The 57,671-nt window shown below is 43.8% G+C and carries 19 protein-coding genes and 1 riboswitch (2 of these 20 only partly in view); of the genes, 12 read left to right on the top strand and 7 right to left on the bottom strand.

All coding sequences use genetic code 11. From position 1 onward, the window contains the following. Nucleotides 1–201, bottom strand: the beginning of a protein-coding gene (locus tag ID12_RS06790) for a NucA/NucB deoxyribonuclease domain-containing protein (RefSeq protein WP_007498233.1). 228 nt of this gene lie to the left of the window's left edge; 201 of the gene's 429 nt are visible here — the first part of the coding sequence; its start codon is at nt 199–201; its stop codon lies beyond the left edge, outside the window. A 366-nt stretch (nt 202–567) separates the two neighbouring features. On the opposite strand from ID12_RS06790, the gene ID12_RS06800 reads away from it, so the two are divergent. From ID12_RS06800 to ID12_RS06855, 12 genes are all read left to right on the top strand, one after another. Continuing rightward, nucleotides 568–2,637 carry a hydantoinase/oxoprolinase family protein gene (locus ID12_RS06800; RefSeq protein ID WP_050826929.1) on the top strand — a complete coding sequence of 690 codons (2,070 nt, stop codon included), beginning with the start codon at nt 568–570 and terminating at the stop codon, nt 2,635–2,637. Continuing rightward, nucleotides 2,627–4,612, top strand: coding sequence for a hydantoinase B/oxoprolinase family protein (locus ID12_RS06805; protein ID WP_050826930.1), 1,986 nt, complete (start codon nt 2,627–2,629; stop codon nt 4,610–4,612). The genes ID12_RS06800 and ID12_RS06805 overlap by 11 nt, the downstream gene beginning before the upstream one ends. Beyond that, nucleotides 4,609–5,694: an ABC transporter substrate-binding protein gene (locus ID12_RS06810; RefSeq protein ID WP_017358546.1), complete on the top strand. Its 1,086-nt coding sequence runs from the start codon at nt 4,609–4,611 to the stop codon at nt 5,692–5,694. Before ID12_RS06805 ends, ID12_RS06810 begins: the two co-directional genes overlap by 4 nt. A gap of 8 nt (nt 5,695–5,702) precedes the next feature. Further along, entirely contained in the window at nt 5,703–6,794 is a 1,092-nt protein-coding gene (locus ID12_RS06815) for an ABC transporter ATP-binding protein (protein WP_050826931.1), read from the top strand. After that, nucleotides 6,794–7,663 carry an ABC transporter permease gene (locus ID12_RS06820; RefSeq protein ID WP_008347830.1) on the top strand — a complete coding sequence of 290 codons (870 nt, stop codon included), beginning with the start codon at nt 6,794–6,796 and terminating at the stop codon, nt 7,661–7,663. The genes ID12_RS06815 and ID12_RS06820 overlap by 1 nt, the downstream gene beginning before the upstream one ends. Next, entirely contained in the window at nt 7,656–8,459 is an 804-nt protein-coding gene (locus ID12_RS06825) for an ABC transporter permease (RefSeq protein WP_007498221.1), read from the top strand. Before ID12_RS06820 ends, ID12_RS06825 begins: the two co-directional genes overlap by 8 nt. A gap of 368 nt (nt 8,460–8,827) precedes the next feature. Further along, nucleotides 8,828–8,920, top strand: a riboswitch (cyclic di-GMP riboswitch). A gap of 147 nt (nt 8,921–9,067) precedes the next feature. After that, nucleotides 9,068–19,783 (top strand): non-ribosomal peptide synthetase, encoded by a 10,716-nt coding sequence (locus tag ID12_RS06830; protein WP_050826932.1) that lies wholly within the window; start codon nt 9,068–9,070, stop codon nt 19,781–19,783. A 19-nt stretch (nt 19,784–19,802) separates the two neighbouring features. Beyond that, the gene (locus ID12_RS06835) at nt 19,803–30,497 is read left to right on the top strand and encodes a non-ribosomal peptide synthetase (protein WP_050826933.1); all 10,695 of its coding nucleotides are present in this window, start codon (nt 19,803–19,805) and stop codon (nt 30,495–30,497) included. A gap of 45 nt (nt 30,498–30,542) precedes the next feature. Continuing rightward, the gene (locus ID12_RS06840) at nt 30,543–34,376 is read left to right on the top strand and encodes a non-ribosomal peptide synthetase (protein WP_050826934.1); all 3,834 of its coding nucleotides are present in this window, start codon (nt 30,543–30,545) and stop codon (nt 34,374–34,376) included. 62 nt (nt 34,377–34,438) lie between these two features. Beyond that, nucleotides 34,439–44,581: a non-ribosomal peptide synthetase gene (locus ID12_RS06845; protein WP_050826935.1), complete on the top strand. Its 10,143-nt coding sequence runs from the start codon at nt 34,439–34,441 to the stop codon at nt 44,579–44,581. A gap of 13 nt (nt 44,582–44,594) precedes the next feature. Beyond that, the gene (locus ID12_RS06850; protein WP_050826936.1) at nt 44,595–52,793 is read left to right on the top strand and encodes a non-ribosomal peptide synthetase; all 8,199 of its coding nucleotides are present in this window, start codon (nt 44,595–44,597) and stop codon (nt 52,791–52,793) included. Between the two features lie 6 nt (nt 52,794–52,799). Next, entirely contained in the window at nt 52,800–53,540 is a 741-nt protein-coding gene (locus ID12_RS06855; RefSeq protein WP_050826937.1) for a thioesterase II family protein, read from the top strand. 25 nt (nt 53,541–53,565) lie between these two features. On the opposite strand, the gene ID12_RS06860 is transcribed toward ID12_RS06855, so the two are convergent. From ID12_RS06860 to ID12_RS06885, 6 genes are all read right to left on the bottom strand, one after another. Next, complete coding sequence (locus ID12_RS06860) at nt 53,566–54,105, bottom strand: hypothetical protein (RefSeq protein ID WP_046342622.1); 540 nt, start codon at nt 54,103–54,105, stop codon at nt 53,566–53,568. A 19-nt stretch (nt 54,106–54,124) separates the two neighbouring features. Beyond that, nucleotides 54,125–54,658 carry a stage II sporulation protein M gene (locus ID12_RS06865; protein ID WP_046342624.1) on the bottom strand — a complete coding sequence of 178 codons (534 nt, stop codon included), beginning with the start codon at nt 54,656–54,658 and terminating at the stop codon, nt 54,125–54,127. Then, complete coding sequence (locus tag ID12_RS06870) at nt 54,615–55,304, bottom strand: ABC transporter ATP-binding protein (RefSeq protein WP_046342626.1); 690 nt, start codon at nt 55,302–55,304, stop codon at nt 54,615–54,617. The genes ID12_RS06865 and ID12_RS06870 overlap by 44 nt, the downstream gene beginning before the upstream one ends. 8 nt (nt 55,305–55,312) lie before the next feature. After that, the gene (locus ID12_RS06875) at nt 55,313–56,737 is read right to left on the bottom strand and encodes a hypothetical protein (RefSeq protein WP_046342628.1); all 1,425 of its coding nucleotides are present in this window, start codon (nt 56,735–56,737) and stop codon (nt 55,313–55,315) included. Between the two features lie 62 nt (nt 56,738–56,799). Beyond that, nucleotides 56,800–57,099: a hypothetical protein gene (locus ID12_RS06880; protein WP_046342630.1), complete on the bottom strand. Its 300-nt coding sequence runs from the start codon at nt 57,097–57,099 to the stop codon at nt 56,800–56,802. Between the two features lie 538 nt (nt 57,100–57,637). After that, on the bottom strand, nt 57,638–57,671 hold the 3' portion of the coding sequence (locus ID12_RS06885; RefSeq protein ID WP_050826938.1) for a DMT family transporter. 881 nt of this gene lie beyond the right edge of the window; only the last 34 of its 915 coding nucleotides appear in the window; its start codon lies beyond the right edge, outside the window — the gene reads right to left on this strand; the stop codon is at nt 57,638–57,640.

Here is a 57,671-nt window from a genome sequence, read left to right on the forward strand (position 1 = left end):
GGTGCAAATGGAAGAATGACCTTCGTCAATAGCTTCTTCTATGTGCTTCGCGGTTTCTGGATATCGATCTGATGGAAAGTGAATGGTTTTGTCATAAGAAGAGTTTGTCGTCTCTTGTTTATGTTGCCCTAGTTGGACATAGCCTGTCGCTATACCAATGACAATCAATAAAAGCAAGAGAATGGTTTTAAGAAGTTTCATAGATGCTAGCTCTCTTTCTCTTTAGCGTATTTTGTAAACAGAAGTATAGCAGAATTACTTACCAATTTCTCCTCGTTTTGAAAAAACGTCTTTTAAAGTTCGAAAAACGTTTTTTACCTGTTTATGCTCTTTTCCTCGTTGTACAAACTCATAAAAATTTAATTTTGCTGCTCAAAAAACATATATGCTGATGCAAAATGGCTTTATGATTGGTTTTTAGGCTAATTTCAAGATTTTAACACACAGAAATTTCAAAAAAATAAAATTGACTAGACCGATATGCTTTAATAATATGGAGTCAAATATCAAAAAATGTCGTAATTTATCAAAATATGATTCCAATTACATTGCAGGAGGGAAGTACAAATGGCGGATGTCTCTTATCGGCTCGGAATAGACATAGGTGGAACATTTACTGATTTATCGCTGATGAATGAAGCGACAGGGGAGCTGACTGAACTCAAGACACCTACAGTGACAGATGACCCAGCTCAAGGAATTATCAATGGGCTGAAACTTCTAAAAGAAAGAGGTGTCGATTTATCCAAAATACAATATCTCGTACACGGGATGACAATCGGTCTTAATACATTATTGCAGAGAAAGGGAGCAGATTTAGCCCTTTTTGTAACGGAAGGTTTTCAAGACATTTTGTCATTACAGCGTTTACGTCTACCCATTCCTTATGACTTCAATTCTCAATTGCCAGAACCATTGATACCACGAAAACATGTATATCCAATCTCTGAAAGGCTCATACACGATGGTTCGATCAAAAAACCTCTCCAACTGCAGCAATTAGATGATGCTGTCCAGCAGGTCATGTCTAAAAAACTAGCAGGCATTGTCATTTCTTTTTTACATAGTTATCAGAATCCAGTTCATGAATTACAAGCTAAAGCCTATATTCATCACCATTACCCACAATTAGAAGTCCTGACGTCTTCTGAATTATGGCCACAAATGAGGGAATATGAGCGGACAGTGATGTCTGTTGTCAATTTGTACATTCAACCAAAGGTCAAACAATATTTACAAACATTGAAAAGCCGCTTGAAAGAAGAAGGTGTACCAATTTCTCCATACATTACCCAATCAAATGGTGGTTTAATGGATGCAGAAAGTGCAGCTACTTCACCCGTTAAAACACTTTTTTCTGGCCCGGCAGCTGGTGTAATTGGTGCAGCAAGAATTGCAACTTCTGCAAATGAACCCAATTTAATTACGTTTGATGTTGGTGGCACAAGTGCAGATATCTCGATCATTCAAAATGGGCAGCCTACAATGGCTCAATCGAATCAGCTTTCAGGATTTCCGATCATTCTTCCATCTGTTGCAATGTATTCGATAGGGGCTGGCGGAGGTTCTGTTGCATGGCTTGATCAAGGCGGGCTTCTTAAAGCAGGACCGGAATCAGTTGGCTCGCAGCCTGGACCTGCTTCGTATGGAAGGGGAAAAAAAGCTGCTTTAACCGATGCATTTCTCATATGCGGTTACCTCAATCAAGAACGGTTTGCCGGAGGACATTTACAATTGCAGCGGTCTGCAGCGGAAATAGCCTTTCAGCCAATTGCTGATCAGCTTCATAAAACGGTCGAACAGGCGGCTGACCAGTTGATTCAAGTGGCTGTTGCCAATATGTACACAGAACTAAGCAATGTCATGGAGCAGCAAGGGTTTGATCCTAGAGATTTTAGTTTGTTGGCATTTGGCGGGGCAGGACCTGTTGTCGCGAATTTCCTTGCGAGAGAAATTCATGCGAAAAATGTGGTCGTCCCTCCAAGTCCAGGAACATTATGTGCGCTAGGTGCACTTACAGCCGATTTTATCCATGATGCTGTGTTGTCTAAGAAAATCTGCTTACAAGACTATACGATGGACGAATTAAAACAAGATTATGAAATGCTTTCACGCAAAGCAACGGATTGGTTCAGCCAGCAAAACATTCAACATATCAAACAAACGTCCATTTTGTTATTAGCAGATGCCCGCTATCAAGGGCAGGCATTTGAGATTGAATTGCCATTATCGGTGGATTGGCTAAAGCAGGAACAAGACGTCTATCACCTGATTGAAGCTTTCCACAACCTGCATGAGCGTCAATATGGCCATAGAGATGATCAGGCGAACATTGAATTTACTCATTTGCGAGTTCGGGTTATAGGTGAAACACCTCCACTGCCTTTCTCTCCTGTTGATGAAAGCAGCGGACAGCCTTTAATACCACAATCATACAGACGAATCTTTATAGAAGAAAAAGAGTACGAAGCATCTGTTTACAATCGGAGTAATTTGTCATTAGGTGCTGTTGTGAAAGGACCTGCCATCATTGAGCAAGATGATACGACAACATTGATTTTGCCAAAATGGGCAGGCAGCATAGACCATTCAGGAAACTTGGTGATTTCAAGGGAGGCGGCTTTACATGGGAACTGATCCAGCAAAGCTTGAGATGATGAGGAGTTATTTTAATGCGATTGCATCAGGCATGGGACATGTCATTGAGCGGACATCCTTTACAACATTCGTAAAAGAATCGGCGGATTTTGCCACAGCATTAGCCACGCCTTCTGGAGATTTCTTTGTTTACCCAAAAACAGTCGGTGTCACGATCTTTTTAGGGCTGAGTCTCAAAAAAGCGATTGAAGAAAGCGGACCGATGCAGCCGGGTGACATTATCATCACAAATGATCCTTATACGACAGACGGTTTAGCGACTCATTTGCCAGATGTTCATATCATCAAACCTATTTTTATAGAAGATGAAATTGTCAGTTATGCCTGGTCTTTTGTTCATGTAAGTGATGTGGGAGGTCTTGTCCCTTCAAGCATTTCTCCAACTGCAACAGATGTTCATCAGGAAGGATTAAGAATTCCGCCAGTGAAAATCTATGAAGGTGGAAAAGAGAATCAGGTTGTTCGTACCTTTTTAAGAGCTAATAGCCGGGCGAGTCATTTAAATGATGGCGATATTAATGCGATGATTGCCGCTGTTAATACAGCAGAAATCAGATTAAAAGAAATGATCGAGAAATTTGGAAAAAACGAAGTGAAGCAAGGAATGATTGATCTGCTGAAGCAAGCAGAGGATCGCGCAGGAAAAGTCATTGAAGCCATCCCTGATGGAACGAGTGAATTCGCTGATTACTTGGATGATGATATGATTTCGGACGTGCCGATCCGATTAAAGATCAAGCTGACGGTCAAAGGGAAACAGCTGACACTGGACTTCTCTGAGTGTGACCCGCAAGTTAAGACAGCTTTTAATCTTGTCACCAATGGTCAAAAGCACTCCTTCTTATATCAAGGATTGATCAATTACATTATTAGTAAAGATCCTTTTATTCCGATTAATGGTGGGATTACGTATCCGATAGACGTGATTTCACCTAAAGGAACGCTTGTCCATCCAGAATATCCGGCTTCTGTCGGTATTCGGCATTCCATTACAATGAGATTGTATAATGTCGTGCTAGGTGCTATTGGTAAGCTGTTGCCTGAAGCAGTGCCGGCGGCAGGTGCAGGGCAATCCGCTATCGTCGTTCTCTCTGTTCCTGATGATCAAACAGGAGGCAGAAAAATGTCTGTGGTCGAACCGTTAGGCGGAGGCGGCGGTGCTCAAAAAGGGACTGATGGAGTAGATGGAATTGATCATTCGTCAGGATTTTTAAAAAATACACCCATTGAGAGCTTGGAACAGCATATTGATATTCATGTACACCGATATGAACTGCTGCCAAACACAGGTGGAGCAGGGGAACATAGAGGGGGACATGCAATTGGTTTAGAATTTGAAATGATCAAGCCAGAATCGATGGTGACGGCACGAGGAATGGAACGAATGAAGTTTCAACCTTGGGGGTTAATGGGCGGACGTGCAGGAGCAATTGGTGAGGTGAAATTGACCAAACCAAATGGGGAGACACAAAACCAGCCGAAAATTGATGTCATGCGTCTTGAAAAAGGCGATATTGTTCAATTGGTTTCACCAAGTGGAGGAGGATGGGGGAATCCATTTTCTAGAACGAAAGAAAAAGTCCTTCATGAAGTGGAAGCAGGGCTATTAAGTGAAGAAAGAGCACTTCAGCAATATGGCGTCAAAGTCTATCGAGATCATAATGAATGGAAAATTGATGACGAACAGACGAGCAGGCTTCGTGAAAAGATGAATGATGCTGATGCTGTCGCTTGGGATTTTGGAAAACAAAGAGCAGCTTATGAGAAAGTGTGGACGGACGAAGCCAGCAGTGAGCTTGCTGTGCAGCTTCGTTCATACCCAGCAAATGAGCGTACGCACTATAAACATGCGGTTCATTCTCATTTTAGTCATAGACAGGAACCATTAACAAAGATGGATATTATTCAAGCACTTCGTCAGTTGAATCAACAAAAAGGGGGAAATGAATCATGAAAAGAAGAGTAATCGCCATATTTGCAGGTGTCCTATCCGTCATGTTACTGCTGTCTGCATGCGGTGGAAATGGGCAGGACCAAAGTAAACAGCAGCAGACTGTGATCGTTGGTGTCTACGGAGGGGATTGGGAAAAGAATATTAAGCCAATCCTCGAAAAGTTTGAAAAGGATACAGGCATTAAAGTACAAACGGTCTCTGGGGCAGATTCTGAATGGTTTACAAAATTAAAAGCATCTAATGGTAAAAATCCACCGTATGATTTGCTTATTTTACAGCCTGATACGATTCAAAGAGGTATTGCGGCAAACGTTCTTGCGCCTATTGATGAAGATCAAGCACCGAATGTGAAAAAGCTATATCGTTCTGTTCAAAAGAAACTCACTGTTGATGGAAAACAATATGCAGCAGGCTTTAGTATGGGACAGCTTGGAATTGCTTATAGAAAAGATCTTGTCAAACAGGAGCCAAACAGCTGGACAGATTTATGGAGCGATCAGCTGAAAGGGAAAGTGGCGATTTCTTCCCCAACTTATTCAGCGGGCTTACAATTTTTCTCTGCACTTGTCCATGCTCAAGGAGGGACAGAATCAAATCCTAAGGATATTGATAAAGCATTTAAAAGCCTAGCACAATTAAAAGGGCGTGTAGCTGCTTTTCCTGATAACCCAGGGTCTATTCAAACGCTGTTAGAACGTGGTGACGTGACGGCAGTTCCATATTGGGATGGCCGAGCATTTGCACTTGAAGAAGAAGGGATGGATATTGGATTCTCATATCCGAAAGAAGGCGCTGTGGCAGCAGTTGCGAGCTGGGCGTTAACAAAGGGAAGTCAGCATGAGGAAGCGGCTTATAAGCTATTAAACTACCTTAGCGGGAAAGAAGCTCAAGAAGCCTTCTCAGAAAAATCTTACTATGGCATGTCGAATTCTGATGTGAAATACGGAGACAAAATTAAGGGAAAAGTGAAGGTTGGCGAAAATTATTATAGCAAGCTGACTTGGGTAGATTACGAAACAGCGACTTCAGAGCTCGGTCAATGGACAAATCGATGGAATGAAGTACTAGGCGGAGGAAAATAGGTGATCGCATGAGTGGAATCAATTTAGAACATATCAGCCAGCATTTTGGCGAGCAGATTGCTCTTGATGATGTCAGTCTTACGGTAAAAGAGGGAGAGTTTTTCTCCCTTCTTGGCCCTAGTGGCTGCGGAAAATCAACTTTACTCAATATCATTGGTGGTTTTTTAGAACCGACAAAAGGAGTCGTCTATATTGGTGATCAGGATGTGACGACTTTACCTCCTTATCAAAGGAAAACGGGGATGGTCTTTCAAAGCTATGCACTTTTCCCACATCTCACCGTATTTGATAATGTTGCATATGGGTTGAAGGTTCAAAAGAAAAAGAAGGCGGAAATCAAGCAAAAGGTGATGGAGAGCTTGGCTCTTGTTCAATTAGAGTCATTTGCCAAACGTATGCCGCACCAATTAAGTGGTGGTCAGCAGCAACGGGTCGCAATTGCACGTGCACTTGCTATCCAGCCGGCTGTTCTCCTTCTGGATGAACCACTCAGTAACCTAGATGCAAAGCTAAGAAAAAATATGCAGACGGAGCTGCGAAATATTCAACGGAATGTCGGAATTACGACTATTCTTGTGACGCATGATCAGGAGGAAGCCCTAAGTCTTTCTGACCGAATTGGGATATTAGGTGAGGGGAAAATTCAGCAGATTGGGACACCTTTAGAAGTATATCGTCAGCCAAATAATCGTTTTGTTGCTGAATTTATCGGACAGGTCAATCTATTTGAAGCGGAATATGATGAAGTTACTTCCACATACACTGTTCCACATTTCATTCAATCAAACGGGAAGCAAGTTCAGCTAAAAGTTGCCGCATTTAAAGAGAAGAGCGAGAAGCATTTACTCATGCTGCGTCCTGAGAGAATCAAGTTATCTTCTGTCGGGGAGGAAGTTCAGCCAAATCATGTCACAGGCGTGTTGGCAGATGTCAGTTATATTGGGCACTCTTTACGTTTGGTCGTTGGGCTTAATCAAGGTGAAATCATTGTCCATGCATCAGACGCAGCGTTTCCCGAGCTGCCTCAAGTTGGAGAAACTGTGCATATTCATTGGCAGCCTGAAGATATTGTGTTCTTAGATTCGAAGGTGCATGTGTGATGCGAATCAAAAAAAAGAATCAGCGATTTCATTGGTTTATGCTGCTGCCAGCTTGTTTGTTTCTAGTTGTATTCCTTCTTGCTCCGCTTGTGATGATGTTTGTCCTCAGTTTTCGTGATGTGGATTCGATGATGAATACGTTACAATCCTATAGTTTGTCTCAATATTTACATGTATTTACGACAGATGCATATGTGAAAGCAATTGGAAGTACTGTGTGGGTGGCCTTACAGACAACGGTGATTTGTTTATTGATGGCATATCCAGCAGCTTATGTGCTAGTGAAAGCACCTCACCCAAGATTGCGGGCTTTTTTCTATATCTTACTTGTATCGCCGCTTTTGACGAGTGTCGTCATTCGGACATTTGCATGGATCGTGCTTCTTTCGCAAAATGGCTTGATCAATGGCATGCTGATCGATTTACATCTGATTGAGAAACCGCTATCGATGCTGTGGAATATGAATGCGGTCATTATTGCTTATGTTCAAGTGATGCTGCCTTTTGCAGTGCTGCCTATTGCAACTAGCTTAACTGATATGGACCGTCACTTAAGACCGGCTTCTATGAGTCTTGGTGCTGGTCGTATTCGGACATTTTTTCATGTGACCTTGCCGCTTACGATTCCAGGCATGATCACCGGAGCAATTATTGTCTTCTCACTTGCAGCAGGAAGCTATATTACTCCTTTGCTAGTCGGCGGACGGATGCAACCGCTCTTGCCACTGTCCATTTATCAGCAGGTCATGCAGGTGTATAACTTGCCTCTTGCCGCTGCGATGTCCTTTACTTTATTGATTTGTGTGCTAGCGGTCGTCAGTCTATTAAGCTATTTATTGAAGCGTTGGGAGGCGAGGATGCATGCGTAAAAAATCAATAGGTGACCGTTTGCTTTCGGTTCTGATATGGACCGCAGGCTCACTCGTTTATCTCTTTTTAACCGTACCTGTTCTTGTCATTGTTCTTTCTGCTTTTAGTCCGAATGCTTTTCCTGAATTCCCGCCGACTTCGTTTTCCGTTCGCTGGTTTCATGAGGTCGTGTCGAATCCAGAATGGATGGAATCTTTGCGTATCAGCGTGATTCTGTTATTGATTGTGACGCCGCTTACTGTTCTTTTAGGAACGATGGCTTCTTATGCTTTAGCAAGGCTTTCCTTTAAGGGAAAGGAAGCTGTTCAAGCCTTTATTTTGTCACCTCTTATGATTCCTCAAGTGGTATTAGGGATTGCGATGCTGTATTTGTTTACAGCTATGGGCTTTACAGGGTCTTTGTGGGCATTAGTCATTGGGCATGTCATCATTGGTTTTCCTTATGTGGTACGAACCGTGGGTGTCAGTGTTTCAAATCTTGATCCACGTCTTGAGCTAGCTTCCATGAATCTTGGTGCAGGGCCCATACGTACTTTCTTTCGTGTGACACTGCCCTTGATCAAGCCTGGTATTATCGCAGGTGGGGTGTTTTCTGCTGTGACATCATTTGGTGAAATCTCGATTAGTTTGTTCGTTTCTTCACCTCAAACCATTACGATTCCCGTGAGGACGTTTAATTACATTGAGCAAACTTTTGATCCGAGTGTCAATGCGATATCTGTCATATTTATTATCATTTCTATCATTGCGTTGCTCATTATTGAGAAAACGATTGGTCTGTCTAAGGTGATGTAAATATAATGAAGAAACAAGGAGCTGTCATTTGAAATGACAGCTCTTTTTGTATTGTTTTTTATGGTAAAAATATTCAAAGTTTTATGGAATATAGTTCTTAAGGTTTAAGAAAATGCGAGGCGTGATAGGAGACCTCTCTCCTACATTTTCGGTCATATTTGAAAAATTTAAGGAAAAACATGAAATTTTTGCGGTAATTGGTCATTTATTTTCGGTGGAACGCAACTATTATTAGTTATTTTCGGTAAATATCGTAAATTATGATGTGATCCCTTCGGCATAACGCATGAATCTTTACACCCATTTTTCGGTGAAAAAAACAATAATTTCATATAAAGTGGACGTAAATAGAAAATATCTAAAAGAAAAGAAGAAAAAGGCAAATCTATGGAAACATAGAGACGCAAAGCCATGTCCTAAGGTAAAAGTTGCTTTTTTACTATGGTCGGCAGGTTACCGAATCAAAATGGGAGTCCCTCCGTTTTATTCGGGGTGGGCTCCTTTTTTGTTATTCCGTCTATTTTAATGAAATAGACTTGGTTCTTTTGATATAGAGGGTGCAGGGTATCACAGTTGGTGGAGAAAACATAGAAGAGCGGAGGATGAGAATGAGTACAGTTTATTACCCCTTAACACATGCGCAAAAGCGAGTATTCTACACGGAAAGATTTTATCCAGGCACAAGTATTTCTAATTTGGGTGGGTTTGCCAAGTTAAGATCGGTATCAGGTCTAAATCCTTCTTTGATCGTGGATGTGCTTCAAGCGTACATTCGTGAAACTGATTCTCTTCGTTTAAGGCTGGTGTATCGACATGAGCAGGAGGAGCCCGTTCAATATATCAAGCCATATGAAAAACAGCCGATTCGTTTGGTGAAAGGCTGGAGTGAAAAGGAAGTCAGAGCGTGGGCGAACGAGGAGATTCGTGAGCCGATGGAACTGATTGATCGTTCCTTAATTGAATTTACGGTCTTTCAAATCAGTGATCAAGAGTGCTGGCTGTTCTGTAAAGCACATCATATTGTGGCTGATGGTATTTCAATTATCTTGATGGGAAATCGAATCATTGATCTATACCATGACATGCTGCAGGGGACAGACATCTCCCCAATTGAAGACATTTCCTTCGTTGATCACATCATGAGTGAGCAAACGTATGAATCTTCTAAACGTTTTCAGAAAGACCAAGCTTTTTGGAACGAGCAATTTTCCAATATTCCAGATTTCGCTTCTTTAACACCGCATAAAGGTTACGAGATGAGCTTACATGCGGAGAGATTTTCAGGGGATATTCCTGATTCTTTAAAGGAGAAGCTTCGAGTCTTTTGTGAAGAAGAGAAAGTCAGTATGCTTTCTATGTTTATGTCCGCTGTCTATATTTACTTGCACCGATTTAGCGGCATGGAGGATGTGGTCCTTGGCACTTTTATGGGCAATCGGACAAATGCAAAGGAAAAAAAGATGATTGGGATGTTTGTGTCGACCATTCCGATGCGCGCATCTGTGCAAGGATCCCTCACGTTTCTTGATTTCGTGAAGCAGGTCATGGCGGATCAGATGAAGATCTTGCGTCATCAAAAATATCCTTACAATGTGCTCATGAATGATTTAAGGGAAAGAGATGGATTTACAGGGCGCCTGTTTGATATTTCTTTAGAGTATCAGGTCATGCAGTGGCAGAAAAAAGAGAATCTTTCGTTCATTACGGAGCCGATTTTTAGTGGAAGCGGGATGAATGATATATCGATTCATGTGAAGGACCGCTGGGATACAGATACATTGACCATTGATTTGGATTACCGTACAGACCTATTTAGTGAAGACGATATGAGTAAGCTGTTTGATCGATTGATCATTTTGCTGGAGGCGGCGGTCTCTCAGCCAGATCAGCTGATTGGGGCTCTCTCTTTACTGCCAGCAGATGAACAAAAGCAACTGCTTCAATTATCTAAGGGAGAAGCATTTGATTTACCAGGAGCGAAACCAGTTCACCACTTATTTGATGAGGTAGCTAAAACGTATTCAGAACGGGCAGCTGTGGTAGCGGAAAATGGAACGTTCACTTATGGAGAGCTGTATCAAAAAGCGGACAAACTGGCACGGTTTTTACAGATGAAAGGTGTCTCGCGTGATGTACCAGTTGCCGTTTTAATGGAACGGACGGCAGATGCGATGGTTGCCATTTTTGGGATATTAAAAGCTGGCGGTGCATATGTACCGATCGATCCGGCATTACCTGAGGAACGCATTCAATTTATTGTAGAAGATTCTGGTGCTTCTATCGTTTTAACAGAAGAATCGTTTGTTCAGCAATATTCATCCATTGCGGAAAAAATGATTGTCCAGCAGCATATGGAATTAGAAGATCGTCCGCTGCCTGAGCTGATCGATCAGACGACATCACAGGATTTGGCTTATCTTATTTATACATCGGGTACAACTGGAAAGCCGAAGGGAGTGATGATCGAGCATCTTCAGCTGCATCATTTGGTTCATGCCCTGCATCACGAAGTGTATGAGGGGGCAAATCAGCTTCAAGTGGCGCTTCTTGCACCGTTCCATTTCGATGCATCTGTTAAACAAATCTTTGCTGCTCTTTTATTTGGACATACGCTTCATATTGTGCCAAGAGAAACGACACGAAACGGTGTACAGCTAGCGGCTTATTACAAAGAACATCAAATTAAGGCAACAGATGGAACGCCAGCACATGTGCAGCTTTTACTTGCAGCTGATTTGGATGGGCTTGCACTGACTCATATGCTGATTGGGGGAGAAGCACTCCCTGCGAAAGCAGCGCAGGCGCTGATTGAAGCTGTGCGTGTCAGCCAGCCGGATTTTGCCTTGTGGAATGTGTATGGTCCGACAGAAACGTGTGTGGATGCGGCGGTTCACCGTCTAGATCTCAGTGAGCTGCAGAAGTCACCAGAACAGCGCTATGTGTCAATTGGAAAGCCACTGGGCCATCACCGGATTTATATTTTAAATGAACATGAACAACTACAGGTGCAGGGAGCTGTGGGAGAACTATGCATTGCGGGAATAGGAGTTGGACGGGGCTATGTGAATCAGCCTGAATTGACGGAGAAGGCATTCAGACCAGATCCATTTTTTCCTGAAGACCGGATGTATCGCACAGGTGATGTAGTGAGATGGCTTCCAGACGGCACAATTGATTACCTTGGAAGAATAGATGACCAAGTAAAAATAAGAGGTTACCGCATCGAAACAGGTGAAATTGAGGCGGTCATGGAGCAGGTAGACGGAGTCGATCAGGCTGTTGTCCTTGTCGTGGATGAACCGGACGGTGGAAAGGCTTTAAGTGCTTACTATCAAGCACGACAAGAATTTCTTTCCGTGGACACCCTGCAAGCCGCTATCAAACATCAGTTGCCAGCTTATATGATGCCGCTTTATTTCAAGCAGCTTGAGGCATTTCCACTGACAGTGAGTGGGAAAGTCGACCGGCGTGCGCTTGCTGTATTAAAAGGAGACAAGGCTGTCAGTGCTGTTTATGTAGCGCCTAGAAACGATGTAGAAACGAAGCTTGTTCGTTTGTGGGAAGACGTTCTTCATCAAGAGAACATAGGTGTGTACGACTCATTCTTTGACCTAGGCGGGCATTCACTCAAAGCGATGAAAGTTCTTACACTCGTTCAGCGGGCTTTTCAAGTGGAGGTCCCTTTATCTGTTTTATTTGAACAGCAAACGATTTCAGCACTTGCTGTTTATATTGAACAAGCGGAAAAGTCTTCACAAGTGGTCATACCGAAAGCACCGACTGCCGCCGATTATCCACTGTCACCAGCGCAGCAGCGTGTTTATATGGTGACTCAGCTGGAGCAGAGCATCGCCTATCATATGCCTGCCGTTGTGAAATTAAGAGGAACGCTGCAACGAGAGAAGTTGGAGGGAGCTTTTGAAAAACTGATCGCACGTCATGATATGCTGCGAACTTCTTTTCATACAGTCAAAGGAGTCCCTCGTCAGCGGGTAGCTTCATCCGTCCCATTTCAAATAGAACAGCTGACAGGCAGCACGATGGAAGAGAACATGCGTCAATTTGTCAGACCTTTTCATCTTGAGCAGGCTCCGCTTTTGCGTGTTGGGCTACAGTCTTTACATGATCAGGAGCATCTTCTCTATTTCGATATGCATCATCTGATTTCAGATGGTCTTTCAATTGATTTGATGCTGCGTGAGCTGTCTGACGCATATGAGGGATTAGTGAAAGCGCCATTGAAGCTTCAATATCAAGATTATGCTGTTTGGCAAGAACAACAGGCAGAGCAAGGCGATCAAATAGATGAAGCATTCTGGCTGAAAGAATTTTCAGGAGATATCCCTGCTTTGCAGCTTCTAACTGATTATCAGCGTCCGGCTGTCCAGTCTTTCGCTGGAGACCGTGTTCTCAGAAACATCGATGAGACGTTAACAGGCCGTTTGCAGGAGCTTGCAGCGAATCATCATACGACGCTGTATACCGTGTTGCTTTCTGCTTACTATACATTGCTTGCGAAATACACAGGTCAAAAGGAGTTTGTTGTGGGGACACCGACAGCAGGCCGGGTGCATGCAGATTTGAATGACATGATCGGCATGTTTGTCCAAACACTTGCTTTACGTTCAGAGGTAGATCCGAACGGTTCAATGACGCAGTTGATTGAGCAAGTAAAGGAAAAGACGATGAGGGCGTTTGAGCATCAGCAATATCCATTCGAGCGGCTGCTTGAAAAGCTAAATGTGCAAAGAGATTTTAGCCGCCATCCATTATTTGATACGGTCTTTACTCTAACGCCAGATCATTCAACAGCCCAGCATATTGGAGAGATGAAAGTCGAAGTCGAGGAAACCAATTTCCATATTGCAAAGTTTGATCTCACACTTCAAGCGATGGAGTCAAGTCATGGTCTTTCCTTTGTTCTCGATTACAGTACGGCGTTATTTAAACGAAGTACTGCCGAGCAGATGCTCAAGCATTATGTTTATCTTCTGGAGCAGATGGTCGAAATGCCGGAGCAAGCGATTCAATCATACCGCTTACTCTCTGAACAAGAAGCAGCGTCTCAATTGAAGATGTGGAACCCGTTACCTACGCCTTATCCTGCGGAAGAAACCATTGTGACGCAATTTGAATCACAAGTAGAGCAGCACGGTCATCAGCCTGCTTTGCAATATAAAGATGAGGTTCTTTCTTATCAAGAGCTGAATCGCAGAGTGAACCAGCTGGCTCATTATTTACACGAACATGGTTTTGAAAAAGGGATGACAGCGGCTTTATTCTTTGAACGTTCTAATGAGATGGTGCTGTCCGTTTTAGCTGTGCTAAAGGCTGGCGGTGTCTATGTGCCAATCGATCCTGACTTCCCTGATGAGCGCATCAAGCACTTTTTGACAGATAGTGGTGCACAGTTTGTCCTGACCCATCAGGTGCTGCGTCATCGTTCTGTGCTTACTGCGTTTGAAGGGAAAATCATAGAAACAGAAGATCAAGCCGTTGATCAGCAGTCAGAGAGCAATCCAGTTGTATGTGTTTCGCCTTTGGACTTGGCGAATTTGACCTACACATCTGGTACGACAGGCAAACCTAAAGGGAACATGGTGACGCACCGGAACATTTTGAGAACAGTGAAGCAGTCGAATTATCTCACCATTCATCATGAAGACACGGTGATGAGCCTTTCAAACTATGTATTTGATGCATTTATGTTTGATGTGTTTGGCGCTTTATTGAACGGAGCGAAACTCATTGTTTTGCCAAAGGATCACATTTTAAATATGAATGAGCTTTCTGGCGCGATTGAGAAGGAAAAAGTCAGTATTTTAATGATCACGACCGCTCTATTTCACTTACTGATTGATATGAAAAAAGGCAGCCTGAAAAACGTCAGAAAAGTGCTGTTTGGCGGGGAACGTGCTTCTGTGCCGCATGTTGTGGCAGCCCTTGAAACGGTTGGAGAAGACAAACTCATTCATATGTATGGACCTTCTGAAAGCACGATTTTCACAACGTATTATCCGGTGAATCACATTGAAGAACAAGCACTGTCGATTCCGATCGGAAAGCCGGTGAGTCAAACGGCTGTTTATATTGTTGATGAGTTTGGACATGTGCAGCCGCCGGGAGTAGCTGGAGAGCTTTGTGTCGCAGGTGAAGGACTGGTCAAGGGGTATTATCGCCAGCCAGAGTTAACGAGCGAAAAGTTTGTTGAAAATCCTTTCCGATCTGGTGAAGTCATGTACAAAACGGGCGATCTCGCACGATGGCTGTCAAATGGAGATATTGAATTCATTGGGCGAATCGATCATCAAGTCAAGATTCGAGGTCAGCGTATCGAACTTGGCGAAATTGAACACCAGCTATTGCAGCATCCGCAAGTGAAAGAAGCCGTTGTCATTGCGTTATCAAATGAAACATTATGTGCATATTTCACAGCAGAAGGTGCTGTTCCACTGTCGGATTTACGTGAGCAAGCAGGACGAGAACTCCCTGTTTATATGATGCCAGCTTTCTTCATGCAATTAGACGAGCTGCCACTAACGGGGAATGGCAAGGTAGACAGACGGGCATTACCGATACCTGATGTGAGTGAACAGGCGGCAAATGAATACGTCCCTCCTCAATCAGATACAGAGCGTATATTGGCACACATTTGGGAGGAAGTTCTTGAAGTGCCGAAAATCGGCAGACATGATCATTTCTTTGAATGCGGAGGTCATTCACTGCGCGGCATGAAAATGCTGAACAGGCTCTATGAAGAGATGCATGTGGAATGTCCGTTGAAAACATTATTTGAATCACCCACTTTAGAGGCGTTTGCCCTTGCGGTGGATCAAACAGATCGAACTGAAATCAGACGAGTGGAAAAAGCGGAAGAAGCGGCTGTTTATCCTGTGACATCTGCTCAGAAAAGATTGTTTGTTCTGCAAAAAATGACAGATGCCGAGCAGAGCTATCATATGCCAGCTGCTTTAAAGCTTGAAGGTGTATTTGATGAAAAACGATTTAAAAAAGCCATAAACCAGCTTGTTCATCGCCATGAAGCATTCCGTACGAGCTTTGACTTCGTTCATGGTGAACCTGTTCAGCGAATTGAAACGAATGTTTCTGTGAACATTGAAAACATCGAAGGGAACGGCCGAGACATTCAGCAATTAATGAATGATTTTATCCGTCCATTTGATGTAGAAAAAGCGCCGCTGCTTAGAGTGGGACTTGTGTCTGAATCGGAGAGTGTTCATTATCTGTTGATTGATATGCACCACATCATTTCAGATGGTGCGTCTGTCGGTATTTTAATTGATGAGCTATCGATCTTGTATCGAGGAGACGAACTTGATGAATTGCCTATTCAATATAAGGACTATGCGGTCTGGTCAAACAGTGAAGAATCCCTTGCGAAAAAAGAGGCTGAAGCGGTGTTTTGGTTGGAACAATTACAAGGAGAACTGCCTGTTTTGGCACTGCCTGAGGATCTTCCGAGACCAAAGGTTCAGACGTTTGAAGGGGGCCGCGTCGAATTCTCTATAGACGGTGCGCTTAAATCGCAATTGGATGAGCTGGTTAGATCACTCAACAGTACAACGTATACAGTGCTACTTGCTTGCTACAGTACGCTTTTAAGCAAGCTTTCGAGACAAGAAGACATCATGATCGGTTCTCCAGTGGTGGGCAGAACTCATCCTGATATTCAATCAGTCATCGGCATGTTTGTGAATACGCTGGCACTCAGAACAAAACCAGAAGGACATCAGACATTTTCTCAATTTGCGTCAACAGTTCATGAGCTTGTGTTAGCGGCAAATGAACATCAACTTTACCCATTTGAAGAATTGGTGGACCAAGTGCAAACGGTTCGCGACACAAGCCGCCATCCAATCTTTGATGTGGTGTTCTCGATGGAAAATGCAGATATTCGTGACCTATCGATGGATGGACTTCACATTGTTCCACAATCATTCAATGAGAACATAGCCAAATTTGACTTAACCTTAACTGGAAACGAATCTGACGATCAAATCGAGCTTGTGTTTGATTATAATTCTTCTATCTTTGAACGGTCGTCGATTGAGAAGTGGAAGGAGTATTTCCTTTACTTGATCGAACAAATGGTGTCAGCACCAGATCAATTATTAGATCAGATGCAATTATTATCACCAGCGCAGCAGCAAAAACTGCTTGATGAATGGTCAGGACCTATCCTAAATGTCCCGACAGATCAAACGGTTCATGCATTGATTGAGGCGAGGTCACAAGAAGTACCTGATCAAAAAGCCGCATCCTTCTGCGGGTCAAGCTGGACGTATGAAGAACTGAACAACCGAGCGAATACAGTCGCCGCAACACTTATGTCCACCGGCACAAAATCGGGAGACCGCATCGGCATTCTCACACGTCCATCGCTCGAGATGACAGCCGCTGTTCTCGGTGTGCTCAAGGCAGGTGCGGCATTCGTGCCGATTGATGCCGATTATCCAGCGCAGCGCATTGCCTACATGCTGGAAGATGGCGGGGCAGAGGTCCTTCTGATTCAGAAAGAGCTCACTGCACCACCTTCTTTCACAGGTCATACCCTCTTCATAGAAGAGGCAGTAGAAGGAGAAGCACACGAGATTCAGGTTCCTGTCAAACCAACGGATCTCGCCTATATGATTTACACATCTGGAACGACTGGACAGCCGAAGGGTGTCATGGTCGAGCACCAGTCCCTTGTCAATCTCGCCTACTGGCACAATGATGCCTTCCAGGTGACGAAACAAGACCGAACCGCCAAATATGCCGGCTTTGGCTTTGATGCCTCCATTTGGGAGATGTTCCCGACGTGGATGGCCGGCGCAGAGCTCCATATCATCGACGAAGCGATTCGCCTCGATATGATCAAGCTCAATTCGTATTTTAATCACGAAGGCATCACCATTGCATTCCTGCCAACACAGCTATGTGAGCAGTTTATGTCGATGGACAATCATTCTCTCCGTTACTTACTGACAGGCGGGGACAAGCTAAAACAGGTGAAGCCCGTTCCATACAAACTCGTCAATAACTACGGCCCAACAGAAAATACGGTCGTGGCGACAAGCGGGATCATTGATCCAGATCAAGGCACGCTTCCTATCGGAACAGCGATTGCCAATACTCGTTTTTACATTATGGGTTCGTTATATGACCTCTCGCCGCAAGGCGTACCGGGTGAGCTCGTGATTGCGGGGAAAGGACTGGCAAGAGGCTACTGGAATCTCCCAGAGGAAACGGACAAACGGTTTGTCCCAGATCCGTTTTATCCAGGAGAGCGTATGTACCGTACAGGCGACTTGGTGAAATGGACCGAGGATGGCGAGCTGATTTATCTCGGTAGAAAAGACCATCAAGTGAACATCCGCGGCTTCCGGATTGAGCTGTCAGAAATTGAAGCACAGCTCCTTACGCTAAATGAAGTGAAAGAAGCCGTCGTGACAACGGCCAAAGACGCAAGTGATCAAGACGCTCTTGTCGCTTACGTCATCACAGATAAAGAAACGGATACGTTGAAAGAAAACTTAAAGCGCATCTTGCCAGAATATATGGTGCCATCATGGATCATCAAGCTAGACCAACTGCCGATGACGGCAAATGGAAAAGTAGATCTCAAAGCACTGCCAGCACCTGATGTGGAAGCGAATCAAACAGCATACGAAGCGCCAAGAGATGAAGTGGAAGCACTGCTTTGCGGCATTTGGGAAGATGTACTTGGCATCAGCCAAGTCGGTATTCACGACCACTTCTTCTTCCTTGGCGGAGATTCGATTAAAGGCATCCAAATGGCAAGCAGACTTACGCAAGAGGGCTGGAAGCTCGATATGAAGCTGCTTTTCCAATATCCAACGATTGCGGAGCTTCGCCCATATATCGAAGAAGCGGACCTTCTCACAGCCGATCAGTCAGCTGTCGAAGGAGAGGCCATTTTAACACCGATCCAGCGCTGGTTCTTTGAACGTAACTTCAGCAGCCAGCATCATTGGAATCAGTCCGTTATGCTCCATGCGGCAAATGGTTTGGATGAAGCGCTTGTCAAGCAAGTGCTCGAGCAGATGATGACCCATCATGATGCTTTGCGATTGGTTTATCCGATAGAAGAAGGACACATCATTCAGCGTCATCGTGGAGTAGACGAAAACGATGTAGCGGTGGACGTGATAGAAGTACAAGGAGAACGATCACAGCAAATCGAGCAGGTAGAAAAGCTGGCAAATGAAGTGCAGGCGAGTATTTCTTTAACAGAGGGACCATTAGTCAAACCTGCGATTTTCCGTACGGATCATGGAGATCACTTATTGCTCGTTGTACATCATCTTGTCATTGATGGTGTGTCATGGCGTATTTTCCTTGAAGACTTCATGGCTCTTTATGAGCAGGCGAAGCGTGGGGAAGAGCTGACACTTCCTGAAAAAACACATTCATTCCAAGCATATGCCCAGAAGTTGACGGAATATGCAGTGTCAGATGAGCTGCTGGCAGAAAGGGACTATTGGAAAAAGGTACTTGGGCATTTAACTGCACCTCTGCAAAAGGATCATGTTACAGAGGATCAAAGAATGCTGCATACAAAAACCATTCGCTTTACGCTGTCTGAGGAAGAAACACGCAGCCTACTGACAGAAGTACATGAGGCGTACCATACGGAAATCAATGACATTTTGCTAACCGCTTTAGGATTGACCCTGAAAGAGTGGACAGGAGAAGACAGACACTTTATTCACCTTGAAGGACATGGAAGGGAAGACATCCTTCCGGCGGTCAATGTGTCGCGGACCATCGGCTGGTTTACGAGCATGTATCCTGTGCTGCTTGATTTGTCGCATGCGGAGGATCTTTCGTATCAAATCAAGCTTTTGAAAGAAGAGCTCAGACACATTCCGAACAAGGGAATCGGCTATGGCGTTTTAAAATACTTAACGCCTGACAAAATGAAGGACGGTCTCGCATTTGATGTCACGCCAGATATCAGCTTTAACTATCTTGGTCAGTTTGATGAACAGATTGGCGGGGGTGAACTAAGTCGATCCACTTGGCAGGCAGGTCAATCGTTAAGTCCAGAATCAGAGAAACCTCATGCATTAGATATTGTTGGTTTCGTAGAACAGGGCATGTTCCATATGACGATGTCATATCACCAGCTTGAATTCGAAGAGCAAACGATGGAGCAGTTCAAGGACCTTTTAGAAAAGAACGTGAAGGCACTCATCTCACATTGTGTATCACAAGATGAAGCGCAAATTACGCCTAGTGATGTAGGTGACGATGACCTGACCATGGATGAACTTGAAAAGCTAATGGATATATTTTAAGCAAACGAAGAGGTGGACTATGAGCAAACAGAAGATTCAAAAGGTATATCCTTTAACACCAATGCAAGAAGGCATGTTATATCATGCCATGCTAGATCCTAATTCGTCCTCTTATTTCACACAGCTGGAGCTTGGAATAAGAGGGAAGTTTGATCTCGATCTTTTTGAAAAAAGTCTCAATGAGCTCATCGGCACATATGACATTCTCCGTACAGCCTTTGTCTATCAGCAATTACAGAAGCCTCGACAGGTTGTACTGGCAGAGCGCAATCTAGATGTGTATAGAGAGAATCTATCTCACCTGAACCATCAGGAACAGCAAAAGGTACTAGATCAATATAAAAAGCAAGTGAGAAAACAAGGCTTCCATTTAACGAATGATTTGTTATTGAAGGTCGCTGTTTTTCAACTGAATGAAACAAACTGGCATCTCATTTGGAGCAACCATCACATCATCATGGATGGTTGGTCCATGGGAGTTTTGATGAAAAAATTGTTTCATTACTACGAATCTTATCGGAACGGCAAAACGCCGGATCGCTCACAAGGAAAACCTTATGCAGATTATATCCAGTGGCTTGGCAAGCAAAATCAACAAGCAGCGGAAGGCTATTGGAAGGATCGCTTAGACGGTGCGATTCAGCATCAAGGGCTTTTGCAGCAAAAAGAAGCGAACGGACAATATGACCATCAGGAATGGACGTTCACATGGGATGCTGAAATGGTCAGCAGCATTCAAGAGATCGCAAGGAATTGCCAAGTGACAGCACCAAATCTATTCCAAGCTGTTTGGTCGGTTCTTTTAGGCACTTACCATGCGGCAAATGATGTCACTTTCGGAACAGTCGTATCTGGCAGGCCGCCAAGTGTGGCTGGGATAGAACAGATGGCAGGGCTTTTTATCAATACAATACCGGTCAGGGTAGAAATGAATCAGGAAGACACCTTCAAACAGCTGTTTCAAAAAGTTCAGCAGCATGCGCTGGAAGCGGAAAACTATGATTTTATGCCGCTTTATGACATTCAGCAACAGGCAGCTGCAGGAGGACAACTCTTCGATCACTTGGTCGGGTTTGAGAACTATCCTTTAGATCAAGAGCTATCTGGTGACACCATGTCGGAACGTCTAGGGTTTTCCATTGATGTAAAAGACGGATTTGAACAAACGAATTTCGATCTAAATGTCCTCGTATATCCAGGTGAAACATGGACATTGAAAATCAAATACAATGCGGTGGCTTTTGAAGAAGAGATCATTGAAAAAATATCGAAACACTTGACCAACCTCATGAAGCAGATCATCGAGAATCCGGAAGTTCGCCTTCATGACGTGACGTGTATCACTGAAGAAGAAAAACAGCAGATTGAAGCATGGAACAAGACAGAACGAGATTATCCAAAGCATCTGTCTATTCCTGAGCTTCTGAAAGAACGCATTCAAACGCAGCCAGACCATCTGGCGTTAGTCGAAGGAGAGCGGGCATTCACCTATGAAGAACTCGGCCAAGAAATCCATCGTGTTGCGGGACATTTGATTGATAGCGGAGTGAAACAAGAAGATGCCGTCGCAGTGTATATGAATCGATCTGCTGAAGCAGTGATCGCCATTTTAGCGGTTCTTCAAGCAGGAGCTGCTTATGTACCAATTGATCCAGCCCAGCCAGAGGAGAGAATCCGCTTTATGCTTGAAGACAGCGGTGCATCCGTTTTGCTCTATGCGGATAGCCAGCCGCCAGTTCATGAAAGCATCCAAGCCATTCGTGTGTCGGACATATCGAATCATTCCAACGGACCATTCGAAGTCGAGACCTCTCCTTCGCAATTGGCGTATATCATGTACACGTCGGGGTCAACCGGCCGGCCAAAAGGTGTTCAAATTGAGCATCAGCATATTGTCAGATTGGCTTGTTCTCAGGAGACACTGGGCTTGAACAAGTCGGATCGTATGGCACATACAGGAGCAGTCAGCTTTGATGCCATTACCTTTGAAATTTTCACCACATTGCTGAACGGTGCAACGCTTTATCCTGTTGACCGTGACACGTTATTGGACATCAACCGGTTTGAACGCTTTATCCAAACGAATCAAATCTCGGCGCTCTTTTTAACGACAGGTTTGTTTAATCAACTCGCTCAGCAGCGACCGCATATGTTTAAAGGATTGTCCAAATTGATCACAGGCGGTGATGTGATCAATGTGAAAAGTGCAGAGCTTGTGAAGAAACATCATCCATCACTTGTTTTACTGAATGCGTATGGCCCAACAGAAAACACCACCATCTCAACCATTTATGAGGTGAGAGGGGATGAAACGGGCACGATTCCAATTGGTCAGCCGATCAATCATTCGTCCGCTTACATTTTAGATGACAATCAAAGACTTCAGCCAATTGGTGCGCCAGGAGAGCTGTATGTCGGCGGAGACGGTGTCTCAAGAGGATATCTCCATCGTCCAGAATTAACAGAGCAAGTATTTATCGCTGATCCTTTCAAGGCAGAAGGGCGTTTGTATCGAACAGGAGATTTGGCTAGGTACGGTTCAAATGGTCAAATCGAATTCCTCGGACGGACAGATGATCAAGTGAAAATCCGCGGCTTCCGTATTGAACTCGGTGAAATTGAAACGATTCTTCAACAAGAGACAGGGATCGATGATGCGGTTGTGCTCATCCATGCGTCTCCTTCAGAAGAAAAAGAAATGACCGCTTACTATACGGGAACGATCAGAGAAGAAGAGGTGCGGGCTCTATTCAATCAAGCACTGCCAGCATATATGATACCTCATCACGTCATGAAGCTAGATGCTTTTCCGCTTACCGCAAACGGAAAGGTTGATCGAAAAGCTTTACCAACGCCTGACGAAGCTGATCGTGAAGAAATCAGGATCATTCCACCTGAAACCGAGACGGAAAAGGCGCTTGCTCAAATTTGGGAGGAACTGCTTGGGAAAGCGGTGGGAATAGATGAGCATTTCTTCATGACTGGCGGACATTCACTCAAAGCAATGATGATGTCAGCCAAAATCCAAGAAGTGTTCCAAAAGGAAGTTCCGATTCAAGTGATATTCGAAAAGCCAACGGTTCGATCGCTTGCGTCATACATTGACCAGGACGGTCAAGAAGAACAAGGACATCCGATCTTACCGGCAGCGAAGGCGGAGGACTATCCAGTGTCGCCAGCTCAGCGGCGCTTATACATTTTACAAACACTTGAACCTAAGAGTACGAACTATCATATTCCGATCGTCTTAACGCTTGAAGGTACGCTCGATCATCAGCGACTCACCTCAGCATTTGATGAATTGATTCAAACGCATGAAATCTTAAGAACGAGTTTTCATATGAAAGGCGAGAACATCGTCCAAAGGGTACATGAACGAGCGGTATTTGATCTCCCTGTCCATGATGTAAAGGAAGAAGAGGCCGAGGCATTTCTTGCTGAACGTCAGGCGCCGTTTGATTTGACAGCCGCTCCCCTCCTGCGGGCACAGTTGCTCAAAGTGAGTGACGACCGTCATCTTTTAGTTCTGGAAGCACATCACCTGATTACAGATGGCAGTTCCATGAAGACGTTCATTCAGGATTTGGCGAAAGCCTATGATGGAGAGGCACTTGCAGAAAGAGCCATTCATTATAAAGATTACGCTGTCTGGCAGTTAAGTGAAGAAGAAACAGAGAAACAGCGTGCGCATGAAGCGTATTGGCTGAAACAATTCGATGGAGATGTACCGGTTTTAGATTTGCCGACAGACTACCCGCGTCCAGTGGAACGTGATTTTTCTGGAGAACGGGTGATGTTTGGCTGTGATCAAGCGACGACTCAGCGTATTCATGAGCTGCTCAAGAAAACAGATACGACGCTGTACATGTTCTTGTTATCTGCATTTCAAGTGCTGCTCGCATCCTACAGCGGACAGGAAGATATCATTGTCGGATCTCCTGTTGCGGGGCGAACACATCCAGATATTCAGGACATGCCAGGGATGTTCATCAATACCATTGCGATGCGCGGGAAACCGGAACAAACAAAGTCATTTTTACAGCTGCTTGAAGAAATAAAAGAAACGAGTGTAGATGCTTTTGCACATCAAAGCTATCCGCTCGAAGAGTTAATCGCGCGTCTGCCGCTTGATCGTGATACAACCCGAAGCCCGCTCTTTAGTGTTTCGTTTAATATGCAGAACATGGATGTTCCTGCACTAAAGCTCGGCGATCTGAACATTTCGCCTTATGCGATGCAGCACCGATCCGTCAAATTTGATCTGTCTCTAGAAGCATTTGAACGTGAGGGAGAAATAAAACTAAGCCTAGACTATGCAACGGCATTATTTAAAGAGGAAACCATCCGCCGGTTCGGAACACATCTGCTTGCGATTATTCGTGAGGCGGTCCAGCATCCGAATGAACAAATTGGCTTGCTCAATCTCTTGGATCAGCATGAGCAAATGGAGCGGCTGGAGAAAAGGGACGGAGAACAAACAGGTCAACATGAGCCGTACCATGTGCAATTTTCACGTCAAGCCATGGAAACGCCTGATGCCATTGCGGTGATGGATGGTGAAAGGAAGCTGACCTACCGTGAACTAGATCACATGTCCAATGCTCTTTGCAGTGAGCTGAAGATGCAAGGCGTAGAGAAAGAAAGCACAGTCGCGCTTATTCTTGATCGGTCTGTCTATGTCATTGTCTCGATGCTAGGTGTAATGAAAGCGGGCGGTGCATTTGTACCAATTGATCCAGCTTTTCCTGCGGAACGTATTCGTTACACACTAAAAGATTCAGGGGCAAAAGTCATCGTGGCAAATGAGTCTCTTGGCGATTCCTATCAGCATCTCAAGTCGATTCAGGTCGTACATGTGGAGAAAGCCGTCCAACGAAACGATTCTCTAGACCTGCCGGACGTATCGGTTGATCAACTGGCTTATGTGATTTACACATCTGGAACAACAGGGAAGCCAAAGGGTGTACAGCTCACGCATCGTAATCTATCACACTACGTCAATTGGTTGACACATGAAGTGACTTTACAAGAATGCGATCGAACAGCACTCCTGTCTTCTTATGCATACGACCTTGGTTACACAAGCATTTTCCCGGTTCTAAAAGCAGGCGGGACACTCTATATTCCTCGTGAAGACGTGTATACAGACCCTGTACGTCTCATGCGTTTTATTGATGAACAAGAGCTGACTTATATCAAAATGACACCATCCTTATTTCATATGATGGCAGATTCAAAGGGATATACATTTGACGCTTTACGGCTTGTGGTATTGGGAGGAGAACCGATTGTCTCTGAAGATGTTGAAACATTTATGAAGCAGCATCCATGCGTGGCAGTAATGAACCATTACGGTCCGACAGAAACAACGATTGGTACAGTGAGCAAGCTAATGACACCGCATGAGCTGGATGCTTTAAAGGAGCGTTCTATCATCGGAAAGCCTATTGCTCATACAAGAGCGCTCGTATGCAATCGTGAGCAGCGCCTTGTCCCTTATGGCGCACCGGGTGAGCTCTACATTTCAGGTGATGGTGTTTCAAAAGGTTATTTGAATCAGCCTGAATTAACAGCAGAGCGTTTTCTTGAAAATCCTTATTTCCCTCAAGAGCGGATGTATCGGACTGGAGATTTGGTCAGACAGCATGCAAATGGGGAGATTGAATTCCTTGGAAGAGTAGACGATCAAGTGAAAATTCGCGGTTATCGAATTGAGAAACAAGAAATTGAGCATGCCGCACGTGCCCTTTTAACCATTCAAAAAGTGTATGTCAAAGTGATCAACACATCTCGTTTACCGGAGCTGGCGTTATATTATACAGCACCTGATCACATTGGAACGTTGACATTTAGAGAAAAGCTTTCAGAGACACTGCCGGATTACATGATTCCTACTTATTTTGTCAAAGTGGATCATATGCCGCTGACGCAAAACGGAAAAGTAGATGCAAAATCTCTGCCGCTTCCTCATGAGGCACATATGAATCGCACGGCACATGCAGCACCAGAAACGGCGCTTGAGCAGACGCTTTGTGATATTTGGTCAGATGTTCTTGAGATTGAAAAAGTCGGCATTGATGACCATTTCTTTGAATTAGGCGGGCATTCTCTGAAAGGCATGGTGCTCATTTCGAAAATCCAAGCCAAACTGAATCAGCATGTACCACTCAAGGTTCTTTTTGAAAAGCCAACAATACGGGAGATAGCTGCCTATTTGGAAGAAGCTGATGCTTCGCTCGTCACATCGATTCAGCCAGCGAAAAAGCAAGATTTCTATCCAGTCTCTTCCGCACAAAAGCGAATGTACGTATTACAGCAGCTACATCCAGAATCCGTCACCTACCATATGCCAGCCGTTTTCATGATGGAAGGAAACCTTGATCTGAAGCAGCTAGAAGGAGCGATTCAAGCTTTAATTGATAGACATGAGTCATTGCGGACAGCCTTTGTTGAAATTGACGGCAGTCCCGTCCAGAAAATTTATCGCCGTGTGCCGTTTACGTTACAGATGGTTGAAGTAGAAAGCGATCAGGTACAATCCGTCGTAGACAACTTCATGACACCATTCTCATTACATCAAGCACCTCTAATGAGAGCGAAAGTGGCAAAGCTGTCTGATGACAAATATGTGTTCATGATGAATATGCACCATATCATCGCAGACGGGGTGACACGCAGTCTGCTCATTCAAGAATTAGCGAAGTTGTATGAGCATAAGACGTTACCGCCAGTTCAGTTGCACTACAAGGATTATGCGGTATGGCAGCAAGAGGAAGAGCAGCAAGTAGCACTTGAAAAACAGCGGCAGTATTGGCTGGAGCAATATGCACAGCCGCCAGAAGACTTAGCACTTCCGCTTGATTTCCCGCGGCCTAGCGTGCAGTCATTTGCAGGAGACCGGATTGATAGATGGCTGTCTGCTGAAAAGGCGCAGCATGTCAAAGCGCTCATGGCTGAAAAAAATGTGAGTTTGAACATGGTGATGCAAACGGCCTTTGCCATTCTCCTTCATAAATTGACTGGGCAGCATGACATCGTCATAGGGGCTGTAACGGCTGGACGTACACATGCGTCAATCGAACGGATTCCGGGCATGTTTGTGAATACACTGGCCCTTCGACATGACGTTCAGTTAGAAGAAACTGCAGAGCATCTGCTAGAAAAAATAAAAGATCACAATCTATCAGCTTATGAACATCAAGGATTCCCGTTTGAGGATTTGGTCGCGCAGTTAGACCTTCCGAAAGACACGAGCCGCAACCCGTTGTTTAGTGTCATGATGACAACGGATGAGCGTGATCTGACGTTACCGAATTTGAATGGACTTACGCTTTCACACAGACAGCAAGAAGCCGTTCAGGCAAAGTTTGATTTAACGCTCGGCATCTTTGAGGAACAAGATCAAATGGGCTTGCGCTTTGAATATGCAGCGGCACTATTTAAAAAGAGTACCATTCAGCGATGGAGTCAATATTTTGAGCGAATCATAGACGAAATGCTTGCGAAATTGAATCAGTCGATCTCGACCATCTCCATCTTAACAAAAGAAGAAGAGCGACATCTGCTTGATGAATGGTCCGGACCTGTCCTAGATGTCCCGACAGATCAAACGGTTCATACATTGATTGAGGCGAAGTCACAAGAAGTACCTCATCAAAAAGCCGCAACTTTCTGCGGCACAAGCTGGACGTATGAAGAACTGAACAACCGGGCGAATACAGTCGCCGCAAGACTCATTTCCACCGGCACAAAACCGGGAGACCGCATCGGCATTCTCACGCGTCCATCGCTCGAGATGACAGCCGCTGTTCTCGGTGTGCTCAAGGCAGGTGCGGCATTCGTGCCGATTGATGCCGATTATCCAGCGCAGCGCATTGCCTACATGCTGGAAGATTGCGGGGCAGAGGTCCTTCTGATTCAGAAAGAGCTCACTGCACCACCTTCTTTCACAGGTCATACCCTCTTCATAGAAGAGGCAGTAGAAGGAGAAGCGCACGAGATTCAGGTTCCTGTCAAACCAACGGATCTCGCTTATATGATTTACACATCTGGAACGACTGGACAGCCGAAGGGTGTCATGGTCGAGCATCAGTCTCTTGTCAATCTTGCTTTTTGGCACAATGATGCTTTCCAGGTGACGAAACAAGACCGAACCGCCAAATATGCCGGCTTTGGCTTTGATGCCTCCATTTGGGAGATGTTCCCGACGTGGATCGCCGGCGCAGAGCTCCATATCATCGATGAAGCGATTCGCCTCGATATGATCAAGCTCAATACGTATTTCAATGACGAAGGCATTACCATTGCGTTTCTGCCAACACAGCTATGTGAGCAGTTTATGTCGATGGACAATCATTCTCTCCGTTACTTACTGACAGGCGGGGACAAGCTGAAACAGGTGAAGCCCGTTCCATACAAACTCGTGAATAACTACGGCCCAACAGAAAATACGGTCGTGGCGACAAGCGGGATCATTGATCCAGATCAAGGCACGCTTCCTATCGGAACAGCGATTGCCAATACTCGTTTTTACATTATGGGTTCGTTATATGATCTCTCGCCGCAAGGCGTACCGGGTGAGCTCGTGATTGCAGGGAAAGGACTGGCAAGAGGCTACTGGAATCTACCAGAGGAAACGGACAAACGGTTTGTCCCAGATCCATTTTATCCAGGAGAGCGCATGTACCGTACAGGTGATTTGGTGAAGTGGACAGAGGATGGCGAACTGATCTATCTCGGTAGAAAAGACCATCAAGTGAGCATCCGCGGATTCCGTATTGAGCTATCAGAAATTGAAGCGCAGCTCCTTGCGCTAAATGAAGTGAAAGAAGCCGTCGTGACAACGGTCAAAGACGCAAGTGATCAAGACGCTCTTGTCGCTTACGTCATTACAGATGCAGAAACGGCTGCGCTGAAAGAAAGCTTAAAGCGCATCTTGCCTGAATATATGGTGCCATCATGGATCATCAAGCTAGACCAACTGCCAATGACGGCAAATGGCAAAGTGGATCTCAAAGCACTGCCAGCACCTGATGTGGAAGCGAATCAAACAGCATACGAAGCCCCAAGAGATGAAGTGGAAGCACTACTTTGCGGCATTTGGGAAGATGTACTTGGCGTCAGCCAAGTTGGTATTCACGACCACTTCTTCTTCCTTGGCGGAGATTCGATTAAAGGCATCCAGATGGCAAGCAGACTCACGCAAGAAGGCTGGAAGCTCGATATGAAACTGCTTTTCCAATACCCAACGATTGCGGAGCTTCGCCCATATATCGAAGAAGCGGACCTTCTCACAGCTGATCAGTCAGCTGTGGAAGGAGAGGTCATTTTAACACCGATTCAGCGCTGGTTCTTTGAACGGAACTTTGATCACCAGCACCACTGGAATCTCTCAATGATGCTTCATGCACCAAAAGGGTTTGACTTGGCTGTCACAGAACAAGTTCTGCAAAAACTGCTCTCACATCATGATGCACTGCGCATGGTGTTCAGACAGGAGCATGATGACATGCTGCAATACAATCAGCGGGAGTTGACAGAACCATTTTCAATTATTTCTTGTGATGTTTCAAAAGCGCAAGATGTGAAACAGGCGATTTCCACATACGCCAATGAGTATCAGCGTCAACTGAATCTTGAAAAGGGTCCATTGATGAAAGTGATTTGTTTCCATACAGAAAACGGTGATCACTTACTCATCATCACACATCATCTTGTGATTGACGGCGTTTCTTGCCGGATTTTACTAGAAGACTTTATGTCTCTTTATCATCAGGCAGAAAAAGGAGAAACGATGGTTCTGCCGCCAAAAACGCACTCTTTCAAAGAATGGGCAGAAGCGATTGAACGATATGCGCAGTCACAGCTGCTAAAAAACCAGAAGGAGTATTGGGCAGCGATTGAAAATAGACCGTTTACGACTTTACCTGTTGACCATGAAGTAAAAGAAAGAAAAGTCGCGGATACGAAAGCGGTCAAAATGCAGCTGACAGAAGCAGAAACCGAGCATCTGTTAACGAATATCCATCTTCCGTACACAACAGAAATGAATGATATTCTTCTATGTGCGCTTGGGCTGGCCGTTCAGGAATGGACAGGTCAATCTCATGTACATGTACAGCTTGAAGGTCATGGAAGAGAGGACATTTTATCAGGATTAGATATATCCCGCACAGTTGGCTGGTTTACGAGCATGTATCCAGTCGTTCTTGAAGCGAAACCGAATCAGACCATTGCAGACGCTATCAAAGGAACGAAAGAGATGCTGCGGCGTGTACCGAATAAAGGGATTGGTTACGGTATTTTAAGATACATGACACCATCCGAACCGTCAGTCAAACACGTGCAGCCTGAAATCAGCTTGAACTATCTCGGGCAGATTGATCAGGAAGTGACGACAGAACTCTTTGGGCCCTCAACCTATGATATGGGCCGTCAAGCAAGCCCTGAATCTGAAGCTGTTTATAAGCTGAACCTCAGCGGTCTTGTTCAGCACAATCAATTCATTCTGTCGTGCTCATATTGTGCAAGTGAATATGAAGAACAAACGATACAGCAGTTCATCGCATTGTTGAAGGAGAAGATCAGATCCATCATCACCCATTGCTTAGCGCATCAAGAGCGAGAATTTACACCAAGTGACTTCTCGGCTGCAGACCTTGAAATGGATGAAATGGACGATATCTTTGACATGCTTGAGGAGAAATTGACCTAACACCACTAGATCAGTCATGAAAAAGGGGAAGGAGGAATGAAATAGATGAGTCAATTTAAAAGGGATCAAGTTCAAGATATGTACTATCTGTCACCGATGCAAGAAGGAATGCTGTTTCATACCCTCCATCATCAAGAAAAAGGCTTTTATGTAGAACAAATGGATATGAACGTGAAGGGCACACTTCGGCATGATTTGCTTGAGAAAAGCATGAATATCATTGTGGAACGGTACGATATTTTTCGTACCGTGTTCCTCCACGAAAAAGTGAAGCGTCCTGTCCAAGTTGTATTAAAAAATCGACCTTTCCAGCTTGATGTTGTGGACATACAGGATCTTTCTGAAAGTGAACAGCTTGAACGTATTGATCGTTTTAAACAAAAGGATCAGCTGAGAGGATTTGATCTCTCGAAGGATCTGCTCATGCGGGCCTCTGTTTTTCAAACGGGTCCTTCAAGCTATCGCTGGATATGGAGCTATCACCATATCCTTCTAGATGGCTGGTGTTTTGGCCTAGTTGTGCAGGAATTGTTTGCGATTTATCATGCACTTTTGCATGACATCCCTTATAGGCTGGAGCCAGTCAAGCCATATAAAGAATATATTCAATGGCTGGAAAAACAAGATAAACAAGCCTCACTTGAATATTGGACGCAATCTTTGGCTGGTTTTGAGGGGCAGTCGACTTTTAAAGAACAGCGAAAGCAAACAAATGAGCATGAATTAGGCGAAATCGAATGGGCCATGAGTAAAGAAGAAACTGCTGCTTTATCAGAGTTAGCCTTGCAGCAGAATGCCACGTTAAGCAGTGCGCTTCAATCGGCTTGGTCCATTTTACTAAGCAGGTATCAGCGCTCAAACGATGTGTTGTTTGGAACGGTTGTGTCAGGACGTCCGGCAGATTTAGCTGGTGTGGACCGGATGGTGGGGTTGTTCATCAATGTCATTCCAAGACGAATTCAGCTGACAGACCAAATGACGTTCCGTTCTCTATTATCAGAAACGCAGCAGCAGTCTTTAGCGGCTGAACCGCACCAATATATCCCGATTTATGATATTCAGGCTAAGGCAGGTCAGCAGCAGCTCATTGATCATATTGTGGTGTTTGAGAATGTCCCTGCTGCAAAGAAAGACGAGCAGGAGTCACTGCTTGGCTTTACAGTAGAAGACATGAATGTCTATGAAAAATCGAACTATGATCTCAATTTACTGGCGTCGCCCGGGGAACAATTGCAGCTGAAGCTGGCCTTTAATCAGCGTGCATTTGATCCTGCATTTGTCCGTAAATTAAAGGATCAGCTGACCCTTTTGATCAAAGGGGCCATCAAACATCCAGATCAGTCAGTTCATACACTGACACTTGTGACAAAGCAGGAAAAGCAGCGAATGTTAGAGGAATGGAATGCACCTGAGCTGGAGCATGATCAGCTTTATTTGACAAAGTGGTTTGAGCATAATGTCCGAAAACAGCCGAATGCAGTGGCATTATCAGCAGGTGATCACACGATGACATATGCGGAGCTGAACGAACAAGCCAATCGACTGGCAAGGCATTTACAAAAAAATGGGGTGGGTCATCAAACGGTGACCGCCATTTTAGCAGAGCGGACACCTGAACTCATTGTCAGCTTACTCTCTGTCTTAAAAGCAGGTGCCACCTATGTGCCGATTGATCCAGATTATCCAGAAAGCCGTATCCAATATATGCTGAAAGACAGCGGAGCGACGCATCTTCTGACTCATTCATCCTTTATCAGTCAGACGAGGTCACTCGCATTTGATGGCACGTATCTTTTTGCAGATGATCAAGAAATTTTACTGATGAGCTCAGAGAATCTGCCACTTGAAGCTGGTTTAAATGATACGGCATACATCATGTATACATCTGGAACAACCGGACAGCCAAAAGGCATCATGACGACCCATTCCAATATTGCCCGGGTGGTCAAAAATACGAATTACTTAACCATTTTAGAAACAGATACATTGCTGTCGTTATCAAATAGCGTATTTGATGGCTTTACATTTGATGTATATGGTGCGCTTTTAAACGGAGCAAAGCTTGTCTTGCCGCAAAAAGAAACCATTTTAGATATGGGGAAGCTCACTGAGCTGATAAAAGGAGAGCATATTTCTGTCATGTTTGTCCCAACCGCTTTATTCCATCTTCTCGTTGATGAAGGAACAGACTGGATGCGCGGTGTGCGTAAGGTGCTGTTTGGGGGAGAGAGGGCATCGGTTCAGCATGTGAGAAAAGCCTTTGATGTGATGGGAAAAGGCAGATTGTTGAATGTATACGGACCAACCGAATCAACGGTTTTTGCCACATATTATCCGATAGATGAAGCGATCCCTTTAGAGGCACGTTCTATTCCAATTGGGAAGCCGCTCAACCAGACGGGCGCTTATATATTGAGTGAGCACAGACAGCTTCAGCCGATTGGAATGGTTGGAGAGCTTTGTCTGAGCGGCAAAGGACTGGCAAAAGGGTATTTGAATCGTCCTGATCTGACAAAACAAGTCTTTATCGCCCATCCATTCGCTGCGGGTGAGCGCCTGTATCGCACGGGGGATTTAGCTTACTTTCGAGAAGACGGTCTGATTGAGTATGCAGGCAGAGTTGATGATCAGGTAAAAATTCGAGGACACCGAATTGAACTGACAGAAATTGAAGCCAACCTTCTCATGCATCAAGGTGTAAAACAAGCTGTACTCCTAGCGGATCATGATGAAACCAATCATACAAGGCTGCTTGCCTATATCACGTGTGATGATGCATGGAAAGGGAAACTCGATGACATCAAATCAAGGCTGAAAGAGCGTCTTCCAGCTTATATGCTGCCTCATGAGCTGATTGAACTGGAGAACCTCCCACTTACGCCAAACGGGAAGGTTGATAAACGCCAGCTACCAAAACCAGAGGCACCGCAAGGAAACCGCCGTGTGAAACTGCCCGCAAATGAAGTGGAACAAAAGCTGCTGGTAATGTGGCGGGAAGTACTTGAACGAGAGGATATTAGCACAGATGACCATTTCTTTGAGCTTGGCGGACATTCTTTAAAAGCGATGTCTCTTTTGTCCAAAGTATCAAAAGAGTTTGAGGTTCAGGTGCCGATCCATTTGTTGTTTGAGACCCCGACGATTGAAGCACTTAGTCATTATATTCAGCATCAGGACGGGGAAACCGCTGGCTATCTTGTATTCAATGAATCTCAAACATCAACAGTCTTTGCTCTTCCGCCATTACCAGGCTACGGCTTTATCTATCAGGAAGCAGCAAAAACGCTTGATGATGTTCGGCTAGTCGCTTTTGATTTTATTGAAACGAATAACCGAATGGCGCAGTACGTTCAGCATATTCAGCACCTTCAGCCAAAAGGGCCGCTGACGTTGATGGGGTACTCAGGCGGATGTTACCTCGCCTTTGAGCTTGTTCAAGCGCTTGAACAAGTAGGACGGACAGTCGAGAAGGTCATCATGATCGATTCCTATAAGAAAATTGGAGAAAGTGATTTAGAAGGACGATCCATTGATGATGATATTGAAGCGATTGTTCATCAAACGAAACAAAGCGAGCTTGCTCAAGGGGAGATCGTTCAAGAAGCGCTTGCCCAAAAGACGCGCGCCTACTATGAAACGTTTGTTAAGGGGGTGAATCAAGGCAAAATACAGGCAGATATTACGTTCATCCAATCTGAAGAACAAATAGCGATCCCGGACTGGATGGAAGAGTGGACACAGGCAACGGCCGGATCTTTTACCCAATACCAAGGCTATGGCCGGCATGCTGATATGTTCAAACAGAAAGAATGTGCAGCTCAAAATGCAAAGCTGATCAAACATATTGTCAATCAAACAAATAGAGAACGAGTCTTGTAAACTTTAGATTAGGCAGGATGCAGCCTTGCAGTCCTGCCTAACAAAAAAGGAAAGGAACTCATATGAAACCATCAACCATTAACCAAACGAGTAGACATGAATCAATGGATGCGATTTTACAAGATGTAAAGACAACCATTTTACAAACCAACGAAATCGAACGCTTCGCTGTTTTTTCACGTGAAAAAACCATTCGACCGCGGCCGTATCACCTCTCTCATTTATTTCTCGACAAGCACATTGAGCAGGAGGCCGCAGCGGAAGCGATACAGACGCAAAAGGCTGTACCTGCTTTGGCCGATATGCCGCCCGCTCTTTCCTATGGAGGGGATCTCGACGTCACACAAGGCGCACAGACCTTACAGGAAGTCTTAACAGAGGCTGCAAAAACGACAAATGGGCTTACGTATATCGTGAATAGCAAGAACGAACTCACACAATCTTATGCGCAGTTACAAGGGGACGCCGAGAGGGTTCTGACTGGTTTAAGGGCACTGGGGCTTAAGGCAGGCGATCCTGTTTTCTTTCAATTCTCATCGAATCATGCCATGGTCACTGCCTTTTGGGCATGTGTATTAGGCGGATTTGTTCCAACGCTTGTGTCGGCTGCCCCAACCTATCGGGAGATGAATGCTGCAGTGAAGAAGCTTCATCACGCTTGGAAGCTGCTCGAGCATCCGCTCATCCTAACAGATGACTCACTGATCGAGGAGGTGCAAGGGTTAGCCTTACTGTGGCATACAGACCAATTACGTGTCGCAGCAGTTGAGCCGATGCTGACATTAGAAAGAGATACAGCCGCTCACCCTGCCGCGCCAGATGATTCCGTCTTCTTTATCTTAACGTCTGGAAGTACAGGGATGCCAAAGTGTGTAGAGCATTCCCATAGAAGTGTGCTGGCGAACGTCAAAGGAACAGTGGCAGCAAATCAATTTACACAAGAGGATGTCTCGTTAGACTGGATGCCTTTAGATCATATTGGTGGCATCGTGATGTTCCACCTTGTCAATGTGTACACAGGCTGCGAGCAGATTCGGGCAAGAACAGATGACTTTATCGCTCAGCCGCTGCGGTGGCTTGACTGGATGGACCGCTACCGTGCAACGAAGACGTGGGCACCTAACTTTGCATTTGCGATGATCAATGATTATGAGAAAGAGATTTCATCAGGATCTTGGGATCTGTCGGCGATGACCTGCATGATCAATGGGGCAGAGGCGGTCGTGCCAAAAACCATCCACCGATTTCTACACCTGCTTGCTCCGCACGGCTTAAAGGGAGATGTGATCAGACCGGCTTTTGGCATGTCTGAAATCTCATCAGCGGTTGTGTTTTCCTTTGCGATTGAGCGTGGAGATGAAAACAGCGGGGTTCTGACTTTTGAGGAAACGTCGCTGACAGAGCAGCTAAGACCAGCAGAAGCACGTGAGACAGGAACCGTCAGCTTTACAGAGTTGGGCAAACCGATTCCAGGTATCACGATACGCATCGTCAATCATCAGCATGAGCTTCTTCCAGAAGATCATATTGGCCGTGTGCAAATAAAAGGTCCAACCACCATGAAGGGCTATTACCGGAATGACGAAGCGAATCAAGAAGTATTTCAAGCGGATGGCTGGTTTCACACGGGTGATTTAGGTTTCCTGCACGAAGGAAGGCTGACACTAACCGGTAGAGAAAAAGACATGATTATCATCAACGGGAAAAACTATCACAACTATGAAATTGAAGCCATAGCAGAGGAAGTACCGGGAGTAGAAACGAGCTTTGTGGCTGCTTGTTCCGTCCGAATGGAGGCTTCTGCATCCGATGAACTGATTCTCTTTTTTACACCGAAGCTGTATGAGCCAGCTTATATTATGAGGGCAAGTCAGCACATTAAATCCCATATTGCAACAAAAATGGGCTTGTCTGCATCTCGCATCATTCCTGTCCAGAAGCATGCATTTCCCAAAACAAGCTCTGGAAAAATAGAAAGGGCACAGCTCAAGACAAGATGGCAAGAAGGCGAATTTGATGAAATGATCATGGAAATGGACATGAGACTTGAAAATGAACATACCTTGCCTGATTGGAGTTATCAAAAGAAGTGGATACCTGCTCCACTTGATGCAGCTGACAAGCAGATCATAGGGGACGTTGTGATCTTTGCAGATCCATTAGGACTGGCAGATCAATTGAAATCTTTTGCAAACAGTGAACAAACATACATTACGGTTGAACCGGGTCAAGCGTTCAAACAACTCACACACACTCACTTCATCATCCACCCGAATCGGCCGTCTGACTACGAACAACTCTTTGAGACGCTCCGTTCGTATGGCGTTTCGGTGAAACACATCATTCACCTTTGGAACTATACAAACCAAGAAGACAAGCTTTATGTGTCCAAGGCAAAACAAGCGCAGAAAACGGGCAGCATGAGTGCATTATTTTTAACAAAAGCCATTTCCGTCTATGAGGAGCAGGTGGCCATCACTTTTGTCTCAGCCCATGCGATGAATGTGCCGGGGGATCATATCCACGATGTAGAAAAAGCAACGACAGCCGGACTGATGACAGCAGTTCAGCATGAATGGCCGTTTATCAAGGTGCAATGTCTTGATTTTTCTCTAGCAGAATCGGTATCTAGTCATTCCCATGCAATGGCGATGATGGCAGAACTTACACATGACCAAGACCGTCATGTTGCTGCTTATCGTCAAGGTGTTCGTTATATTCCCTTTTTAGCACCTCTTCATTTGGAAAAGGAACAGAAAAGGGAAGAGCCGCCATTTGAATCATCTGGGCTTTATGTCATAACAGGCGGGCTAGGCGGAATTGGCCGTTTAGTCAGTGAACATCTGCTGACATCTTATCAAGCACATCTCGTGTTGCTTGGAAGGAAAGAGAGAGAGGCACTTTCTAGTGACCAGCAAGAGACATTGTCTTTGCTAGAAAAGCAGGCAAAAGTGCATGGCGGCAAGGTTCTTTATGAGAAAGCAGACATCACGGCTGAAAAAGAGGTAGAAGCAATCATCTCTAGACATGAGGTCGCCGGAAATCGAAGGCTGGATGGCATCATTCATTTCGCAGGTATTATTCAAGAAGAACTGCTTGCTGATATGACATCTGTGTCTCTGAATGACATGTACGAAGCAAAGGTATATGGAACGATTGCGCTTCATGAAGCTGCCTCCAAACGTAGGAATGTTTTATTTCTTTCCAGCTCGTCAGCCCGAACGCTAAAGGGCGGTATGACTGTCGGCGCCTATTGCGCTGCCAATGAGTTCGTGGAACAGTTTGCTCATTATCAGAAGCTGACATCTACAGTGAAGCCATATTGCTTTAGTTTCAGCATGTGGGACGAGATTGGCATGAGTGAAGGCTCCATGATAAAAGGCATGTTAAAAGAAAGAGGTTATCTTCCAATTTCAAAGCAGGCAGGCTTCCAAACGATGCTCGCATGTCTGATGACAGATGCTCCGCTCATTTATGCGGGATTGGATCGATCGAAGAAAGAGATTCACGAGATGGTCCATGCGGATGCGGAGATGCAAACAGAGCAGACCTTTTACGTCTTTTTCAAAACTGATCAAACAAAGGCGGTGGAAGAGCGGCTTTATCAATCGATTCATACGTGTTTACAGTCCCGTCTATCTGGCGAATATGCCGTGCATTTGTTTCCTGAGGAATATTGGAAAGAAACAGAAGATGGATCGCCAGACGAGGCATATTTTCATGAATTAATAGAGGAAAGCGGAATGGATGCAGACAACAGAGCACCTCACACAGAAACGGAGAAACTGCTCGCACACATTTGGTCAGAGCTGCTCGGTGTCTCAGATGTCAACTGCGGCGATCATTTCTTTTTACTAGGAGGTCATTCGCTGAAGGCGACGCAAATGCTGTCTGCGGTTAGACAAAAAACAGGGTTTGACGTGCCGCTTGCTGTGTTGTTTGAACATACGAGACTCGGAGAATTAGCGGATTGGATCGATTCAAATGCCAAAGCAGATGAAGTGATTCCGATGAGAAAAATGGAAAAGGGTCAGGAAATTCCGATGTCTTATGCCCAGCAAAGACAGTGGTTCCTCTATCAATTAGAGCCGGATTTGCCATTATACAATAATACGATTTCGTTTCGGATGAATGGGCCTTTAGATATCAAGGTGCTTCAGGAAAGTCTGCATCATATGGTGGAAAGACATGAATCGCTCAGAACGTCCTTTACGATGAGCGGGGATGAACCGGTACAGGTCATTCATGAACAGATGGCCCTTCCAGAGCTTGAGGTGATGGACCTTTCAGGCATAGCGTCACAGGAAGAGAAAGAACAAAAAGCGGCTGAATGGGCGAAAGAAGAGGCATCCACACCTTTTCAATTAGAACACGAAGCGCTCTTTCGAGTGAAGCTGATTCGACTTTCACCCGCAGAGCATATCTTGCTGATGTCCATTCACCACATCGTGTCAGATGGCTGGTCGATCGGCATTGTTGCAAGAGAATTATCCGAGTGGTATACAGCGGCGATCGAAGGGCGGGAGCCTCACTTGCCGGCATTGCCTATTCAATATGCGGATTACGCACTGTGGCAGAAGGAGTATTTGACAGGAGAACCACTAGGTAAGCAGCTTGCCTATTGGAAGGAGCAATTTGCGGCACCTGTTGAAGATTTGGTATTGCCGTATGATCATCCGCGGCCGGCCGTTCAATCCTACAAAGGGAAGACGAAAACATATCAGCTGTCGAAGTCACTGTCTGAAAAGATTGATGAGCTATCTAAGAAAACAGACAGCACACTGTATATGACCTTGCTGTCGGCTTTCTCTACGCTATTACATCGATTGTCTTCACAGGACGAGTTTGTCATTGGCTCGGTCATTGCTGGGAGAAATCGAACGGAAATGGAGCATTTAATCGGATTTTTCGTGAATACATTGGCGCTTCAGATCGACCATAGCGGGAATCCAGCCTTTACGGAATTATTAGAGCGAGTGAAGGAGACAACCGTCGGTGCTTATGCACATCAGGATGTGCCGTTTGAGATGGTGGTTGATGAATTGAATATTGTACGTGACGGCAGTAAGCAGCCACTGTTTCAGGTCATGTTTGTTCTGCAAAACCTACCGCTTGAAGCTTCTCCAATGGGAGAGGCGACGTCGGTTTTAGCCATTGAAGATAATGATACAGCGAAATTTGATCTATCCCTGTTTGTGTTTGAAGGAGCTGAAGGTCTTCAGTTAAAACTTGAGTATCATGCGGATTTGTTTTCTGATGACACAATGGAGCGATTCCTCGCATACTACGAGCACCTGCTTGAAGGAATTTGTGAAAATCCAGCGCAGCCGATCAGACAAGTGAATTTCCTGCCAGAGAAAGAAAAGCATCAATTGCTCTATGAATGGAGCGGAAAGACTGATCAACCAAAAGGTCCGCTACTCATGACGGAACGATTTGAAGCGCAAGTGAAAAAGACACCTCATGCAGTGGCGCTTGAGTTTCAAGGAGATGAGTGGACGTACCAGGAGTTACACGAGAAAGTCAATCGTCTAGCAGCCTATTTGCAGCAGCGAGGCGTGACGCCGCATGAACCAGTTGGACTGCTCATCGACAGATCGCCTGAAATGATTCTTGGGGTGCTGGCCATTGTGAAAGCAGGCGGGGCTTATGTGCCAATTGATCCTGAATATCCAGATGCCCGCATTGATTATATGCTGAGAGATACAGGTATTCAGCTTTTACTGACAAAAAATGAATGGCTGAAAAAAGTATCCATCAATCAAACGGAACTCATTTGTCTTGATCAAGGGTATGAAGAATTTTTACCAGAAGCAGAAGTCATGCCCGCTGCACTAAGACCTGATGGACTTGCTTATATCAATTACACATCGGGGTCAACTGGACAGCCAAAAGGAGTACTGATCCCGCATCAAGCGGTCGTCCGGCTTGTGTGTGAAACAGACTATGTCACCCTTGATGAACAAACGCGCATTTTACAAATCGCCAGCTTCTCTTTTGATGCTTTTACGTATGAAATATGGGGAGCCCTTTTAAACGGGGGAAGGCTCATACTGACGGATCGAAATACCATTTTATCAATGGATACATTAGCGGAAGCACTAAAAACTTATCAGATTACAACAGGGTTCCTGACTGTGCCGCTGTTCAACCGTTTAACAGAAGAACATCCAGAAGCTTTATCTGGACTTCATGCATTATTGGTCGGCGGAGATGCCTTATCAGCCGCTCATATCCGAAAAGCACTACCGTATTTGCCTGAAGGGCTTTTAAATGGATATGGACCAACAGAGAATACAACATTCTCCTGTGTGCATCACATTCGAGCACTGGAAGAAGATCAGGCGACGGTCCCGATTGGACAGCCTATTGCTTATTCACAAGCTTATGTATTAGATGACCAAATGCAGCCAGTTCCGCAAGGTGTCATCGGCGAAATTTACGTTGGCGGCACAGGGCTAGCACTTGGTTACCTTGGAGATGAAGACAAAACAGCATCATCATTTATCCCGCATCCTTTCCAAGAAGGAGCGCGTTTATATAAAACAGGCGATATGGGCCGCTGGCTGTCAAATGGCATCATTGACTGTCTTGGAAGAATCGATCATCAAGTGAAAATTCGCGGACACCGCGTGGAATGTGGAGAAATTGAAGCCGCTATGCTGACATTTGATGACATCACAGAATGTGCCGTTATCCCGCATCAGCATGAGAGTGGTCATAAGCGATTGATCGGTTATTTTGTCCAAAAAGGCGGCATGACCACGCAAGACATTCGCCAAAACTTAAAAGACATCCTGCCAGATTATATGGTGCCAAGCCTATTAATAGAGCTGGATGAATTACCGCTTACGCCAAATGGAAAGGTAGACCAAAAGCGTCTTCCGCCGCCAGAGTGGAGACAAGAAGAAGTAGAAACAGCCATTGATAGAGCAGCTACTGAGGAAGAACGTGTGTTAGAAAAAGTGTGGTCTCAGCTGCTAGGCGCTCCTTCTATTGGCGTCCATGATAACTACTTTGAGCTTGGCGGAGATTCCATTATTGTCATACAAATGGTGGCACGCTTAGCACAGGAAGGCTACGTCATCCAGCCGAGAGATGTATTTGAAAAACAGACCATCTCACAACTCGCACAAGCGATGAGAAAGGCAGAGGTCTCTACGGTCTATGATCAATCACCTGTGACAGGAGAGGTTCGTCTTCTCCCGATTCAATCATGGTTCTTTGAGCAATCGATGACCAATCAAGATTATTGGAATCTATCGGCGCATATTGAAATGAAGCGATCTGTTCCACATGAACAGTTAACACAGGTTCTTTCAAAACTGGTCGATCATCACGATATGCTGAGAGCTATATATACAAAAGAGGCAGATGGCACATGGATTCAAACCATTCGTGAGCCTGGTGTCACACCTTGTGTCACATTCTTTGATGTGACGGATGTGTCTCAAGAGGAAGCACGGGAACAAATCCGCTTGGAGACAAGTGCCTGTCAAGGAACATTGTCATTACAGCGCGGAGAAGTGATCAAAGCGATTCTTTTCCATACAGGTGAAGACACGTCTGAGCTCTTTATTGCTGCACACCATCTCGTCATGGATGGCATATCATGGCGCATGATACAAGAAGATGTACTAAATGGATTGAAACAGCTTGCTACGGGGCAGGACATCATATTTGCGAAAAAAACCGCCTCCTATAAGCAGTGGGCAGATTCCTTATATGAATATGCACAAACCGATCAATTACAAGCGCAGGCCTCTTTTTGGCAAAAAATCAAGGATCAAGAGGAAGAAGGTTCTCCTTTCCAACTGCCTGCGCTTTCTAATATAGAAGAACATGCAGAGATCCTTTCGGTTCAGCTCACAAAGGAACAAACAGATAGGTTACTTAGACAGGCCTCACAAGCATACCGAACAGAGATTAACGATTTACTGTTATCAGGACTCACGCAAGCCATTGGAAAGCCAATGCTCATCACGTTAGAAGGGCATGGACGCGAGGATTTATTTGAACAGATGGATTTGTCACGGACAGTCGGCTGGTTTACAAGCTCTTATCCTATTTTTATTCCTTTTATACAAACCGATGTTGCAAGACAAATCAAAGACGTCAAAGAAACCTTACGAGCTGTGCCGCAAAAGGGAATCGGCTACGGTTTGCTTCAATATATGACAGAATCTCGTTTACTCAAAACGGTAACGCCGCAGATGAGCTTTAATTACCTTGGTCAGTTAGATCAGGCAGATGGCGAAGCCAAGCTGTATATAGCAGACGAACGAAATGGACATGTTCACGATCCGAAAGCAGAAAGACAGCATTTGATCGATGTGTATGGATATGTGACAGATGGTCAGTTGCAGATGAATTTTATGATCAATCGAGAACTGCTGCAAGATCAAGAGGTGCGGTTGTTACCTGAACGTTTTAAAGAAAAAATGGAGATCATCTTGACGCATTGTGTTGAAACGAGCGGCGGCTTTACACCATCTGATTTTCCGATGGTTCAGCTCACGCAAAAGCAAATAGATGAACTTCCAGACAATGTAGTCGATGTGTATCCGCTGTCTCCAATGCAGCAAGGAATGCTGTTTCATGCACTGCTAGATCAAGCCTCACAAGCTTATTTTGGTCAGGTGCATATGACGCTCCAAGGCTTAACAAACGGCGATGCCTATGAACAAGCTTGGAATCTTCTTGTAGAACGTCATTCGATTTTGAGAACAAAATTCGCTTGGGAAGGGCTGAAGGAGCCTGTTCAGTTCATTCAATCAGAAGGAAGCATCCACCTCACTCAGCACGATGTGCGCCACCTGAGTGACGAGGAGCAAGAAGAGACAATCGAACACTTTTTAGTATCTGATCGTTCAAAGGATTTCAATTTAGACCATATAGATGAACCGCTGATTCGGATTGCTTTATTCCGTTGTGATGAGGAAAGATGCACGTTTGTCTTTAGTTTTCATCACATTTTAATCGATGGATGGAGTTTGTTCAGCTTTATTCAGGAATCCTTTGCGCTTTATCGCTCTCTTGTGGACGAACGAGAGATCAGTCTTTCTACAGTCCGTCCATATAAAGATTTTATCGAATGGCTGCAAAAGCAGGATCAAGAGAAGGCGCAAGAATTCTGGCAGCGTTATATGTCAGGCGTAGAGGAAGCGACACCGCTTCCAGGAGACGGCGAAGAACATGCTTTAGACCAAGAAGTAAGCATGGCGCAGTCCAGCGTCAAATTGACGCCAGAGATGCAGCAGAAGCTGGAGAAGATGACTGGCAAGCAGAAGGTCACGATGAGCACACTGATTCAATCAGCGTGGGGACTGCTCTTGCACCTTCATTCGGGCGCAGAGGATGTCATATTTGGGGTGACCGTATCTGGCCGGCCAGCCGACTTACCAGAAGTGGAAAGCATGACAGGGCTCTTTATTAACACATTGCCGCTTCGTTTACCGATCCATTCGGACTGGACGATTGCACGATTGCTCGCCCATACACAGGAAACCGTTTTTCAGATGAGAGAATACGAGTATACCGTACTGCCAGATATTCAGCAGATGACGGAAATTCCAAATGGAGAGGCATTGTTTCACAGCATTGTCGTGTTTGAAAACTATCCGATTGAGTCCATTGAGCCGTATGGCGTACGCATTTTAGACATCGCCAGTCATGAAGAAACAAATTATGACTTAACCCTTGTCGCAGTGCCGGGAGATACGCTGGAGCTTCGGATCACATACAACTTAAATCAATATACAGAAAAGCAAATACAAACGCTGATGCAGCAGCTGATTCACACACTTGAAGCCATGACAGAACAAGTGGATACGCCGCTATCTTCCTTCACAATTGTGACAAATGAGGAAAAAGAGCGGATGATCAGTGATTGGGCGAAAAACGCACATGTCAGCGTGCTATACCCAGACCAAGAAGAAATATATGCAGGCGTACATGATTCTACCTATGAAACGGAAATATATGTCCTGAATGAAGAACATCAGCTCATGCCGGTTGGATTTCCTGGAGATATTTTTATCGGCGCAAAAGAGATCAAAGCACTTTTTGGAGAGCTAGCCGATTGGATGGAGGCGCATAAAATTCCGCATCCATTCAAACATCAAACAGGCGAATACCTTTATCCGACAGGGGATGTCGGCGTTTGGTCGGAAGAAAGCAAGATTCAGATTTTGGATTGGATGTAGGAGGAGAAGAAGAATGCTAGTTAGTAGACGAAAAGGAAATGCAGCAAATCATATTGTCAGGATCAATGGAAAACGAATCGATCTCAAAGCATTAGAGAAAGTCTTCATGCTTCACTTTCCACTAAAGGAATGTGCGCTCATCCCGAAGAAAAATCGAGAAGGAGGCCTATCGCTTGTGCTGTTTGCACAGGCGAAGGACCCTTCGCTGAAAAGAGAGGATTTGATGAAAGGCCCGCTTCATCCTGATGAAGTGCCAGCCGCACTCGTCCTCGTCCCTTCCTTGCCGCGAAAAGAAAGTGGAGCGGTCGATACCGAGGCGCTGCTTGCCATTGATGTACTAGATGAAGAGGAACGAAGAAAGATAGAAGAGCGCACGAAAGCCATAGATGGAGTAGAGGAAGCAGCTGTTTTGATAGAGAGTCAGACAGAAAAACAAACACCTTATCATTTAGATGACCTCTTCCCGGATAGACAGCGTACAAATGGAAACGAATCGTTTTCAAAAGATGAAGTCAGCCAAACCATACAATCCTCCGTACAAGAAAAACCACCAGCTCTTGTTTATGGAGGTGATGTGATCAGAAAACCAGGTACACCAGTCACATTGACAGAGGTACTGATCCGAGCCGCCTTTATGTCACCAAATCGCGGAGTCACGTATCTCAAAGAAGGCGGTCATGAGGTGATCCAGACTTACCCGGAATTGCTCACAGGAGCGGAACGTGTCCTATCTGGATTAAGGGCAGCCGGACTTTCAAACGGCGATCAAGTGCTGCTTCAATTGAAAGACCATCAAGATTTTATCACGGTATTCTGGGGCTGTATTCTCGGTGGAATCATTCCAACCCCAGTCTCTGTACCGCCTGTGTATGATGAAATGAATCAAGGCGTGAACAAGCTCAAGGGCGTGTTTCAGCTGCAAAATGAGCCATTCATTATTACAAACGAAGCGAGTGCTGAGGACATTGCAGGGCTACGTAAAACGTTTGAATCAAAAGCGATTCCGATTTTAACAATCGAAACATTACTTGCCTGTGATCCAGATGAACAGCATTATGAACCAGAGCCGGATGAGCCTGTGCTTCAGCTGCTGTCCTCAGGAAGTACGGGTGTGCCAAAGTGTATCCGGCACAACCATCAAAGCATTTTATCTAGAATCATTTCCTTTGAGCAGGCAAATGGTTTCACGCATGAGGATGTATCAATGAACTGGATGCCGCTTGATCATGTAGGGGGCATTGTCATGTTTCATGTCCATGATGTGTACCTCGGCTGCCAGCAAATTAGTCCATCCATTGACCAATTTATCGAACGTCCGATGGTGTGGCTGGATTGGGTAGAAAGATACGGTGTCACAAGGACGTGGGCGCCAAACTTTGCCTTTGCGATGATGAATGAATATGAAGACGACATTCGCAAAGGGAGCTGGGATCTCTCCACCTTGACTTATATCATGAACGCCGCCGAAGCAGTTGTTCCTAAAGTGACGCAGCGTTTCATGCACATCATGGGTGAGCATGGGTTAAGCCGCCATGCGATGGTGCCGGCTTATGGCATGTCAGAAACATCATCAGCCATTGTCCAGTCAAAAGAATTCATGCGTCATGATGATCAGGGTGGACAATTGACCATTGATCAGACCTCATTAACAAGTGAGATTCAATATGTGACGCACGATCATCCGCACAAGATGACTTTTACAGAAGTCGGTGCACCAATCCCTTCTGTATGGATTCGGATTGTAGACGAGCATCACCAAGTGCTGCCAGAAGATCAAGTCGGCCGCTTGCAGGTGAAGAGTCCAACGATTATGATGGGCTACTATCAAAATGAGGAAGCGAATGAAGAAGTATTTGCAGAAAACGGCTGGTTTCATACAGGAGATTTAGGATTTATTCATGAAGGGCGCCTAGTCCTCACAGGGCGGGAAAAGGACATCATCGTCATCAACGGAGCGAACTATTTGAATTACGAAATTGAAGCCGTTGTGGAAGAGGTTGAGGGGGTTGAAGTCACCTTTGCCGCTGCGTATGGCATTTACAATCCCGAATCAAGTAATGACACACTCGCCGTCTTTTTTGTCACGCAGAAGGATTCGATAGAGGATCAAATCACAATGATTCAGCAGATTAGAGAGAGCATCATTCGCAAAATGGGAATCGAACCTGACCATATCATTCCGGTGAAAAAAGACCAATTTCCGAAAACAGAAAGCGGAAAAATCCAACGTGCTCAACTAGGTGCGGCACTGAAAGATGGGGTGTTTCATGACATTGAACGTGCACTTGATCTTGCTTCGGAAAATGAACAAACCCTCCCAGATTGGTTCTTTAAACGTATTTGGGTAAAAGAGAATATCGGTCCATCTCAGCCGGTATCCACTGATCATGTACTCGTATTTGAGGATGAAAAAGGGCTTTATCCATCGCTTTATGCCCAATTTGAACAAATGAACCTGCCTTATGTTTCTGTGAAAAAGGGTTATGAATTTTTACGCCTGTCAAAAGGGATGTATCAGATGAACCCTCGAATCAAAGGGGATTACGTCAGGCTTGTGGCGGCGCTTGAAGCCGATGAATTAAAAATTGACCGTATGCTCCACTTGTGGAATGTGTCAGACAAGGAGATGATTGCGAGCCCTGCGCAGTTCAAAGAACTGAATGCAAGCACCAGCCAATCCATTTTATATTTGTATCAAGCATTGAGACAAGAAAATAAAGAGCCGATGCGTCTCGTTGTTGTCACAAAAGGTGGTCAATTGGTCAAACCGCAAGATGAGCTTCATGTGGAGAAAACGTCTCTTGCCGGATTATTAAAAACCATCCCGCAAGAATGGGAAGGGGCAGAAGTGTCTCACCTTGATATTGAAGCGGAGAATGTGGAACAGGATGCCAAGCATATTGCGGACGAACTAGGTGCGATTCATTTGAAAGCAGAAGTGTCTTACCGGCATGGCCAGCGCCTCGTACCAAAGCTGGAAAAAGTGAATATGATGACGGCACCTCAGACAGAAGGGTTTTTAGAATATGAAGGCTTGTACTTGCTGACTGGCGGGCTTGGCGGTATTGGATTTGAACTGGCTAAGCAAATGCTCCAATTTGGCTTGAAGCTCGTGTTAATTGGACGGACATCCCTTGAAGAAGACAGAGAAAAAGAGGCGTCATTCTCACAACTTAAAGATCTGGGAGACGTCCTTTATGTACAAGCCGATGTGACGAATTTATGTGACGTCGAGCAGGCGATTTATGAAGCAGAAAAGCATTTCGGACAGTCGATCCGAGGAGCGCTTCATTTAGCCGGTGCTGGCAATGTATCTGAGCACTTTCAGCATGTGGATACGTACACACTGGCTCATACAACAGAAGAAGATTTCGTCAAAGAACTTTCAGGGAAGGCAGATGGTGCTTGGGTGCTACAAGAAGCCTTCAAGCATGACCCGTCAGTTCCACTCGTCTTTTTTGGATCAGTGAATGGCTATTTTGGTGGCACAACATTTGGTGCATATTCTGCTGCAAACAGCTTTTTAGATGGACTCGCACATGCCCTTACCTATCATGAGGGAAGAAGAGCGATTTCGTTGAATTTCAGTATGTGGGATAATCTTGGTTTGTCTAAGGGACATACTGGGGCTGCGCTAACCGTTCGCAAGGGCTTTCAATTGATTGGAAAAAAACAAGGGCTCCATTCATTATGTCTAGGTGTTCGGCTGAATGAAGCGCATCTATTTATTGGCCTAGATGGGGCGAATCAAGAAATCGCTGAACATCTTCAACCAGCACCAGTACCACATTTTGAAAAGAAACTGTACTATACGGTGCAATCAGGCAAAGAAGTGGATGCTGACAAGATCACAGACATCATAGAGGGGAAATGGGACATCAGGCAAGTGGAAGATATACCGAAAAAACAAGATGGCTCTATTGATCACGAAGCCCTCAAACAGTTCCATCACAAACACGCACAGCCGTTTGAAAAGCAATTGCCAGAAACGAAGACAGAGCAGGTGCTTGCGGCCATATGGGAGGATATTTTAGAAGTCGATCGTGTGTACAAAGAGGATCAATTCTTTGACCTTGGTGGACATTCATTAAAGGCCACTCAAACGATTTCACGTATTAATCATGAGTTTTCAATAAAGGCACCGCTAAAAATCTTATTTGAAAGCAAGAATCTGGCACACTTGGCACAAATGGTCGATGACATCAATGGAGCACCAGCCATTCAGGAAGCCAGCATTCCAAAGCTGGAAAAACGAACAAGCTATGAGCTGTCACACGCTCAAAAGCGAATTTGGTTCTTATCTACATTAGAAAAGAGCCATCATTACAATATATTAGGTGCTTGGAAACTGATGGGCCAATTACACATCCAAACGTTAACAAAGGCGATCGGTCTCTTAACAAAACGTCATGAAGCACTGCGCGCAACATTTCAAACCATTGGCGGCAAGCCGGTTCAAGTCATCCGTGAAGATCTTCCGCCATCAGTAACCGTTGCGAATTTCTCATTATTTAATGAAAAAACAAGAGCGAGAAGATTGGAACAGCTGATTCAGCAAGAGGCGAACCGCATCTATGACTTAGAACGGGGTCCGCTTGCACAATGGACAATTGTTGATATGGGGAAAGAGGAATATTACTTGCTTTGTGCGCAGCATCATATCATTTCCGATGCATGGTCGCTCAGCCTGCTTATTCAAGAATTAGAAGTCGTGTATGGTGCGCTATTATCAGAGAAAATGCCTGAGCTACCTGCACTTGAGATTGAATGGACCGATTATGTTCATTGGGAGAATGAGCAATTAAAGAACCACCATGAGGCTCAGAGCTATTGGCTAGAAACGTTACAAGGAGAGTTGCCGGTATTAGAGCTCCCGTTTGACCGTCCTCGTCCGCCGGTTCAAACATTTAATGGGGCTACAGAGCAAATCGTGATAGATGAACCGCTTGTTCGTCGTTTACATGCCTTGTCGAGGCAGCAGGGGACAACACTATTTATGACGATGTTGTCAGCCTATTATGTCCTGCTTCACAAGTTGTCTGGACAAACAGATGTCATTGTTGGATCGCCGATCGCTGGCCGTGATGTCGAACAATCAGAGAAGCTCGTCGGCATGTTTGTCAATACGTTGGCGCTGAGACAGGACGTTTCAAAAGCCGATACCTTTGCCGATTTACTGGCAAAGGTGAAAGAAATGACGTTAAAAGCCTTTGAGCATCAGCATTATCCATTCGACAAGCTTGTGGATGACCTTTCAATTGATAGAGACCTAAGTCGTTCACCAATTTTCCAAGTCGCCATGGGGTATGTCACTGATTCGCTGGATATCAACCTAAAAGGACTGACATCGGAACAAGTGATGGTCCATCATACCGTCTCTAAATTTGATCTCACCTTGCATGTATTTGAGCAGGAGGACAAGCTGTCTATCCATGTGGAATATAATACGGATTTATTTGAGCAAGAAACGATCCACCGTATGATGAATTATTATCTCAATTTGTTAGATGGCATGACGGCTCAGCCTGAACGGACATTCGCTGACTTTTGCGTCATGGACAAAACAGAACAGAATGCCATGATCATAGGGAAAAATCAAACTGACACGCCTTATCCAAAGCGTACGCTGCAAGAATTATTTGAAGAACAAGTGCAGCGTGACCCGCACCGGATTGCTGTATCTTATATGGAAGAGCATATGACGTATCAAGATTTAGACGAGAAAGCGACAAAACTGGCTGCCTATTTACAGTCAAAGGGCGTTGGACCAGATTCACTTGTCCCGATGCTGTTTGATCGTTCGTTTGACATGATGGTCTCAGTTCTAGGGATCGTCAAGTCGGGTGCTGCTTATGTACCGATGTCACCTGAGTATCCAGATGCCCGCATCGGTCTGATCGTTCGCGATACACAAAGCGATATCATCTTAACCCAGTCGCATCTGATCAATCGTTTAGACGATCTGAGCGGCACAAAGATTGAAATGGACAAGCCGTTACCAGAAACAGACGCAGTGTATCAAAGGGAAAAATCGATTGTAGGAGAAGACCAGCTTGCCTATGTGAACTACACTTCAGGCTCAACAGGCACACCAAAAGGCGTGATGCTTCCTCATGCAGGTGTGGTCCGCTTAGTGAAAGAAACAAACTATATTGAGCTTGGTTCAGAAGATAAAATGCTTCAGCTGTCTAACTATGCATTTGATGCCTTTACCTTTGAATTATGGGGAATGCTGCTCAATGGCGGTCAGCTGGTTCTGATCCCGAAATATGCTGCTCTGAATATGGACGAATTAACTCGGTTAATCAAAACGCATCAAGTCACAGCCAACTGTTTGCCAACTGCATTATTCAACCGGCTGATTGAGCATGATCCAAAAAGTGTGGCTGGATACCGTACATTACTCGTTGGCGGAGAAGCCATGTCTAGTGAGCATGCACGAAAGGCATTGCCACATATGCAGGGTGTGCTGATCAATGCTTACGGTCCAACAGAAAACACAACATTAGCGACCACTTATCAAGTCACACATGTACCGGAGGATGCAAGATCAGTACCAATCGGTGTGCCAGTCGCCAACTCAACGGTTGTCATACTTGATGATCATCTCAATCCAGTACCTACAGGCGTCAAAGGAGAAATCTATATCGGCGGAACAGGGCTGGCGAAAGGGTATCTGCATGACCCAGAGCGTACGGAGGAGCGGTTTATTGACAATCCATTCCCGGCATTAAAAGGCGACAAACTGTATCGTTCCGGTGACCTAGGGAAATGGCGGTCTGATGGCAGTATTGAATACCTTGGCCGAAAAGACAACTTGGTCAAAATTAGAGGCTACCGAATTGAATGTGGAGAAATTGAGACAGCCCTGCTCAAACACCCACAAGTAAAAGAATGTACCGTCATTGCCAAAACGTACGGCAGCTCAAAACGGCTGGCAGCCTACCTTGTCACAGATGGGGGAGAGCCTGTTCCCGGATGGAAAGCATTTTTACAGGAAAGCCTGCCAGGCTATATGATTCCAAGTTACTTTATCGTACTTGACGCAATTCCTGTCACAACAAATGGGAAGGTCGATCAAAAAGCATTGCCGGAGCCGACAGACGCAGTCTCATCCTCACATGAAGACGATCAACCGGCAACAGAAACACAGCAGCTGATTGTGACAGCTTTCAGTGAAGTGCTTGGTGTCAAACGAGTAGGAATTCATGATTCATTCTTTGATTTAGGCGGAGATTCCATTATGAGTATTCAAGCCGTTGCCAAATTAAAAGAAAAAGGTGTCCGTGTTGATCCGAAATGGATTTTCATGCACCCAGCGCCAGCGCAGTTAGCGGCATATTTGGACACAGTGCCTGAAACAGGCGAGCCTGTCGAAAGAGCGCCGAAAGACTATGTGATCGAGTTGAAAAAAGGGGATCCGGCTGAACCGAGAATTTTCTTTGCACCGCCTGCTGGTGGAACGGTGATGGGGTATATCGATGTGGCCAAGCTCATGACACATGAAGGAGCTGTTTACGCCTTGCAGTCTCCAGGCTTGTATGAGGATGAAGAACCACAATTCCTTCATTATACAGAGCTTGTCACCATTTTTATTGAAGCCATTGAGACATTCTATCGACCAGGCATTGATTATTTGGCAGGGCATTCCATGGGTGGACATCTTGCTTACGGAATGAATCAGAGACTCTGTCATGCAGGAAAAGCGCCAAAAGGATTGATCATTTTAGATACGGTTCCGGTATTAAGAGATGAGGCAGATCAAGCGCTTCATGCCGATATGAACGAAGAAGAAGTGAAAATGCTCGCCCTCGTCCTAGGTATGGGGAACCTCGTCGGCATCAAACCAGAAGCATTACAAGGGCTCAGCTTCCAAGAAGTGAAGCAGAAAATCCTCAAAGAAGCAGAAAAGGATGAAGTCGTTCATCAATTTATGAATGATCACTATTTAGATAAATACTTGCAAATGCAGACTCATAATACCATCATGTCACAAGCCATTGAATTAGAAAAAGACCCATTCTCTGTGCCGTTTTATATTATACAAAGCAGCGATCACGCCACAGATTTCCAGAAGAAATTTGCCGATTGGGAAGCTTACACGAGAGAAACGTGCTCGTATTTTCAGATAAAAGGCGACCATGTGACCATGATGAAAAGACCGCAGGCAGATCAACTTGCGCAGATTCTTGAAACGATCGTAAAGGGGTAAGGACGTATGAACCAATTATTTAAAACCTTTGAAAAAAAATCAGATCTGATTCAGCTTATTTGTTTTCCTTTTGCAGGCGGATATTCCGCCTCTTACCGTCCGCTCTTTGAAAAGCTGAAGGACACGGCCGAAGTGACAGCAGCAGAGCCTCCGGGTCATGGAACGAACCTCATGCCGCTTGAAACAAGCATTGACCGGCTGGCTGAATTGTATAAAGAAGGGCTGACAGGAAAATTAAACCGTCCATTTATTTTGTTCGGACATTCCATGGGCGGACTTGTGGTGTACAGGCTGACTCAGCTGCTAGAAAAGGAAGGCATCGATCCGGCAGCAGTTGTCATTTCTGCCATTCAGCCACCGCAAACAAAAAGACAAATATTGACCCATTTATCGAATGAAGCATTTGTTCAGCATATCGCTGAAATGGGCGGGATTCCAAAAGAATTGTTAGAGAACAAGCCAATGATGGATTACTTTACACCATCCTTACGTGCCGACTATCAAGCATTAGAATCCTTCCAGCACACAGACAAAACAATCATTAAATCACCCGTTTATTTATTGAACGGAAAGCAAGATAAGAAATGCATGGAAGACGCAGACGGCTGGCTAACATGGGCAAACGCCATCGAACGTACTGATTTCGAAGGAGGGCACATGTATATCAACACACACCTCGAGCAGTTCGCAGAACATATGAGGCATGTCATTGAGCAGACAATAGAAGATCGAGTGATAAAGATTTAAAAAAAGGCCCAATATGGGCCTTTTTTTATTGTGGAATGAAACTGGCAAACGCTGATATAGCTAGAGAAAATAAGAATAATAATACAAACGGTATGTAAAATTTATAATTTCTGTTTTCTGTGTCCTTTACGTAGGAGTAGCACCATAAGCTAAAAGAGACTAGAACAAAAATATTTAAATTCCATAAAATTGGAAGTGTGATTATTTGCTCGGCATTAGATACATTCAATAGGTATAAAATAATAACAATAATATTACCCATTAAAATGCAGTAATAAGTGAGTATCCCTCTTTTAAATATGTTCTTATATGGTTGATTTATTCCGAGTGTAACAAAACCTAGAAACAATACTAATGAAAAAAGTAATACTTCTATTATTGGTTTAAATGTTTCTCCAATAACTGCAAGTGATATGCCTATCCATTTACTCACTTCAATTATATCTTGATTACCATCAAGTTGAAGATCTAGTAAATTTTTATTAATTTCATCCATTTTTAATATAGAAAGGATAAAGGCTATAATACCAGAGAGTAGACTTACTAATATAATGTGTTTTTTCATATTAACATCCTTTTCAATATCAAATTTTTATAAAATAAAATTCAATAATCGAAGCAATAAACAACAAAAACAACCCTGTTAAAAGCTGTTTTAAATATGTTTTTCCTTTTGTTTTAAAAGGAATTCTATCTTTGGCAAGTATGTACTGTAAAATATGTTTTGATATATCGAACGATACAAAATAAAAAAGAAACAAACCAACAATTTCTAGAGGTGAATGGAAAATAATATAATATAAGGCTATATCAATTCCATATATATAAGTATATGATATAAAAAAAGCCCCAAGGAAAAATCCATTTAAAAATATGATAATGCTAGACAGCAAACCTAAACTAACTATTCCGGATATTAAAATGATGAGGGATACAGATAGATTATTAATGAAAATTTCTTGATAGCTGTCAATCTGTACGTTGTTTTTAAAATCTATACTATTTATAAACTTTGAAGCAAAAACACTTAGACTAAAACCTCCTAGAAATAGGATTAAAAAAATAGAGAAATTTTTAAGATAATATTTCAAAAAACTTCTTTTCGATTTGATCTTCATGAAACGTCACTCCTGAAGATTTTTTTTCTGAGTGTACGATACTCCCATTGTCAATAAAAAGAATTTCATCGCATAAGTCTGCTGCAAACTGAATGATATGTGTGGAGAGCAGAATGATTTTGTTGTCGTCTCTGAAATCTCTTAAATGTTTTTTCATGTCGGCCATGTTTGTAGGATCAAGGCCTGTAAAAGGCTCATCTAATAGAATGATGTTTGGATTATGAAGTATGGTTAAAATAAAAGATATTCTTTGTCTCATTCCTCGTGAAAGAGCAGATGAACGACGATGAGCTTGTTCTTCTAAACCATATTCACGCAACAGACTATTGATTTGATGAATTTCTAAGGGTTGTTCTATAAGCATGGATTGGTATTTTATCAATTCAAAACAAGTTAAGTTTTCAAATAAAATTGGATCGTCCTCCATGTATCCGATCGAAGAGAAGTTTTGCTTACTATCATTTATTAATATTAGACCTTTATCAGGGTTTATTAATCCAGCTATCATTTCTAAAATAGTAGTTTTTCCAGCACCGTTTTTCCCTAGTAGTCCAATAATGGAACCTTCTTTGAAATGCATTTCAGGAATCACTACTTTAAAGTTAGATTCTTTGTATTCTTTGGTTAGATCATGAATTGATAACATACTATCCCTCACTCAAATAATGTTTTAAATGACTTATAGTTTTTATTTATAGTTCTATGCCAATAAGTGAATATTAAAGATATAATTATAATTGAACTAGCAGCCATAATTGCATTTGTCACAATGAAATATATTGTGCTATATGAGGAGATAACTGCTAAACCTAAAATGAAACTATAGCAAATATTCAAGGTCAATTTACTGAGGGAACTTGGAATTTGATATACATATTCCCATTTGAAATAAGGAAATAAAACAGTAGAACTGACAGTACATATAGCTATTAAAATGCTACAGTTGATTAAAGAAATGATCACGAACATAGGTTTATCTAAATATATTGTAAAACTAGAGAAAAGAGCATATATAATACAAAAAAACAAATGTATTATGATAGATAATACCATCTTGGTTTTAATTTTATTTTTTGTGAAATTAGGTAATTTTTGTTTCAAAGGGAGAATTGGACCATCAATATCAAACGAGACATAACTTTGAATTGCGTTTGATAAAATAATCATAGGAAAAATAACACAAAAAATAAATAAAAAATCATTATCTATATTGAGTGTTTCAAGTTGCCTTGTATTAACACCGTAAAGTATTAAACCTAATAAACCTCCAGATAATGTTAAGATAAATAGTGAAACAGACCATTGGATAGGGGGATTTCTCATTAAAAGTGTAAGCTCATAAAACAAGAGATGATTAAAATTTCTAGATGTTTCTTTTTGCTTAGCTTTAGTTTTTTTCTGAAAATGAAAAATAGGTATATTATGAATATTCTTTCTCCAATTAATCACTAACAGTAAACTAATAAATGAGAAGATGAAAATAATATATATTGAATAACTGGATAAAGAAGTTGTTAATAAATTAAATTTGAATACAGTAAATACCCAAAGTAAAATGAGTCCTGTAGTTATATATCCAATAGATGATGAAATTGTAAAAAATCTAGGATTAGAAAGTAAAAATAATAAATGTAGTCTAAGTAGGTATCCTAAAACAAACGAAGTAATTCCCAAAGCTGCTAATGTAAAAGGTTGGTTGTACACATTTATACTTAAATTTGTTAAGTAAGAGCCTAAAAAAAAGAATAGTAAACCAACAATAATACTAAAAAACTTGCTCATATCTTTGCCGAAAATGTACTGATCTAGATGTATTTTTAAAATAGCCATCTGTTTTTTATCAGAAGAGAAAAGAATTCGCATCAAACTTTTATCAATATTTACTGTTAACATTAAAATTAAAAAAGATAAGTAGATGGTTGGTAAACCTTTAATGAAATAAGTAGCTAGTACACCTAGAAATAGAGGGGATATTATGTATAAAAAAGAAAACAATACAAAAATGAGAGCATTATTACGTTGATGTCTTCTAAAATCATTGATTAACAAGATTTTTGTGTATGTTAAATATTTATGCATTTACAACACTTCCATTTTAAATTTGTTATAGAGAAGGTATTAACACCTTCTCTATTAAAAAATTAGAAAGAAATAGCGTATTTTATTCCATATTTTTTAGCGTAATTAACCACTAGAGAAGCAATAACACCAAGTCCGAAAGTACCTAGTACAGCAGCGATAGCACCAACTGTTCCAGCTGCATTTAGAATTGCACTAATAGAAGTTATTGCCCAACCAGGTATTTGAGGATAGTTTGCTACTAGATTTGCAAAAGGCGTAACTGGTTCAAGAGTCAATAAAATCATAGTTGTTAAAGTTAGAGTGAAAATAAGACTCAAGCCTGAAATAGCAAATAATCTATTTTTTACTCCTAATTCCATATTTGACACCCCCTCCCTTGATTATATACCCATATTATACATTATAAGGAATTATAATAAATGGGTTTTTTATACTGTATTTAATTTAATTAGGGGATGTAATTTAGATTTGTTTTGATAATGGATTGTTATAATTAATTAGGAAATTATTCTGAAATTCGTACATGATTAACTGTCGTAACACAAGGTATGTAGAAGATGAACAATTAAAACGTGCGTTAAATTAATTAGAGATATCGCTTTAGTAAATGACTATTGAATGAAGGGACAGCTCCTCTTAACTGGTTATTTCCCACTGTATATTCAACCAATAGGATTTTTTATACATTACAGTATGATAGATAGAATCAAGTAAGTAATATTAGGTAACATAAGGCTCAATGATTAAGTAATGTTATAGTAATCTGTCCATGTATATCAACACACACCTCGAGCAGTTCGGAGAACATATGAGGCATGTCATTGAGCAGGCAACAAAAAGGCAATTCATCAGCCAATAAAAGAAAACAACGGCCCCGTCAAACGAGGGCCGTTTTCTTTATGAATTCCCCTTCCTCACCACATTCCCGCCA

The sequence above is a fragment of the Bacillus altitudinis genome (assembly GCF_001191605.1).
GTDB classification, from domain to species: Bacteria; Bacillota; Bacilli; order Bacillales; family Bacillaceae; genus Bacillus; species Bacillus altitudinis.

Coding starts and splice junctions, on each gene's coding strand:
- ID12_RS06825 (WP_007498221.1), top strand. CDS start 7,656: ATGCGTAAAAAATCAATAGGTGACCGTTTGCTTTCGGTTCTGATATGG.
- ID12_RS06855 (WP_050826937.1), top strand. CDS start 52,800: ATGAACCAATTATTTAAAACCTTTGAAAAAAAATCAGATCTGATTCAG.
- ID12_RS06880 (WP_046342630.1), bottom strand. CDS start 57,099: ATGGAATTAGGAGTAAAAAATAGATTATTTGCTATTTCAGGCTTGAGT.
- ID12_RS06805 (WP_050826930.1), top strand. CDS start 2,627: ATGGGAACTGATCCAGCAAAGCTTGAGATGATGAGGAGTTATTTTAAT.
- ID12_RS06875 (WP_046342628.1), bottom strand. CDS start 56,737: ATGCATAAATATTTAACATACACAAAAATCTTGTTAATCAATGATTTT.
- ID12_RS06860 (WP_046342622.1), bottom strand. CDS start 54,105: ATGAAAAAACACATTATATTAGTAAGTCTACTCTCTGGTATTATAGCC.
- ID12_RS06845 (WP_050826935.1), top strand. CDS start 34,439: ATGAAACCATCAACCATTAACCAAACGAGTAGACATGAATCAATGGAT.
- ID12_RS06840 (WP_050826934.1), top strand. CDS start 30,543: ATGAGTCAATTTAAAAGGGATCAAGTTCAAGATATGTACTATCTGTCA.
- ID12_RS06865 (WP_046342624.1), bottom strand. CDS start 54,658: ATGAAGATCAAATCGAAAAGAAGTTTTTTGAAATATTATCTTAAAAAT.
- ID12_RS06800 (WP_050826929.1), top strand. CDS start 568: ATGGCGGATGTCTCTTATCGGCTCGGAATAGACATAGGTGGAACATTT.
- ID12_RS06835 (WP_050826933.1), top strand. CDS start 19,803: ATGAGCAAACAGAAGATTCAAAAGGTATATCCTTTAACACCAATGCAA.
- ID12_RS06870 (WP_046342626.1), bottom strand. CDS start 55,304: ATGTTATCAATTCATGATCTAACCAAAGAATACAAAGAATCTAACTTT.
- ID12_RS06830 (WP_050826932.1), top strand. CDS start 9,068: ATGAGTACAGTTTATTACCCCTTAACACATGCGCAAAAGCGAGTATTC.
- ID12_RS06815 (WP_050826931.1), top strand. CDS start 5,703: ATGAGTGGAATCAATTTAGAACATATCAGCCAGCATTTTGGCGAGCAG.
- ID12_RS06850 (WP_050826936.1), top strand. CDS start 44,595: ATGCTAGTTAGTAGACGAAAAGGAAATGCAGCAAATCATATTGTCAGG.
- ID12_RS06820 (WP_008347830.1), top strand. CDS start 6,794: ATGCGAATCAAAAAAAAGAATCAGCGATTTCATTGGTTTATGCTGCTG.
- ID12_RS06810 (WP_017358546.1), top strand. CDS start 4,609: ATGAAAAGAAGAGTAATCGCCATATTTGCAGGTGTCCTATCCGTCATG.